General features: G+C 62.5%; 47 protein-coding genes and 1 riboswitch (2 of these 48 running past the window's edge). Of the genes, 31 read left to right on the top strand and 16 right to left on the bottom strand.

The features are described from left to right. The 3 genes from G7026_RS09425 to G7026_RS09415 all read right to left on the bottom strand — a co-directional run. Positions 1-1,396, bottom strand: the 5' portion of a protein-coding gene (locus tag G7026_RS09425) for a TonB-dependent receptor (RefSeq protein WP_181070513.1). 827 nt of this gene lie to the left of the window's left edge; 1,396 of the gene's 2,223 nt are visible here — the first part of the coding sequence; it begins with the start codon at positions 1,394-1,396; the stop codon falls past the left edge of the window. 168 nt (positions 1,397-1,564) lie between these two features. Continuing rightward, positions 1,565-2,272 (bottom strand): 3'-5' exonuclease, encoded by a 708-nt coding sequence (locus G7026_RS09420; protein ID WP_181070512.1) that lies wholly within the window; start codon positions 2,270-2,272, stop codon positions 1,565-1,567. Next, positions 2,269-4,203, bottom strand: coding sequence for a putative nucleotidyltransferase substrate binding domain-containing protein (locus G7026_RS09415; RefSeq protein WP_181070511.1), 1,935 nt, complete (start codon positions 4,201-4,203; stop codon positions 2,269-2,271). The genes G7026_RS09420 and G7026_RS09415 overlap by 4 nt, the downstream gene beginning before the upstream one ends. Before the next feature lie 373 nt (positions 4,204-4,576). Between G7026_RS09415 and G7026_RS09410 the strand changes: the two genes are divergently transcribed. Beyond that, the gene (locus G7026_RS09410; protein WP_181070510.1) at positions 4,577-5,095 is read left to right on the top strand and encodes a glycine cleavage system protein R; all 519 of its coding nucleotides are present in this window, start codon (positions 4,577-4,579) and stop codon (positions 5,093-5,095) included. On the opposite strand, the gene rarD is transcribed toward G7026_RS09410, so the two are convergent. The 3 genes from rarD to G7026_RS09395 all read right to left on the bottom strand — a co-directional run bounded on the left by rarD (position 5,096) and on the right by G7026_RS09395 (position 9,498). Then, positions 5,096-5,986 (bottom strand): EamA family transporter RarD, encoded by an 891-nt coding sequence (gene rarD, locus G7026_RS09405; RefSeq protein WP_181070509.1) that lies wholly within the window; start codon positions 5,984-5,986, stop codon positions 5,096-5,098. Between the two features lie 85 nt (positions 5,987-6,071). Continuing rightward, positions 6,072-6,740 (bottom strand): peptide-methionine (S)-S-oxide reductase MsrA, encoded by a 669-nt coding sequence (gene msrA / locus G7026_RS09400; protein ID WP_181070508.1) that lies wholly within the window; start codon positions 6,738-6,740, stop codon positions 6,072-6,074. A gap of 82 nt (positions 6,741-6,822) precedes the next feature. Continuing rightward, a complete protein-coding gene (locus G7026_RS09395; protein ID WP_181070507.1) occupies positions 6,823-9,498 on the bottom strand; it encodes a putative bifunctional diguanylate cyclase/phosphodiesterase in 2,676 nt (891 codons plus the stop codon). Between the two features lie 76 nt (positions 9,499-9,574). Here G7026_RS09395 and G7026_RS09390 point away from each other — a divergent pair, with 76 nt between their 5' ends. Beyond that, positions 9,575-10,102: a hypothetical protein gene (locus tag G7026_RS09390; RefSeq protein WP_219858377.1), complete on the top strand. Its 528-nt coding sequence runs from the start codon at positions 9,575-9,577 to the stop codon at positions 10,100-10,102. 99 nt (positions 10,103-10,201) lie between these two features. Here the strand turns inward: G7026_RS09390 and aceF are convergent, their stop codons facing one another. After that, positions 10,202-12,208 (bottom strand): dihydrolipoyllysine-residue acetyltransferase, encoded by a 2,007-nt coding sequence (aceF, locus tag G7026_RS09385; RefSeq protein ID WP_181070506.1) that lies wholly within the window; start codon positions 12,206-12,208, stop codon positions 10,202-10,204. Positions 12,209-12,237: 29 nt separating this feature from the next. Further along, positions 12,238-14,883, bottom strand: a complete 2,646-nt coding sequence (aceE, locus tag G7026_RS09380; protein ID WP_181070505.1) for a pyruvate dehydrogenase (acetyl-transferring), homodimeric type — start codon at positions 14,881-14,883, stop codon at positions 12,238-12,240. A gap of 290 nt (positions 14,884-15,173) precedes the next feature. On the opposite strand from aceE, the gene glnE reads away from it, so the two are divergent. The 14 genes from glnE (at position 15,174) to G7026_RS09310 (ending at position 31,805) form a co-directional block, all read left to right on the top strand. Continuing rightward, the gene (gene glnE / locus G7026_RS09375; RefSeq protein WP_181070504.1) at positions 15,174-18,116 is read left to right on the top strand and encodes a bifunctional [glutamate--ammonia ligase]-adenylyl-L-tyrosine phosphorylase/[glutamate--ammonia-ligase] adenylyltransferase; all 2,943 of its coding nucleotides are present in this window, start codon (positions 15,174-15,176) and stop codon (positions 18,114-18,116) included. Positions 18,117-18,167: 51 nt separating this feature from the next. After that, entirely contained in the window at positions 18,168-19,091 is a 924-nt protein-coding gene (locus G7026_RS09370) for a branched-chain amino acid transaminase (RefSeq protein ID WP_181070503.1), read from the top strand. 81 nt (positions 19,092-19,172) lie between these two features. Next, positions 19,173-20,207: a lipopolysaccharide heptosyltransferase II gene (gene waaF / locus G7026_RS09365; protein WP_181070502.1), complete on the top strand. Its 1,035-nt coding sequence runs from the start codon at positions 19,173-19,175 to the stop codon at positions 20,205-20,207. Continuing rightward, positions 20,208-21,209 carry a lipopolysaccharide heptosyltransferase I gene (waaC, locus tag G7026_RS09360; RefSeq protein WP_181070501.1) on the top strand — a complete coding sequence of 334 codons (1,002 nt, stop codon included), beginning with the start codon at positions 20,208-20,210 and terminating at the stop codon, positions 21,207-21,209. It abuts the gene before it with no gap. Further along, entirely contained in the window at positions 21,209-22,330 is a 1,122-nt protein-coding gene (locus tag G7026_RS09355; protein ID WP_181070500.1) for a glycosyltransferase family 4 protein, read from the top strand. The genes waaC and G7026_RS09355 overlap by 1 nt, the downstream gene beginning before the upstream one ends. 76 nt (positions 22,331-22,406) lie before the next feature. After that, positions 22,407-23,222, top strand: coding sequence for a lipopolysaccharide core heptose(I) kinase RfaP (rfaP, locus tag G7026_RS09350; protein ID WP_181070499.1), 816 nt, complete (start codon positions 22,407-22,409; stop codon positions 23,220-23,222). Continuing rightward, positions 23,219-23,956: a lipopolysaccharide kinase InaA family protein gene (locus tag G7026_RS09345; RefSeq protein WP_181070498.1), complete on the top strand. Its 738-nt coding sequence runs from the start codon at positions 23,219-23,221 to the stop codon at positions 23,954-23,956. The genes rfaP and G7026_RS09345 overlap by 4 nt, the downstream gene beginning before the upstream one ends. Further along, positions 23,953-24,708: a lipopolysaccharide kinase InaA family protein gene (locus tag G7026_RS09340; RefSeq protein WP_181070497.1), complete on the top strand. Its 756-nt coding sequence runs from the start codon at positions 23,953-23,955 to the stop codon at positions 24,706-24,708. Before G7026_RS09345 ends, G7026_RS09340 begins: the two co-directional genes overlap by 4 nt. Further along, a complete protein-coding gene (locus G7026_RS09335) occupies positions 24,705-26,150 on the top strand; it encodes a lipopolysaccharide kinase InaA family protein (RefSeq protein ID WP_181070496.1) in 1,446 nt (481 codons plus the stop codon). Before G7026_RS09340 ends, G7026_RS09335 begins: the two co-directional genes overlap by 4 nt. Positions 26,151-26,205: 55 nt before the next feature. Then, positions 26,206-27,951, top strand: coding sequence for a carbamoyltransferase family protein (locus tag G7026_RS09330; protein ID WP_181070495.1), 1,746 nt, complete (start codon positions 26,206-26,208; stop codon positions 27,949-27,951). After that, a complete protein-coding gene (locus G7026_RS09325; protein WP_181070494.1) occupies positions 27,948-29,078 on the top strand; it encodes a glycosyltransferase in 1,131 nt (376 codons plus the stop codon). The genes G7026_RS09330 and G7026_RS09325 overlap by 4 nt, the downstream gene beginning before the upstream one ends. 70 nt (positions 29,079-29,148) lie before the next feature. Further along, positions 29,149-30,225, top strand: coding sequence for a hypothetical protein (locus G7026_RS09320; RefSeq protein WP_181070493.1), 1,077 nt, complete (start codon positions 29,149-29,151; stop codon positions 30,223-30,225). 56 nt (positions 30,226-30,281) lie between these two features. Next, positions 30,282-31,169 (top strand): hypothetical protein, encoded by an 888-nt coding sequence (locus G7026_RS09315; protein WP_181070492.1) that lies wholly within the window; start codon positions 30,282-30,284, stop codon positions 31,167-31,169. A 15-nt stretch (positions 31,170-31,184) separates the two neighbouring features. Then, entirely contained in the window at positions 31,185-31,805 is a 621-nt protein-coding gene (locus G7026_RS09310) for a CatB-related O-acetyltransferase (protein WP_181070491.1), read from the top strand. Here G7026_RS09310 and G7026_RS09305 read toward each other — a convergent pair. Next, entirely contained in the window at positions 31,774-33,084 is a 1,311-nt protein-coding gene (locus G7026_RS09305) for a hypothetical protein (protein WP_181070490.1), read from the bottom strand. The genes G7026_RS09310 and G7026_RS09305 overlap by 32 nt on opposite strands. A gap of 196 nt (positions 33,085-33,280) precedes the next feature. Here G7026_RS09305 and G7026_RS09300 point away from each other — a divergent pair, with 196 nt between their 5' ends. The 5 genes from G7026_RS09300 (at position 33,281) to G7026_RS09280 (ending at position 39,064) form a co-directional block, all read left to right on the top strand. Beyond that, positions 33,281-33,985 carry a glycosyltransferase gene (locus tag G7026_RS09300; protein ID WP_181070789.1) on the top strand — a complete coding sequence of 235 codons (705 nt, stop codon included), beginning with the start codon at positions 33,281-33,283 and terminating at the stop codon, positions 33,983-33,985. 145 nt (positions 33,986-34,130) lie between these two features. Beyond that, on the top strand, positions 34,131-35,942 hold the full coding sequence (msbA, locus tag G7026_RS09295; RefSeq protein WP_181070489.1) for a lipid A export permease/ATP-binding protein MsbA: 1,812 nt from the start codon (positions 34,131-34,133) through the stop codon (positions 35,940-35,942). A gap of 83 nt (positions 35,943-36,025) precedes the next feature. Further along, positions 36,026-36,985 (top strand): glycosyltransferase family protein, encoded by a 960-nt coding sequence (locus G7026_RS09290; RefSeq protein ID WP_181070488.1) that lies wholly within the window; start codon positions 36,026-36,028, stop codon positions 36,983-36,985. After that, the gene (locus G7026_RS09285; protein WP_375138196.1) at positions 36,982-37,866 is read left to right on the top strand and encodes a DUF6625 family protein; all 885 of its coding nucleotides are present in this window, start codon (positions 36,982-36,984) and stop codon (positions 37,864-37,866) included. The genes G7026_RS09290 and G7026_RS09285 overlap by 4 nt, the downstream gene beginning before the upstream one ends. 37 nt (positions 37,867-37,903) lie before the next feature. Continuing rightward, a complete protein-coding gene (locus G7026_RS09280) occupies positions 37,904-39,064 on the top strand; it encodes an O-antigen ligase family protein (protein ID WP_258190220.1) in 1,161 nt (386 codons plus the stop codon). A gap of 13 nt (positions 39,065-39,077) precedes the next feature. On the opposite strand, the gene G7026_RS09275 is transcribed toward G7026_RS09280, so the two are convergent. Continuing rightward, complete coding sequence (locus tag G7026_RS09275; protein ID WP_181070775.1) at positions 39,078-39,665, bottom strand: toluene tolerance protein; 588 nt, start codon at positions 39,663-39,665, stop codon at positions 39,078-39,080. Positions 39,666-39,879: 214 nt separating this feature from the next. On the opposite strand from G7026_RS09275, the gene hldE reads away from it, so the two are divergent. Continuing rightward, the gene (hldE, locus tag G7026_RS09270; RefSeq protein ID WP_181070486.1) at positions 39,880-41,301 is read left to right on the top strand and encodes a bifunctional D-glycero-beta-D-manno-heptose-7-phosphate kinase/D-glycero-beta-D-manno-heptose 1-phosphate adenylyltransferase HldE; all 1,422 of its coding nucleotides are present in this window, start codon (positions 39,880-39,882) and stop codon (positions 41,299-41,301) included. A gap of 15 nt (positions 41,302-41,316) precedes the next feature. Here the strand turns inward: hldE and G7026_RS09265 are convergent, their stop codons facing one another. The 4 genes from G7026_RS09265 to G7026_RS09250 form a co-directional block, all read right to left on the bottom strand. Next, entirely contained in the window at positions 41,317-42,231 is a 915-nt protein-coding gene (locus G7026_RS09265) for a metal ABC transporter ATPase (RefSeq protein ID WP_181070485.1), read from the bottom strand. A gap of 41 nt (positions 42,232-42,272) precedes the next feature. Continuing rightward, the gene (locus G7026_RS09260; RefSeq protein ID WP_181070484.1) at positions 42,273-43,082 is read right to left on the bottom strand and encodes an aldo/keto reductase; all 810 of its coding nucleotides are present in this window, start codon (positions 43,080-43,082) and stop codon (positions 42,273-42,275) included. Continuing rightward, a complete protein-coding gene (locus tag G7026_RS09255; RefSeq protein WP_181070483.1) occupies positions 43,079-44,254 on the bottom strand; it encodes an NAD(P)/FAD-dependent oxidoreductase in 1,176 nt (391 codons plus the stop codon). The genes G7026_RS09260 and G7026_RS09255 overlap by 4 nt, the downstream gene beginning before the upstream one ends. Positions 44,255-44,325: 71 nt before the next feature. Beyond that, positions 44,326-44,658 carry a DMT family transporter gene (locus G7026_RS09250; protein ID WP_181070482.1) on the bottom strand — a complete coding sequence of 111 codons (333 nt, stop codon included), beginning with the start codon at positions 44,656-44,658 and terminating at the stop codon, positions 44,326-44,328. Positions 44,659-44,803: 145 nt separating this feature from the next. Here G7026_RS09250 and waaA point away from each other — a divergent pair, with 145 nt between their 5' ends. Then, entirely contained in the window at positions 44,804-46,072 is a 1,269-nt protein-coding gene (waaA, locus tag G7026_RS09245; protein WP_181070481.1) for a lipid IV(A) 3-deoxy-D-manno-octulosonic acid transferase, read from the top strand. A gap of 43 nt (positions 46,073-46,115) precedes the next feature. Here the strand turns inward: waaA and G7026_RS09240 are convergent, their stop codons facing one another. Continuing rightward, complete coding sequence (locus tag G7026_RS09240; protein WP_181070480.1) at positions 46,116-47,570, bottom strand: TolC family outer membrane protein; 1,455 nt, start codon at positions 47,568-47,570, stop codon at positions 46,116-46,118. Between the two features lie 184 nt (positions 47,571-47,754). Next, positions 47,755-47,861, top strand: a riboswitch (TPP riboswitch). A gap of 101 nt (positions 47,862-47,962) precedes the next feature. Here G7026_RS09240 and thiC point away from each other — a divergent pair. The 3 genes from thiC (at position 47,963) to G7026_RS09225 (ending at position 52,062) form a co-directional block, all read left to right on the top strand. After that, positions 47,963-49,843: a phosphomethylpyrimidine synthase ThiC gene (gene thiC, locus G7026_RS09235; RefSeq protein WP_181070479.1), complete on the top strand. Its 1,881-nt coding sequence runs from the start codon at positions 47,963-47,965 to the stop codon at positions 49,841-49,843. A 291-nt stretch (positions 49,844-50,134) separates the two neighbouring features. Continuing rightward, a complete protein-coding gene (gene gmd / locus G7026_RS09230; RefSeq protein WP_181070774.1) occupies positions 50,135-51,166 on the top strand; it encodes a GDP-mannose 4,6-dehydratase in 1,032 nt (343 codons plus the stop codon). After that, the gene (locus G7026_RS09225) at positions 51,166-52,062 is read left to right on the top strand and encodes a GDP-mannose 4,6-dehydratase (RefSeq protein ID WP_181070478.1); all 897 of its coding nucleotides are present in this window, start codon (positions 51,166-51,168) and stop codon (positions 52,060-52,062) included. The genes gmd and G7026_RS09225 overlap by 1 nt, the downstream gene beginning before the upstream one ends. 59 nt (positions 52,063-52,121) lie before the next feature. Here G7026_RS09225 and G7026_RS09220 read toward each other — a convergent pair whose 3' ends face one another. Continuing rightward, a complete protein-coding gene (locus tag G7026_RS09220) occupies positions 52,122-52,703 on the bottom strand; it encodes an RsiV family protein (RefSeq protein WP_308811773.1) in 582 nt (193 codons plus the stop codon). A 362-nt stretch (positions 52,704-53,065) separates the two neighbouring features. Here G7026_RS09220 and nudF point away from each other — a divergent pair, with 362 nt between their 5' ends. From nudF to parE, 5 genes are all read left to right on the top strand, one after another. Then, positions 53,066-53,683 (top strand): ADP-ribose diphosphatase, encoded by a 618-nt coding sequence (gene nudF / locus G7026_RS09215; RefSeq protein ID WP_181070476.1) that lies wholly within the window; start codon positions 53,066-53,068, stop codon positions 53,681-53,683. Further along, positions 53,680-54,126 carry a DUF1249 domain-containing protein gene (locus G7026_RS09210; protein WP_181070475.1) on the top strand — a complete coding sequence of 149 codons (447 nt, stop codon included), beginning with the start codon at positions 53,680-53,682 and terminating at the stop codon, positions 54,124-54,126. The genes nudF and G7026_RS09210 overlap by 4 nt, the downstream gene beginning before the upstream one ends. A 235-nt stretch (positions 54,127-54,361) precedes the next feature. Then, on the top strand, positions 54,362-55,174 hold the full coding sequence (gene cpdA / locus G7026_RS09205; RefSeq protein WP_181070474.1) for a 3',5'-cyclic-AMP phosphodiesterase: 813 nt from the start codon (positions 54,362-54,364) through the stop codon (positions 55,172-55,174). A 130-nt stretch (positions 55,175-55,304) separates the two neighbouring features. Next, entirely contained in the window at positions 55,305-55,922 is a 618-nt protein-coding gene (locus G7026_RS09200; RefSeq protein ID WP_181070473.1) for a YqiA/YcfP family alpha/beta fold hydrolase, read from the top strand. Positions 55,923-55,940: 18 nt separating this feature from the next. Next, a protein-coding gene (gene parE / locus G7026_RS09195) for a DNA topoisomerase IV subunit B (protein WP_181070472.1) crosses the window boundary here: on the top strand, positions 55,941-57,671 show its 5' portion. It continues 156 nt past the right edge of the window; 1,731 of the gene's 1,887 nt are visible here — the first part of the coding sequence; its start codon is at positions 55,941-55,943; its stop codon lies off the right edge, out of view.

The raw sequence follows: 57,671 nt of genomic DNA, 5'->3' as shown, positions 1-57,671 counted from the left end.
CACCGAGGGTGACCAGCAGGCGGTCATCGAGGAAGCCGAGGGTGTCGGCGATGGCCAGGCTCTGGGTCTGAACTCGCTGGGAGCGCTTGGGATCGGACATGGAGCCCCCGCTGAAGGTAATCGGCGGAAGGGCTGCGTCGAACGGGTCGTATAGATCCCCGGCGAAGTTCCCCGACATGGCCCAGGCGTTGCGTTCCTCCGAATGGAACGTGGCGGCCGACACGACCCATTGGTGGCTGACCGTGCCCGTCAGGGCCATACCGCGCAGTCCGATTTCCCCGGTCGACACCTTGTCCTCCCGGCTGTTGTCGAAGCGCGAGAACGTGGTGGCGCCAGGGCCGGCATAGCTTGGGCCTGCCAGTCGATTCCTTTCCTCTCCATCGCGTACGCCGGCGGCCAGCCAGCCCGTCATCGAGTTGGAGAAATCGTACTCGGCGCGGAAGGTGCCGAACGTCTGCTTCTCCTTCGAATAGGTCCAGGGTTGGCCAAAGTTGTCCTTGGCATCCGGTGCGCTGGGGATAGCGCCTACGGGCGTCACGCTCGGGCGTGGGGTATCGAGGAAATGATATTGGTGACCGATGTCGGCGGACAGACGGAAATTGTCGCCCTGGTAGTCCAGGCCGAGGGCGAACATATCGAGCGTGCGGCTTTCGTCGTCGATCGTAGTGTCGCCGTCATGCTTGGCCGCATTCAGACGCACGCCGAAGCGATTGCCCTCACCGAAGCGGCGGCCGATGTCGGCCGCCGCGACGCCTTGACCGCCATTTTCCGCGCCCAGAGTCAGGCGCGTCAGCGGCTCGTTGGGCGCTCGCTTGGGCAGCAGGTTGATCATGCCGCCCATACCGGTGCTGCCAGGCGCTGCGCCGTTGAGGAAAGCACTGGCGCCACGGAAGACTTCCGCACGCTCGATGAATTCGGCTGCAACGTACTGGCGCGGTAGCAACCCATACAGGCCGTTGTAGGAAATGTCGTCTGAAAAGAGCGGAAAACCGCGGACTACATACAGCTCCTGCATGTTGCCGAAACCGCGCGCCACGCGTACCGATGGATCGTTCTGCATGATGTCCGACACGCTGCGCGCCTGCTGATCCTGGATCAGCTGAGAGGTATAGGCCGTTGAGGTGAACGGCGTATCCATGTAGTCCTGATTGCCGAGGATCCCCACCCGACCGCCGCGTGCAACCTGCTCGCCCGCGTAGGGCTGGGTCAGACCGCCTGCCGAGGCGTCGGCGGCGACCACGGTTGTGTCGGACAACTCGACTGGCTCGCTCGATGCTGGCGCATTGGCAGGTTGCTCCTGCGCCATGGCCGGAGTGGCGGCAAGGCTGACGGCCAGGCAGAGGGGCAGAAGGGCGAAACCGTGACCCGAAAGACGCGACGGATGGATGCTGGGCATTGGGAGGCCTGTGGCGTGGTCCAGTGATGGAAAGCACTGCCGATCGGCGTCGAGCGGCAGGTGTAAGGCCGCAACTATAGGCATGGTGATAACGATTCGCAACATTGTTTCTATCTGGCCCAGTCGGGTCGGCGAGGGCCTTGGCTCGGCCTTCTTGGACCGTGGATTTCAGAGCGAATGAGCCTGCTTGCGGCGCCTCCACTGATTCAGCTGTTCGTGCAAGGTGGCAAGATTGTCCAAACCCTGCCGCCGAGCGCGGCTGAACAGGATCAGGGCCAGCTCGGCGGTCACCAGGGCGTCGGCGCTGGCGTGGTGGCGCTGCTGGACCTGCAGATTGAAACGCTTTGCCCAATCGTCCAGTCCGCCGTTGCGCGGGCACTCGTCGGGACAGAGCATTGGGGCCAGTTCGGCCACGTCGAGGAAGGAATGGCGCAGCCGGTAACCCAGCGTCTGCCTCAGGGCGCGGGCAAGCATCCGCTGGTCGAAGCCGGCGTGAAAGGCGAGCACGGGACTGGTGCCGACGAACGCCATGAAATCCAGCAGGGCATCGGCCGGTTCGCTACCCAGCGCCAGCGCGCTCGGGGCGATGCCGTGGATGAGCACACTTTCGCTGACTTTTTGATCGGGCCGGTAGAGAGTCCGCTCGAACTGCTCGCCGAGATCGATACCGCCGTCCTCGATGACTACGGCACCGATCGACAGCACCAGGTCTCGCTTGGTGTTCAGGCCGCTGGTTTCCAGATCGAGCACCACCAGGCGTTGCTGGGGCAGCGGGCGGTCGTCCAGCGGATCGGGCTCCGGCAGCTCCGCCAGCCGGCGTTGCTGCTCGGCATCCAGCGCCTTCTGCTGCGGCTTGTTGAACCAGGGAAAATTCATAGCTGATAACGCAGGGCGAGGCTGCTCTGCAGGCGCTGGGCCTGGCGGAAGGATTCGCGCAGGATGCGCCGATCCAGGTGGTTGAGGTTGTCCGGGTCGAGGCGGTTGGAGTAGGGCTGGCCCAGCCGTGCCTGATTCTGGTGTTCCTGCATCCGGGTCTGCTGGATGAAGTGGTAGGCCTCCTCGTAGGCGGCGCCGTCCTTGGCGTCGATCACCTTGGCGTCGACCAGCAGGCGCAGGCGTTCGAGGGTATTGGTCGCGCCGATCCCGTGGCTCAGGGCTAGCAGCCTGGCACCGTCGACGAAAGGCGTCAGTCCCTGCACTTTCAGGTCCAGGGTGTCTTTCTCTGCCCCCTTGCGCGCCACCAAAAAGTCGCGGAAGCGGCCCACCGGCGGGCGATGGCGCAGTGCGGTTTCGGCCAGCATGCGCTGGAACAGGCTGTTGCTCTGGATTTCCTCGAGCAGGGCGTGGCGCAGCTGCTCGCAGCCATCGGCCGGGCCCCACACGGAGCGCAGGTCGAAGTAGATGGTGCAGCCGAGCAGGTTTTCCGGCGTCGACTCGCGCACGAAGGTCCTGAAGCGCTTGCCCCATTCCAGGCGAGACAGGCACAGCTGCGGATTGCCCGCCATGATGTTGCCCTTGCACAGGGTGAAGCCGCAGGTGGCCAGGTCGTGGTTGATGCGTTCGGCCAGCGGCAGCAGCCGACCGCGGATGCTGGCCGCTTCGGCGGCATCCTCGGCCTCGAACAGGATGCCGTTGTCCTGGTCGGTGTGCAGTGTCTGCTCGCGTCGCCCTTCGCTGCCGAAGCAGAGCCAGGTGAAGGGTACGCCGGGGTCACCCAGCTCCTCGATCGCCAGCTCGATCACGCGGCAGACGGTGTGGTCGTTGAGCAGGGTGATGATGTGGGTGATCTGGGTGGACGAGGCGCCGTGCGCCAGCATGTTGTCGACCAGCTGGCGAATGTCGCTGCGCATGGCCGCCAGCGTCTGCACCCGCGACGCATTGCGGATGGTCCGCGCCATGTGCACCAGGTCCACGCGCTGCAGGGAGAACAGGTCTCGCTCGGAGACCACCCCCCGCAGCTTGCCGTCGCTGACCACGCAGACGTGGGCGATATGGCGCTCGGTCATGGCGATCGCCGCGTCGAACGCCGTGGCATCCGGCGGCAGGTGGAAAGGCTCCTGTGTCATCAGCCCCTCGATGGGCTGGCTGAGGTCACAGGCGCCATCGGCAATGACCCGGCGCAGGTCGCGCAGGGTGAAGATGCCCAGCGGCCGGCGCTCGTCGTCGACGATGACGATGCTGCCGACATGCTGCTCGTGCATGGTCCGCACCGCTTCGTTGAGTGGCGTCGAAGGCGGGCAGGACACCGGCTTCTGCAGGGCCAGGCTGCCGAGGCGGGTATCGAGCGAATACTGCGCGCCGAGGCTTTCCACCGCGCGCAACTGCACCTGCTGGTTGACTTGCTCGAGCAGGCTGCTGACGCCGCGCAGAGCGAAATCACGCAGCGGCCCGGAGAGGGCGAAGAGCTTGATGAAGGCCGGCTTGTTGAGCAGCAGGCAGAAGGTGTCGTCAGCCGCCAGGTGCTCGGTACGGGTCGCGCGCTCGCCGATCAGCGCGGCCATCGGGAAGCATTCGCCCGCGGTGATCTCGAAGGTGGTCTCCGTCCCACGCCTGGCTGAATGTGGCCGCTCCCCATGCACTCGGCCCTGCTTGACGATATAGAAATGCTCGACCGGGCCGTCGTCGGGTTTGATGATCGATTCCCCGGCGCTGTAGAAGCGCAGCTGGCAGTTCTCCACCAGAAACGCCAGGTGGGCGCTTTCCATCTGGTTGAACGGCGGGTATCGACGCAGGAACTCCATGGTGCCGTGGATGTTCTGCAGCACTGCAGTTTTCCCCGCCTCGGCGAAGGCATCGGCTTTGCTCATGGCTGGCTTTCCATTTTTGTTTTTGATCTTGGCGAGGAGCCCGCGGGTCGCCCATTGGACGTAAGTCTAGTGAAGACAGCGAGCTGTGCGGATCGTCCGCTGCTACCCGGCGGCACCAGGTGCGATTTGCGCGCAAAAAAAAGCCGACGCGGACGTCGGCTTTTTTCCTGGTGCAGGCCGGGCATGCAGCGTCTAGCCGAGCGCCTGCAACGCGCTCAAGCGGCGGTCAATGGCTTTTTGTGGTGCTCGACGGCGAATATTGCATGAGCGTCTGGGCAAATAGCATGGCGCCGGCGTGCCTGCTTTAATCAGGCATTGGCGGGCGCGCCAGCGCTGTCGCGTCAACCGTATCGACCATTTGCGAGGATCACTCATGAATCACTTGGTACTGACCATCATCGCCGAGGACCAGCCCGGGCTGGTCGGGCGCATCGCCGACTGCATCGCCGGGCAGGGCGGCAACTGGCTGGAAAGTCGCATGTCGCGGATGGCTGGGCAGTTCGCCGGCATTCTGCGGGTGGCGGTGCCGGGCGATGACCCCGCGCCTCTGGTCGACGCCCTCGAGGGGCTCAGCGGCCAAGGCATCCGCGTATTACTGGCGCCCAGCGGCAGCGAGCCGCAGAGCGGCTGGCAGGTCATCCAGCTGCGGCTGGTGGGGAATGATCGCCCAGGTATCGTGCGTGACATCAGCCGCGTTTTGGCCGAACAGGGCGTCAATCTGGAAAGTCTGGACACCGACGTGTTGCCTGCGCCGATGAGCAGTGAGCTGCTGTTCCATGCCGAGGCTCGGCTTGCGGTGCCGCCGCAGCTGTCGCTGGAACAGCTGCAGGCGCGCCTGGAGACGCTGGCAGATGATCTTATGGTCGAGCTGGAGCTGCAGCCAGCGGAGTGATCAGACTCCCCGGCGACGCAGGAGTCGCCAGGTGTCGAAGCTGTATACCAGCAACCCCGCCCAGATGAAGACGAAGGCGACCAGCTTGTCGGCCGGGAAGGGTTCATGGAAGACCTGCACCGCCAGGATCAGAATCAGCGTCGGCGCGATGTATTGAAGAAACCCGAGCGTGGAATAGGGCAGATGGCGTGCGGCGGCGTTGAAGCACAGCAACGGTATCAGCGTGACCGGCCCGGCGGCGATCAGCCAGAGCGTTTCCACGCGCTGCCATTGCGCGGGCTCGGCATATTCGCTGTGCCCGGAAAACATCAGCCAGGCCAACGCCACGGGCAGCAACAGCCAGGTCTCCACCACCAGGCCCGGCAGCGCAGCCACCGGCGCCTGCTTGCGCAGCAGCCCATAGACGCTGAACGTCAATGCCAGCACCATCGACACCCAGGGCAGTTGGCCGAGGGTGAACACTTGTTGCGCCACGCCCAAGGCGGCGAGCGCAACCGCCAGCCACTGCAGCGGGCGCAGCCGCTCGCGCAGCAGCACCAGGCCCAGCAGCACGTTGACCAGCGGATTGATGTAGTAACCGAGGCTGGCCTCGACCATATGGTCGTTGTTCACCGCCCAGACATAGATCAGCCAGTTGCTGGCGATCAGCAGACCACTCACTGCCAGAACGGCGATACGCCTGGGATGTGCGATCAGCTCCCGCCACCAGCCCGGATGCTTCCAGATCGACAACGCGAGCGCACCGAACAGCGCTGACCATATCGCTCGCTGGGTGACGATAAGCATCGGATCGAACACGGTGAGCAGTTTGAAGTAGAGCGGGAACAGGCCCCAGATCAGGTATGCGGCAAGGCCCAGGAGGTAGCCCTTGCGCAGGTCGGCGGTTGCCATGGAAGGATGATCGCAAGCAGTTGGAAGCCAGCTATTGTGCGCCGGAATCCAACTGTTGTCTGCGTAGCGCTAGCACCGGATAAGGTCAGGCCGGCGTGCCGGCGAGTTGCGGCGGCAGGCAGACGCCGGTGCCGCCCAGGCCGCAATAGCCGTTGGGGTTTTTGGCTAGATATTGTTGATGGTAGGCCTCGGCGTAATAGAACGTCGGTGCGTCGGCGATTTCAGTGGTGATCTCGCTATGGCCGGCGCGCTCGAGCTCGGCCTGGAAGGCCTCACGGCTGGCTTCTGCTGCTGACTTTTGTTCGGCGTCGAGGCAGTAGATCGCCGAACGGTACTGGGTGCCCAGATCATTGCCCTGGCGCATACCCTGGGTCGGGTTGTGCGCTTCCCAGAACAGTTTGAGCAAGGCTTCGTAGCTGGTCTGCGCCGGATCGAACACCACCAGTACCACTTCGGTGTGTCCGGTCAGGCCGGAGCAAACTTCCTCGTAGGTCGGATTGGGCGTCAGGCCACCGGCATAACCGGCTGCGGTGGTCCAGACACCAGGCTGTTGCCAGAACAGGCGCTCGACGCCCCAGAAACAGCCCATGCCGAAAACGGCCTGCTGCATTCCGGCTGGGAAGGGCCCTTGCAGGGCGTTGCCGTTGACATAGTGGGCTTCGGGCACCGGCATGGGCGTCGAGCGGCCAGGAAGCGCCTGCTCGGCGCTTGGCAGCGCTTGTTTATCAACCAGAATTTGCGATCGCAGGACCATGGACGACCTCGATTGTCGGCAGGGAAAGCCCCTACGCTACAAGAGTGCGTGCGTGGAGAGAAGCCTGAAGGCGCGCCGCAGGTCAGCCGCGCAACCTATAGTGACGAAGGCGCTCGACCAGATCCCTGCCGGGAATTGCCTTGTCGAACAAGTAGCCCTGGCCGATATCGCAGCGGTGGCGCCGCAGGAAGGCCAGTTGCGAGGCTGTCTCGATGCCCTCGGCGACCACCTTGAGCTTGAGGTTGTGAGCCATGGCGATCACCGCGGAGGTGATTTCCATGTCGTCCTGGCTGTCCGGGATGTCCTTGATGAAACTGCGATCGATCTTGATCACATCGATGGGAAATTTCTTCAGGTAGCTCAGCGAGGAGTAGCCGGTGCCAAAGTCATCCATCGCCAATGTCAGCCCCAGCGCCTTGAGGCCGAGCAGCTGCTGGCGGGTGCCTTCGGTGGCGTCGAGCAGTAAGCTTTCGGTCAATTCGAGTTCGAGCAACGCAGGGGCGATCTGCTCTTCGGCCAGGATCGCGGCGATAGAGGCGAGCAGGTCCGGGTCGGAGAACTGCTTGGGCGAGACGTTGATGGCCACCGGCAGGTTGCCCAGGCCCAGCGCGGCCAGCTGCATGCTCATCCGACAGGCCTGCCGCACGACCCATTTGCCGATCGGGATGATCAGCCCGGTTTCCTCGGCCACGCCGATGAACTGATCGGGCTGAATCATGCCCTTTTCCGGGTGACGCCAGCGCAGCAAGGCTTCCATACCTTGGAGCTTGCCGGTGCGCAGGCTGAGCTTGGGTTGATAGAAGACTTCCAGTTCGTTCTGGGTCAGGGCGCGGCGCAGGTTGTTTTCCACGAACAGCTTGTAATTGGCTTCGGCGTTGAGCGCTTCGGTGAACACCTGCACCTGGTGCTTGCCGTTGGCCTTGGCCTTGTGCAGGGCGAGACCGGCGTGCTTCATCAGGGTTTGCGGATCGCGCCCGTGCAGCGGCGCGCAGGCCAGGCCGACCGAGCCGCTCACGCTGATCAGCTGACCGTCGACGAACATCGGCTTGTCGAGCATAAGCAAGACCTGGCTGGCCAGCTGTTGCCCTTCTTCCACGTCCATGTCATCGAGAAGGATGGCGAATTCGTTGCTGGCAAAACGCGCCAGCACGCTGTCGCGGCTCATGCTGTTGCGCAGCCGGCGGGCGAGGCTGATTAGCAGTTTGTCGCCGGTCTGGTGGCCGAGGCTGTCGTTGATTCGCTTGAAGTTGTCGATGTCGACCAATAGCAGGGACAGCCGCGGCGGCTGCTCGTTGACGAACCGCTCCTCCAGGCTGCGAATGAAATGCGGCCTATTGCCAAGGCTGGTGAGGTTGTCGGTATAGGCCAGGCGCTCGATATGCTGTTGGGCCAGCTTGCCTTGGGTGACGTCTTCGTAGATGCCGATGTAGTGGGTGAGCTCGCCGTTTTCGGCGAATACCTTGGAAATCGACAACTGGCCCCAGTAGGGCTCCAGGTTCTTGCGTCGACTCCGGAACTCGCCCTGCCAGCTGTTGTTATGTGCCAAGACCGATTTGGCATCGAACAGTAATTCGGCCAGGTTTTCGAGCGCCGGCATCTCGGACAGGTGGCGGCCCTGGACCTCGTCGAGGTTGTATTGGGTGATGGAGGTGAAGCTCGGGTTGGCATATTCCACCAGGCCATCGCGATCGACCAGGATGAAGGCGCTGGCGCTCTGCTCCACGGCCCGCTTGAACAGGTGCAGCGCGTGAGTGGCGCTCAAGCGTTGCTGGTTCGCAAGCACCTGCGCGTACTGGTCCGCCAGTTCGCCAGCGAAGGCGATTTCATCGCTCTGCCAGGTTCGTGCCGCGCCGGCCTGTTCTAGGCAGAGCACGCCCACCATGTCGCCGCCGATGCGGATGCTCGCATCCAGTCGGGACGCCACGTCCTGTGGCAAGTAATGATCGGCCAGCTCGCAGGTACGCAGATCGCGCTGGGCATCGCCGGCATCGATCGAGCGTCCGCTGTGCAGGGCTTCGAGGTAACGGGGGCAGAGTGCGGTATCGATGGCTGGTGGCAGCTCATGGCTACCGTCTTCGCAGCGATAGAGTGCGACCGGCTCCAGGCGGGTGTCGTTGAGCAGCCAGATGCTGGCTGACGACAGCTCGTACGCATCGCAGGCCGCCTGGGTAATAAGCTGGGCCGCTTCATGGGACGGGTTGCCGGAACTGTAACGGTGGCGTGCCAGCTGGGCGATCAAGGCCTGCTGGGCGCGCGATCTGACGAGGTGCTGCATGTGCTCCTGCTGAGCATGTTGGTACAGCGCCAGCGAGGCACGCAGACGGGCGTTCTGATTCTGCGAGTCCTGCTCGGAGGCTTCCAGTGCCTGTTCGGCGGCCAGCAGGTAGCCGCGTAGCAGCTGCCTTCCGTGCTGTTGATAGGGCTCGCCGATTTCCAACATGTTGAGCACACCTCGTGGCGTGTGCAGGCGGTAGCTGACCTGATAGTGGGGCTCGTCGGCCAGCTGTTTCTGGATCTCGTCGTGCCGCTGGTGCCGGACTTCCGGCTCCATCAGGCTGGCGTATGGCGATCCGATGAGCGAGCAGACCTCGGCAGCCGCTAGGCCGAACTGGCGTTCGCACATCGGGTCGAGAAAAAGCAGAGCCCAACTGGGCTCGTTCAAACGTTCGAAGCGCAGCATTCCCAGCCTGGACGGCACTGGCAACTGCGTCACAACCTCGGTCGCCGGACGGCTGGCGGCATCGGTATGTATTATCATCGAACGGATCGCTTCCAGTATGCTGACCGTATCGGGCTGATGGCCCAATAATATTAAACCTTAGCAAGGGTGCATCATGCGAAGAGGACTGACAAGCCAGCTCTCCAAGTTACTGCTCATCCCGCTTTTCTGTGCATGTGCTCCCATTGTTTCGGCCCAGAACCAAGGCTCTTTAGGCTCCGACGAGCCGGCGCGGTACCTGGCCGAAATCAAGGGCCTGTACCTCACCGATAACGAGCGCGATGCCCTGTTCGCGCACAGCAATGACCTGCTCAAGACTTATGCGCTGCGGGCGGCTTACCAGGTCGGTCAGCCCGATCCTCACGACCTGAACTACCAGCTGAGCGCCAGCGCGCCGGGAGAGCTGCGTATCCGCGAGGAAATCCGCCACCAGAACGGAACGGTCGCGGTCAGCAATCGTACGCTGTCGGTCTACGGTGTCGATCCTTATCTGCAATATCAATGCCCTGCCCAAGGGCTGGTCTGCGTGGTCGGCAGTCCCGCCGATGGCAGCCCAATGCTGACGCTGCTGCGCGATCCCAAGGGAGCCGAGCAGCTGGCCAAGGCGCTGTCGTTCCTGATTCGTAATCTGCAAAAGGGCTAAGCCCTGCGCTTCGCCGTCACGGCGCGGTGCTCTCCGTTAAGTCCATTTCGCGCAAAAAAAAGCCCCGCCAGTTGGCGGGGCAAGTGACGCTAATTCAACTCACAGCAGCATCGTGCGTATATCCGCCAGCAGCTCGCCAAGGCGCTTGGTGAAGCGTGCCGCCGCGGCGCCGTTGATCACGCGGTGATCGTAGGACAGCGACAGCGGCAGCATCAGCTTGGGCTGGAAGGCCTTGCCATCCCAGACCGGCTGCATGGTCGCCTTGCTGACACCGAGGATCGCCACTTCCGGCGCATTGACGATCGGCGTGAAGCCGGTACCGCCGATATGCCCAAGGCTGGAGATGGTGAAGCAGGCACCCTGCATGGCATCCGGAGAAAGCTTCTTGGTACGTGCTTTCTCGGCCAGTTCGGCGGCTTCGGCGGCCAACTGCAGCAGGCTCTTCTGGTCGACGTTCTTGATCACCGGTACCAGCAGGCCATCGGGCGTATCGACCGCAAAGCCCAGGTGGACATACTTCTTGCGGATAATCGCTTTGCCGCTTGGTGCCAGCGAGCTGTTGAAGTCCGGCAGCTCCTTGAGCAGGTGCGCGCAAGCCTTGAGCAGCAGCGGTAGTACGGTCAGCTTGACGCCAGCCTTTTCCGCCACGGCTTTCTGAGCGACGCGGAAGGCCTCGAGCTCAGTGATGTCGGCCTGATCGAATTGGGTCACGTGGGGCACGTTGAGCCAGCTACGATGCAGGTTCGCCGCGCCCACCTGCATCAGGCGGGTCATGGCGACTTCTTCGACTTCGCCGAACTTGCTGAAGTCCACGGTCGGGATCGGCGGGATGCCCGCGCCGCCACTGGCGCCTGCAGCGGCTGCCGGTGCGCTCTTGGCCTGTTGCATCATGGCCTTGACGTAGCTCTGCACGTCTTCCTTGAGGATCCGGCCTTTCGGGCCGCTGCCGTTGACCTGGCTCAGCTCGACGCCGAACTCACGGGCCAGCATGCGAACCGCCGGGCCTGCATGGATCTTCTTGCCGTCTGCGCTCGGAGTCGCAGCGGGGGCTGGCGCAGCCGATGCCTTGGCTTCCGGCACGCCCTGCTTGTTCGGTGCGACCGACTGCTGGGGCGCTGCGGCCGGGGCCTTGTCGTCTGCCTTGGCCGCAGCCTTGGCAGGCGTTGCGGCGCCAGCGACCTTCAGGGTCAGGATCAGATCACCGGTCTTGGCTTCGTCACCTACCTTGATCGACACGCTTTCGACGGTGCCGGCCTTGGGGGCCGGGATTTCCATGCTCGCCTTATCGGACTCGAGGGTGATCAGCGACTGGTCGGCTTCGACCTTGTCGCCTGCCTTGACCATAACCTCGATGACATTGGCGGTGCCGCTGGAGCCGATGTCCGGAATCCGGATTTCTTCCGTGCTGTCGCCTGCCGGCTGTTCGGCGGCAGCTTGCTCGGGCTGTTCCTTGCTCTGGGTCTTGTTGGCGGCCGGTGCGCTGGCCGCCTGCTTCGGCTTGGCCTGGACGGCGCCTTTGAGTACGAGAATCAAATCGCCGGTGCCGACTTCGTCGCCAACCTTGACCGAGAGGCTCTCTACCACACCGGCAGCGGGAGAGGGGATCTCCATGCTCGCCTTATCGGACTCGAGGGTGATCAGCGATTGCTCGGCGGCAATGGTGTCGCCGGGCTTGACCGAGATTTCGATCACGCTCGCCTTGCCGGACGAGCCGATGTCGGGAACCTTGATCTCCTGGGACTCGCCTTCCTCGGCCGAGGCGGACGCATCGTCGTCGCCTGGCGGAGTCGGGGCTTCGGCTTCGTCTGCCGGCCCGCCGGTGGCGGCTCCGGCAGGCTCGGCGGCTTCGGGCTTGCTCTCGCTCGCCTCGCCGTCGGCGCTTTCCATGTCCAGCAGCAGATCGCCGGTCTTCAGGCTATCGCCCAGCTTGATGTGCAGTGCCGTGATCTTCCCGGCCTTGGGCGCGGGAATCTCCATGCTGGCCTTGTCCGACTCCAGGGTCAGCAGGCTCTGCTCGGCCTCGACGGTGTCGCCGACCTTGACCATCAGCTCGATGACCTCGCCTTCGCCACTGCCGATATCGGGTACGCGAATGGTTTCACTCACAATAATGTTCTCCTGTTCGCTCGCGGCAATCAGCAATCCAGCGGATTGCGCTTCTCGGGGTCGATACCGAACTGGGTGATGGCGTCAGCCACGACCTTGCGTTCGATGGCGCCTCGATCGGCGAGTGCTTGCAGCGCGGCGAGGGTGACCCAGCGACGGTCGACTTCGAAGAAGTCGCGCAGCTTCTTGCGCGTATCGCTGCGACCATAGCCGTCGGTGCCCAGCACCTGATATTCCTTGGACGGAACCCACTGGCGGATCTGGTCGGCGAACAGCTTCATGTAGTCGGTAGAGGCGACCACCGGACCTTCGCGGCCTTCCAGGCACTGCTCGACGTAGGTCTTGCGTGGCTCTTCGGTCGGGTGCAGGCGGTTCCAGCGGTCGACGGCCAAGCCGTCACGGCGCAGTTCGTTGAAGCTGGTGACGCTCCACACATCGGCACCGACGCCGAACTGGGCGAGCATTTCCACCGCGGCGCGCACTTCCAGCAGGATGGTGCCGCTGCCCAGCAGCTGGACACGGTGCTTGAAGTCGCCCTTGGCTTCCTCGAGCAGGTACATGCCCTTGATGATGCCGTCTTCCACGCCGGCCGGCATGGCTGGCTGCTGGTAGTTCTCGTTCATCACGGTGATGTAGTAGTAGACGCTTTCCTGCTTCTCCATCATCTGATGCATGCCGTGGTGCATGATCACCGCCAGCTCGTAGCCGTAGGTGGGGTCATAGCTGCGGCAGTTCGGGATGGTGCTGGCGAGGATGTGGCTGTGGCCGTCCTCGTGCTGCAGGCCTTCGCCGTTGAGCGTCGTGCGCCCGGAGGTGCCTCCCAGCAGGAAGCCGCGGGACTGGGCATCGCCCGCCGCCCAGGCCAGGTCGCCGATACGCTGGAAGCCGAACATCGAATAGAAGATGTAGACCGGCAGCATCGGCTGGTTGTAGTTGCTGTAGGCGGTACCCGCGGCGATGAACGACGAGAAGGCACCGGCTTCGTTGAGGCCTTCCTGGAGGATCTGGCCGTCGCGCTCTTCGCGGTAGTACATCACCTGGTCGCGGTCGACCGGCTCGTACAGCTGCCCCACCGGGGAGTAGATGCCCAGCTGGCGGAACATGCCTTCCATACCGAAGGTACGCGCCTCGTCGGCCAGGATCGGCACGATGCGCTTGCCAAGATCCTTGTCCTTGACCAGCTGCGAGAGGATCCGGCCGAACGCCATGGTAGTGGAGATTTCACGATCGCCCGAACCGTCGAGCACCGCTTTGAGCGTCTCCAGCGGCGGCGTCGGGATGCTGAAGCTCTTCGGTCGACGCTGCGGCAGGTGGCCGCCGAGTTTCTCGCGGCACTTGCGCAGGTATTTCATCTCCGCGCTGTCTTCGGCCGGACGGAAGAACGGCAGCTCTTCGAGCTGCGAATCGTTGACCGGGATATCGAAGCGGTCGCGGAATTTCTTCAGGCTGTCGATATCGACTTTCTTGGTGTTGTGGGCGATGTTCTTCGCCTCACCGGCACCAGTGCCGTAACCCTTGATGGTCTTGGCCAGAATGACGGTCGGCTGACCTTTGTGGTTCACGGCCTGATGGTAGGCCGCGTAGACCTTGTACGGGTCGTGGCCGCCACGGTTGAGCTTCCACACTTCCTCGTCGGAGAGACGCTCGACGCGCTTGAGCAGCTCCGGATCGGCACCGAAGAAATGCTTGCGCACGTAAGCGCCGTCTTTGGCCTTGTAGTTCTGGTACTCGCCGTCGATCGCCTCGTCCATGCGGCGCTGCATGCGACCGTCGTCGTCCTCGGCGAACAGCGGGTCCCACATGCGACCCCAGATGACCTTGTTGACGTTCCAGTTGGCGCCTTTGAACACGCCTTCCAGCTCCTGGATGATCTTGCTGTTGCCGCGAACCGGGCCGTCCAGACGCTGCAGGTTGCAGTTGATGACGAATACCAGGTTGTCGAGGTTCTCACGACCGGCCAGGGAGATGGCGCCGAGTGTTTCCGGTTCGTCGCATTCGCCGTCGCCGATGAAGCACCACACGCGCTGCTTGCCCGCCGGGATGAAGCCGCGGTTCTCCAGGTACTTCATGAAGCGCGCCTGGTAGATCGCCTGGATCGGGCCGAGGCCCATGGAGACGGTCGGGAACTGCCAGAAGTCCGGCATCAGGTGCGGATGCGGGTAGCTCGACAGGCCGTTGCCATCGACTTCCTGGCGGAAGTTGAGCATTTGCTCTTCGCTCAGGCGACCTTCGAGGAAGGCGCGGGCGTAGATGCCGGGAGAGGCGTGGCCCTGGTAGTAGATCAGGTCTCCGCCGTGTTCTTCGGTCGGGGCCTGGAAGAAATAGTTGAAGCCGATGTCGTACAGCGTGGCGCTGGAGGCGAAGGTGGAAATGTGTCCACCCAGGTCCGGGTCTTTCAGGTTGGCGCGCATCACCATCGCCAGGGCGTTCCAACGGACCAGCGAGCGGATGCGACGCTCCATGAAAAGGTCGCCGGGCATGCGCGCTTCGCGAGTAACCGGGATGGTATTGCGGTATGGCGTGGTGATTGCGTAGGGAAGAGGTGTACCGCTACGGGTGGCCAGTTCGCCCATCCGGGTCAGCAGATAGTGGGCTCGGTCTTCACCTTCTCGATCGATAACGGAGTCGAGGGCATCCAGCCATTCCTGGGTTTCGACGGGATCAAGGTCTTGCATGGCTTGCTCCAGGGCGGAAAGGCTTCCAGAATCGGTCGCCTACGTCGCGGCTCGCTTTTTGAGCGGGCGCGTTATTTTTTGGATGAGTGCCGGAGTATGACCGGGCTCTGTAGTTTTACTACAAATCGGACGGCATGTTCAGCCCCCGGGGCACAAACACCGGTAGTGAAGCTACAGCTGCGGGGTCCTTTGCGCCTTTCTCCAGCCACCCGGATCAGGCCGCAAAGCCACGCCCCATGCCGCTTCGCTTGATCCTTGAGCGCTTGTCCAAGGCCTGAAGGAAAAATTTCATGAGTCTGCCTTCTCAGGTAGCAGTACCGGCCCCGCTTCAGGGTTTTGTCAGTCGCGCCGAAGGGTTGTTCCTCCCTGACGAGGGCTGTCCGTCGGAAGTCTCGGACCGATTCGCGGCATGGCCCGCCGACAGGCACGATGCCTTCAGACGGGTTGCCGCTGCCAGTGAATTCGTCGTCGATCAGGTTAGTCGAGATCGTGAAATGTTGCTGCAGCTGGCCGAAAGCGGCCTGCTCGAGCGCCCGATGGCGGAGGGTGAGCTGCGCCAGAGCCTGGCTGCGCAGCTGGAACCGTGTAGCGATGAAGACGCCCTGGCCCAGGTGCTGCGCCGATTTCGCAACCATCAACAGGTGCGCATCATCTGGCGCGATGTGACGCGGCAGGCGGCGCTGTCCGAGACCTGCCGCGACCTGTCGGACCTTGCCGATGCATGCATCGACCTGGCCTACCAATGGATCTACCCGCGCCATTGCGAGCAGTTGGGCACGCCGGTCGGCCGTCATAGCGGTGCACCCATGCATATGGTCATCCTCGGCATGGGCAAGCTCGGTGCTCACGAGCTCAATCTGTCTTCCGACATCGACCTGATCTTCGGTTACCCCGAAGGCGGCGAGACAGAAGGGGTCAAGCGCTCGCTGGACAACCAGCAGTTCTTCATTCGCCTGGGGCAGCGCCTGATCAAGGCGCTCGACGCCATCACCGTCGACGGTTTCGTCTTTCGCGTCGACATGCGGCTGCGACCCTATGGCTCGGCGGGTGCGCTGGTGCTCAGCTTCAACGCGCTGGAACAGTACTACCAGGATCAGGGGCGCGACTGGGAGCGCTACGCGATGATCAAGGCGCGGGTGGTCGGTGGCGATCAGCGGGCGGGTGACGAGTTGCTGGCGATGCTGCGGCCGTTCGTCTATCGCCGCTACCTGGACTTCTCGGCCATCGATGCGATGCGCAGCATGAAGCAGTTGATCCAGCAGGAAGTCCGGCGCAAGGGTATGACCGAGAACATCAAGCTCGGCGCCGGCGGGATACGCGAGGTCGAATTCATCGCCCAGTCGTTCCAGCTGATCCACGGCGGCCGCGACCTGAGCTTGCAGCAGCGCCCGCTGCTGAAGGTGCTGGCTACCCTGGAAAGCCAGGGCTACCTGCCCGCCGAGGCGGTCGTCGAGCTGCGCGAAGGGTATGAGTTCTTGCGCTATACCGAGCATGCCTTGCAGGCGATCGGCGATCGCCAGACGCAGATGCTGCCGGACGGCGAGCCGGACCGGACGCGGGTGGCCTTCATGCTCGGCTTCGACAGCTGGGAAGCGTTCCATCAGCAGCTGCGGTTCTGGCGCGAATGTGTCGCCCGACATTTCGCCAACGTGATCGCAGACCCGGGCGAGGATGAAGCGGGGCAGGGGCAACCGCTGGCTGGGCTCGAGTGGTTGCCGCTGTGGCAAGAACATTGGGACGAAGAATTCGCCTGTCGTCAGTTGGCCGAGGCGGGGTTTTCCAATCCGCAGGCCGCTTGCGAACGGCTCGGCGCGCTGCGCAGCGGCAGCCAGGTACGCACCATGCAGCGGCTCGGACGTGAGCGCCTGGACGGCTTCATCCCAAGGCTGCTGGCGCAGACGGTGGAGCACGACGATCCCGATCTGGTGCTCGAACGGGTGCTGCCCTTGATCGAGGCCGTGGCTCGACGCTCGGCCTACCTGGTCCTGTTGACGGAGAATCCGGGCGCCTTGCAGCGTTTGCTGGAGCTCTGTGCGGGCAGTCCATGGATCGCCGAACAGATCGCTCGTTTCCCGGTCCTGCTCGACGAGTTGCTCAACGCCGGGCGACTGTACAGCCCGCCGCAGGCGCCGGAGCTCGCCGCCGAGTTGCGCGAGCGGCTGATGCGCATTCCTGAGGACGACCTTGAGCAACAGATGGAGGCGCTGCGGCATTTCAAGCTGGCCCATCGGCTGCGGGTGGCTGCCTCGGAAATCGCCGGGACTCTGCCTCTGATGAAGGTCAGCGATTACCTTACCTGGCTGGCCGAGGCCATTCTCGAGCAGGTCTTCGCGCTGGCGTGGCGGCATACGGTGGCACGTCACGGCCAGCCGCCGCGCAGCGATGGTTCACTCTGCGATCCCGCCTTCGTGATTGTCGGTTACGGCAAGGTCGGCGGCCTGGAGCTGGGGCATGGATCGGATCTGGATCTGGTGTTCATTCACGACGGTGACCCCAATGCCGAGACCGATGGTGCCAAACCGATCGACGGGGCGCAGTTCTTCACCCGACTGGGCCAGCGGATCATCCATTTACTGACCACGCAGACCATCAGCGGGCAGTTGTACGAAGTCGACATGCGGCTGCGCCCGTCCGGCGCCGCCGGGTTGCTGGTGAGTTCGTTGAAAGCCTTCGAACGCTACCAGAGTGACGAGGCCTGGACCTGGGAGCATCAGGCGCTGGTTCGTGCTCGGGTGCTGGTGGGCTGCCCGCGGCTGGCGGCGGACTTTCAGCGGGTTCGCGTCGCCGTGCTCAGTCGTGAACGCGATCTGGCGCGGCTGCGTGGCGAAGTCAGCGAGATGCGCGGCAAGATGCGCGATAGCCTCGGGACACGGCGAACCCAGGCCGGACTGGGCGACAACGCCTTCGATCCACAGGCGAGCTTCGATCTCAAGCAGGATGCCGGTGGTATCGTGGATATCGAATTTATGGTGCAATACGCGGCTCTGGCGTGGTCGCATGGGCACCCCGAGCTGCTGCGCTACACCGATAACATCCGCATCCTCGATGGCCTCCAGCAGGCCGGGCTGATGCCCGCGGGCGAGGTCGGTCTGCTGCAGGAGGCCTACAAGGCCTATCGCGCTGCGGCGCACCGCCTGTCGTTGCAGAAACTGCCCGGCGAGGTGAGTGCGGACCAATTCCGTGAAGAACGCCAGGCGGTCATGCGCATCTGGCGCGAGCTGGGGCTCAGCTAGCCCCGCCGCAACCTTGCAACCTACGTAGCGAATTTCGAGGAGCTGGCAACGATGTCGATGTCCGACCGTGATGGCGTGATCTGGTATGACGGCGAACTGGTTCAATGGCGTGAGGCCACCACTCACGTACTGACCCATACCCTGCACTATGGGATGGGCGTTTTCGAAGGCGTACGCGCCTACAACACCCCTGACGGCACCGCCATCTTCCGCCTGCAGGCGCATACCGACAGGCTGTTCGATTCCGCGCACATCATGAACATGAAGATCCCGTTCACCAAGGACGAGGTCAACGAAGCGACCCGCGCCGCGGTGCGCGAGAACAATCTGGAAACCGCCTACATCCGTCCGATGGTGTTCTACGGATCCGAAGGCATGGGCCTGCGCGCCACCGGGCTGAAGGTCCACCTGATCGTCGCCGCCTGGCACTGGGGCGCCTACATGGGCGAAGAGGCACTGACCCAGGGCATCAAGGTCCGCACCAGCTCCTTCACCCGTCACCACGTCAACATCTCGATGACCCGCGCCAAGTCCAACGGCGCCTACATCAACTCGATGCTGGCCCTGCAGGAAGCGATTTCCGGCGGCGCCGACGAAGCGCTGATGCTCGATCCTGAGGGCTACGTGGCCGAGGGTTCGGGCGAGAACATCTTCATCATCAAGGACGGCGTCATCTACACCCCTGAAGTGACGGCCTGCCTCAACGGCATCACCCGTGGCACCGTGCTGACGTTGGCCGAAGAGCTTGGCATCAAGGTGATCGAAAAGCGCATCACCCGCGATGAGGTCTATATCGCTGACGAGGCCTTCTTCACCGGCACCGCCGCCGAAGTGACGCCTATCCGCGAAGTCGACGGTCGCCTGATCGGGCCCGGACGCCGTGGTCCGGTCACCGAGAAGCTGCAGAAGGCTTATTTCGATCTGGTCACCGGCCAGACCGCGGCGCACGCCGAATGGCGGACGCTGGTCAAATAAGCCGGGAGCTGGTAGCTAGGAGCCGGACGTGAAGAACACGCCGGCACGTGCTTCCAGCTTTTTGCTCAAGGCTTCGAGCTTATGAATATTTTGATCATTGGTCCCAGTTGGGTCGGCGACATGGTGATGGCGCAGACGCTGTTCGCCTGCCTGAAACAGCGCCATCGCGACTGTGAAATCGACGTGCTGGCGCCAGACTGGAGCCGTCCCATCCTCGAGCGGATGCCCGAGGTGCGTCAGGCGCTGAGCTTCCCGGTCGGCCACGGTGCGCTGGAAATGGCCACGCGCCGCAAGATCGCCCAGGGTTTGCGCGGCCGCTATGACCAAGCCATCGTGCTGCCCAACTCGTTGAAGTCGGCGCTGGTGCCGTTCTTTGCCGGCATTCCCAAGCGGACCGGCTGGCGCGGCGAGATGCGTTTCGGCCTGCTCAACGACATCCGTAAGCTGGACAAGGCGCGCTATCCCCTGATGATCGAGCGGTTCATGGCGCTGGCCTTCGAACCGGGCGCCACGCTGCCCGAGCCTTATCCTCAGCCTGCATTGCGCATCGAGACGCAGAGCCGCGAGGCGGCGCTTGCCAAGTTCGGTCTGAGCCTGGATCGGCCGGCGCTGGCCCTGTGTCCGGGCGCCGAGTTCGGTGAGTCCAAGCGTTGGCCTTCGGAGCATTTCGCCAAAGTCGCCGAGCTGAAAATCCGGCAGGGTTGGCAGGTCTGGCTGTTTGGCTCGAAGAACGACCGCGAGGTCGGCGAAGACATCCGCGCGCGCCTGATACCGGGTCTGCGGGAAGAGGCGATCAACCTCTCGGGCGAGACCAGCCTGGCCGAGGTGATTGACCTGCTGTCCTGTGCCGAGGCGGTGGTCTCCAACGATTCGGGGCTGATGCACGTGGCGGCGGCTGTCGCCCGGCCGTTGGTTGCGGTCTACGGTTCCACGTCGCCAGCGTTTACACCGCCGCTGTCGCAGCAGGTCGAGGTGGTGCGCCTCGGGCTCGATTGCAGCCCCTGCTTCGAGCGCACTTGTCGCTTCGGCCATAACAACTGCATGCGCGAGCTCAAGCCAAGACCTGTGGTCGAGGCGCTCGATCGCCTTGTTCCGCAGCCGGTCGAGGTCCGCTGAGTGCGTGTCCTGCTGGTCAAGACTTCCTCGCTGGGCGATGTCATCCATACGCTACCGGCGCTGACCGATGCGTTGCGAGCGCTGGGCGAGGTGCGCTTCGACTGGGTGGTGGAGGAGGGTTTCGCCGAGATCCCGAGTTGGCATCCCGCGGTCGACCAGGTCATTCCCGTGGCGCTCCGCCGCTGGCGCAAACACCCGCTGCAGACGCTGCGCAGCGGCGAGTGGGGCCGGTTCAAGGCGCGCCTTCGCGAACGGAAGTACGATCTGATCATCGATGCCCAGGGTCTGCTCAAGAGCGCCCTGCTGACGCGCTATGCCGATGCCGAGGTCGCCGGGCTCGACCGGCATTCGGCGCGCGAGCCGTTGGCGTCGCGTTTCTATGATCACCGCTACGCCGTGCCGCGTAATCAACATGCGCTGGAGCGGGTGCGCCAGCTGGTCGCCCAGGCGCTGGGATATTCGCTGCCGAGCGGTCTCGGTGATTACGGGCTGGATCGTGCGCGGCTGCAGCTGGGCAGCGGCGAGCCCTATCTGGTATTCCTGCACGGCACCACCTGGCCGAGCAAGCATTGGCCCGAGCCCTATTGGCGCGAGCTGGCCGAGCGCCTGAGCGCCGACGGCTGGGCGATCCGCCTGCCTTGGGGAAACGAGGCCGAGCGCGCTCGAGCCGAGCGAATCGCCGAGGGGCTTTCCCTGGTATCGGTGTTGCCTCGGCTGAACCTGGCTGGCGTCGCCGGGCAGATCGCCGGCGCGCGTGCCTGTGTGGCGGTGGACACCGGGCTCGGTCATCTGGCGGCGGCGCTCGATGTGCCGACGGTATCGCTCTATGGTCCAACCTTGCCCGGAAGGGTAGGCGCCTATGGACGATCCCAGGTCCATCTGTGTGCCAGCGGCCCGAACGCCGGCAGCGGCGATCGGGAAAAACCCTGTTTTGACGAGCTCCGTGCCGAGCGTGTCTTCAATAAACTTCAGACGCTGTTGCTGAAGCCGGAGAGTGTCTGATGCAACTGGCCTTTATTCTCTACAAATACTTCCCGTTCGGCGGGCTCCAGCGCGACTTCATGCGCATTGCGCTGGAGTGCCAGCGCCGTGGCCACGCCATCCGCGTCTATACGATGATCTGGGAAGGTGAGGTGCCCGAGGGTTTCGAGGTGCTCGTCGCTCCGGTCAAGGCGCTGTTCAACCATACCCGCAACGAACGTTTCACGGCCTGGGTCGAGGATGACCTGGCCAAGCGGCCAGTCGATCGGGTCGTGGGTTTCAACAAGATGCCGGGGCTCGACGTGTACTACGCGGCTGACCCCTGTTTCGAAGACAAGGCGCAGACCCTGCGCAACCCCGTCTATCGTCGCTGGGGTCGGTACAAACATTTCGCCCGCTATGAGCGGGCCGTTTTCGACCCCCAGTCGAAGACCGAGATCCTGATGATCTCCGAGGTGCAGCAGCCGCTCTTCGTCAAACACTACGGGACCCCGGCCGAGCGCTTTCACCTGCTGCCCCCCGGCATCGCCCAGGACCGCCGCGCGCCGCCGGATGCCGAAGCCGTTCGCGCCGATTTTCGTGCGGAATTCGGCCTGAACGACAGCCAGTTGCTGCTGGTGCAGATCGGTTCGGGCTTCAAGACCAAAGGTCTGGACCGCAGCCTCAAGGCTTTGGCAGCGCTGCCTCGCGAGATCAAACAGCGCACGCGGCTGTTCGTCATCGGCCAGGACGATCCCAAGCCTTTCCAGTTGCAGAGCACGGCGCTGGGCATCGCCGAACAGGTCGTGTTCCTCAAGGGCCGTAGCGATGTGCCACGCTTTCTGCTCGGCGCCGATCTGCTGATCCATCCCGCGTATAACGAGAATACCGGTACCGTGCTGCTCGAGGCGCTGGTGGCGGGGTTGCCGGTGCTGGTGACGGACGTTTGCGGCTATGCCCACTACATCGAAGACGCCGATTGCGGCCGTGTGGTGCCAAGCCCATTCGACCAGCAGGCCCTGAATGCGACGCTCGCGCAGATGCTCGCCGAAGGCGAACAGCGTGCGCTCTGGCAGCGCAATGCGCTGGCCTATGCCGATCAGGCCGATCTCTACAGCATGCCGGAGCGCGCGGCCGATGTGATCCTGGGGGCGCATTCGTGAGCCTTCGTCCGCAGGATGCGGTTGGAGTAGGCCCGGCAATGTTCGACAGGGACGCATGTGCCCCGGGAGGTGCCCGATGAAGCTGAAACTCGGCGAGCCGTTCGCTTCGCTGTGGGCCGGTCGCGACCCGTTCCAGGCGGTCGAGCAATTGCAAGGGCAGGTCTACCGGGAGCTCGAGGCACGGCGCACGCTGCGTACCGAGGTCGAGGGGCGTGGCTATTTCGTCAAGATCCACCGTGGCGTCGGCTGGGGAGAAATCATCAAGAATCTGGTCACCGCCAAGGCTCCGGTGCTGGGCGCGGGGCAAGAGTGGCGCGCGCTCGATCGGCTGCACCAGGCCGGGGTGCCGACCATGACTGCGGTGGCTTACGGCGAGCGAGGCAGCAATCCGGCAGCGCAGCATTCGTTCATCGTCACCGAAGAGCTGGCGCCTACCATCAGTCTCGAAGACTTCTGCCGCGACTGGCCTCAGCAGCCTCCGCCTGCTCGGCTGAAATGGGCGCTGATCGACGAGGTGGCGCGGATGACCGGGACCATGCACCGGGCCGGCGTCAACCACCGCGACTGCTACATCTGTCATTTCCTCCTGCATACCGATACGCCGGTTACGGCGGATGCCGTCAGGTTGTCGCTGATCGATCTGCACCGAGCCCAGACGCGAGCCGCAACGCCCCGGCGCTGGCGCGACAAGGACCTTGCTGGCCTCTATTTTTCTGCGATGGACATCGGTCTGACCGGCCGTGATCGCTTGCGCTTTCTGCGACGCTACTTCCAGAGGCCATTGCGCGAGATTCTGCGCGACGAGGCGCCGCTGCTTACGCGTCTGGCCCGCAAGGGCGCACAGCTGCAGGCGCGCTATGCGCGCAAATATGCACCGGGTCCCGGACAATGAGCCAATGGCAGGTTGCCGCTGATGCCTCGTCCGCGGCCGCTTCGGCGTTCCGTTCGCTCGAGGCGGTATTCACCCTCGAAGGCGAACGCATCGCCAGTGATCCATTGTCCGAAGTGATCCGCGTGACCGTCGACGAGCGACGCTATTACGTCAAGCGCTACCACGCGGCCGGTAAGGGCCTGCGTCGCTTTGTCGGTAGGCCGCGGGTCAAAGCGGAATGGCAGAACCTACGCTATTTCGAGTGTCTGGGCATTCCGGTGGCTCCAATGGTCGCCTGGGGTCTGGAGCGCCGCCATGGCCTTTTCGCCCGCGGCGCGCTGGTGACGCTGGAAGTGGAGAACACCACCGATATGGCGGCCATGGCGAAGGCCGGCGACCCTCGGTTATCCAATCGGGCCTGGGTCGATCACATCAGCCGCCAGCTGGCCCAGGCGACCCGCGCCCTGCACGAGCACCGGTTCGCCCACAACGACCTCAAGTGGCGGAATTTGCTGGTGAACGAAGCGGATCAGCTGTTTCTCATCGACTGTCCCACCGGCGACTTCTGGTGGGGGCCATTCCTGAGACACCGCGTCGTCAAGGACCTCGCCTGCCTGGACAAGGTGGCCAAGTATCGGCTGTCGCGCACCCAGCGCCTTCGCTTCTATCTTCAGTATCGGCAGCAGTCCCGCCTGATGCCGGCGGATCGCCCGATGATCCGGCAGATACTCACGTTCTTCGAGGGCCGCGAATGAAGGATTTTTTCGCCGACGACGACTACGACGTTCTGCAGCGCAATGGCATGGTCGACTTCGATTCTCTATGGGCGCTCGAACTGCCCGCCGTGGATGAGCTCAACCGCGGGCGAGGTGGTTGGAGCGGGGTCTATCGGCTCGAGGTCGAAGGCCGGGCCTACTACCTCAAGCGTCAGTCCAATCACCTTGCACGATCGCTGTTCAGCCCGTTTGGCGAGCCGACTTTCGCTCGCGAGTTTCGCAACATCCTCCTGTACCAGCGTCGGGGTATTCCCGCGTTGCAGGCGGCGTTTTTCGGGCAGCGCCGGCAGAAGGGTGAGATTCGGGCGATCCTGCTGACTCGTGCGCTGGACGGCTGGCGCGACCTGGGTGATTGGCTGTCGGGCTGGCGGGATCTGGAGCACGTCACCCGCGAGTCCATAGTCGAAGCGTGCGGGCGGCTTGCCCAACGGCTGCACGAGGCCGGCCAGAAGCATGGTTGCCTGTACCCCAAGCACATCTTTCTGCGCCGGGAAAACGATGGCTTCGACGCCTGTCTGATCGATCTGGAAAAGACCCGGCCGCTACTTTTCGGTCGCGGCGACCGGCTGCGCGATATCGAGACGCTGGTGCGCCGCGCGCGCGGCTGGCGTGAAGGTGACGTACGCGGTCTGCTCGCGGCCTATCTGGGGCTCGGTGCCGATGACGCTGCGCTCGATTCCTGGCTGGGGCGAATGTCGGCGCGCAGTCTGAACAAAGGAGCCAGGGCGTGAGGCTCGCCGAACTGCGTCATGCTGGCCGTTCACCGGCCTTGCCGCTGACGCTCTCGCTCGATGGCGAGTCCCTCGAACTGACGCAGTGGCTGCGGGTGCTGCCTGGCCAGCGTTACGTCGCCCGGGCCCGCTGGCAGGGACGAACGGTGCTCGCCAAGCTGTTCGTCGGCAACAAGGCCGAGCGGCATCTCGGGCGCGAACGTGATGGTGTTCAATGGCTCTCGCAGCAGGGCCTGCCCACGCCCGAACTGCTCGCCAGTGGCGCCGTGTCTGGAAAGGGTGGCTGGCTGCTGTTCGTCTATCTCGAAGATGCACTAAGCCTCGGCGAAGCCTGGCGTGCCGTCGAGCGACAAGCACCGCTGTCCGATGCACAACAGGCGATCCTCGGCGAGGCTCTGCAGTCGATAGCGGCACTGCACGCCAGGGGGCTGTGGCAGAGCGACCTGCATCTGGACAACCTGCTCAAGCAGGACGGCCAGCTGTGGCTGATCGATGGGGGAGGCATTCAGGCATCGGTGCCTGGCGAGCCGCTCGATCGTGCCCGCGTGCTGGAGAACCTAGGAGTGTTCTTCGCGCAGCTGCCGGCCACGCTCGAGCCTCATCTGGAAGAGCTGCTGGTGCATTACCTGCTGGCCAACGGCACGCACGCCTTGCCGCTGGAAAGTCTGCTCAAGGAGATTGCCCGCGTCAGGCGATGGCGGCTGAAGGACTTCCTCGGCAAGCTTGGACGTGACTGCACGCTGTTCAGCGTGCAGCGCAGTGCGAGCGAGCTGCGTGCGGTCTGCCGCGATGAGGTCCCCGCGCTGAGTGCCTTGCTGGACGATCCCGACGCGGCGATTGCCAACGGGCGCTCCCTCAAGCAGGGCGGTAGTGCCACCGTTGCGCTGGTCGAGCGTGAGGGGCGTCTGCTGGTGATCAAACGCTACAACCTCAAGAGCGTCGGACACTGGCTGCGTCGCTGCTGGCGCCCGACCCGTGCCTGGCATAGCTGGATGGAAGGGCATCGGCTCAATTTCGTCGGTATCGCCACTCCCAGGCCGCTGGCCATGCTCGAGCACCGGCGTCTGGGGTTGCGTGGGAGAAGCTACCTGGTTACCGAATACCTTGGCGGGCAGGATATAATCGAGGTTTTCGAGCCCTATCTCGACGGCGGACTGCCTGAGCACATGCTGCAAGCCGTTTGCGCATTGTTCGCAAGCTTCATCCGAGAGCGGATCAGCCATGGCGACCTCAAGGGCACCAACATGCTCTGGCGGGACGGGCAACTCTGGCTGATCGACCTCGATGCGGTGCGCCAGCATCCGGACTTGAACAGCACCAGTCCCGCCTTTGCCAAGGATCGGGCGCGCTTCCTGCGCAACTGGCCTGCGGAGTCCAACTTGCATCGGCTCCTCGACGAGCGGTTGCCGAAGGCGAACTCTGTGGACCCGGCGCGTCCGTGACATCAACACCAATCGCTGCTTCATGGTTGAAGCGGCAGAGTTAAGAGGCTTACCTGTGGCATTGACGATTCTCGGCCTTTCCGGCGCCCTCAGTCATGATCCTTCCGCAGCGCTGTACATCGACGGAAAGTTGATCGCGGCTGCCGAAGAAGAGCGCTTCGTGCGCGATAAGCACGCGAAGAACCGCATGCCTTACGAGTCCGCCAAGTTCTGTCTGGAGCAGACCGGTATCAAGCCGTCGGACGTTGACGTCGTCGCCATTCCGTTTGCACCGATCAGCATTTTCGAAAAGGCCCGCTGGCATTATGCCAAGCGCTACTGGTACGCGCCGGATCGGGCGTTGGATGCCATTCTTCTCGGAAATCGCCGCTATTACCGCTACAAGAAGCGCATTCAGTGGTGCCTGCAGCAGCTGGGATTCGATCTGAAGAAGGTGAAGATCGAGCCGGTCGAGCATCACCTTGCCCACGCGTCCAGTGCCTACCACTGCTCCGGCTTCAAGGAAAAAACCGCCATTCTCGGCATCGACGGCAAGGGCGAATACGCCACGACCTTCTTTGGCTACGGCGAGAACGGCCGTATCCACAAGATCAAGGAATTCTACGACCCTGACTCGTTGGGCGGCTTGTACGGTGCCATTACCGAGTTTCTCGGTTTCGAGATGCTCGACGGCGAATTCAAGGTCATGGGCATGGCGCCCTACGGTGATGCGAGCAAATACGACTTTTCGCGTCTGGCCACGTTCGAGAACGGCGAACTGACCATCAACACCGACTACGTCAACGTCATCGGTTTCCGCCGCTACAAGGAAAAGGGCAAGGGCTACTACTTCTCGCCCAAGCTGATCGAGTGGCTGGGGCCCAAGCGTGAAGGCGACATCGCCGACGATCCCTACATCCACTACGCCGCCAGCATGCAGGCCCTGTTCGAGAAGCTTGCCCTGGAGATGATGGATTACTACCTGGGCGACATCATTCGCGAGACCGGCAAGATCGCGTTCGCCGGTGGCTGCGCGCTCAACGTCAAGTTGAACCAGAAGATCATTGCGCGCCCGGACGTGAAGGAGTTGTTCGTACAGCCCGCCTCCGGCGACGCCGGAACCGCCGTGGGCGCGGCGGCATACATTTCGCACCAGCGCGGTGTGCCGGTGGAGAAGATGGAGCACGTCTACCTCGGCCCGTCCTACAGCAACGAAGACATAATCGCGGCCTGTGCCCGCCACCCGAGCCAGCCGCGCTGGCAGAAAATCGATGACATGCCGCAGCGCATCGCCCGGATCATGGTCGAGGGCAATCCCGTGGCCTGGTTCCAGGGGCGCATGGAGTTCGGGCCGCGCGCGCTGGGCGGGCGCTCGATCATCGGTTGCCCGAGCGTGCCGGGTGTGGCCGATCGCATCAACGAGCAGATCAAATTCCGCGAGCGCTGGAGGCCCTTCTGCCCGTCGATGCTGGATACCGTGGCGCCGCAGATGCTCAAGGTCGATCATCCTTCGCCGTTCATGACCTTTACCTTCGAGGTCAATGAGGAGTGGAAAGCGCGGGTCGGAGAAGTGGTGCATGAAGACGGCACATCCCGCGCCCAGGTATTGGAGCGCCGCCACAACCCGCGCTGGTACGACCTGATGGTCGAGCTGGAAAAGCTGACCGGCAACGGTGTTTCCCTGAACACGTCGCTTAACCGCCGTGGCGAGCCGATGATCTGCTCGCCGACGGACGCGCTGAACATGTTTTATGGATCGGATCTGGAGTATCTGATCATGGAAGACATTCTGGTAGTCAAGGACGGCAAGGAACTGGCATGAGCGCTGAGCGGCACGTTCTCCAGTTTTGCCATGGTTATGACGGCCCCTTTCTCGATTGCGCCCGTCAGTATGCGGCGCTGTTCGAGGGTAGCGAATACAGGGTCACGACCGTTTACCTGACTGGCGCGCCTGACGCCGAGGTCGAACAGGGCTCTGCCTCGAACGAGGTGATCTTCCTCGGTTACGACAGCAAAGCGGTGCGGGGGCTGAAGCTCGCGGCGATACGCGATATCCGTCGGATCGCCGCGTCCCGCGATTTCGTACTCTGCATCGCTCATCGCTCCAAACCGGCCTACGTGGCGCTGCTCGGCACTCGATTGCCAGTGATCAACGTGCATCACGCCTTCGGCGACTACGCACGCCGCTCGCGGCAGTTGTTCGCCAACCTGTTTCGCCGGCGCCTCTGGTTGCTGGGCGTCTCCGATGCCGTGCGCGACGATATCCGTCGTTGCCTGCCAGGTTGGCCTTCCGAGCGAATCGAAACCCTCTACAACCGTATCGATATCGAGGTGGTGCAGAGCCAGCAAGTCGGGCGGAATGCTGCACGCGAAGCGATGGGGCTGCCCGCCGGCTCCTGGGTTGTCGGCAATGTCGGACGCCTGCATCCGGACAAGGACCAGGCGACGCTGATTCGCGGTTTCGCACGCGCCTTGCCGCATCTGCCCGAAGAAAGCCTGCTGGTCGTTCTCGGGACTGGCCGTCTGGAAGGTCAGCTCAAGCAGCTTGCGGTAGCCGAGGGTATCGCCGAGCGGGTTCTGTTCCTGGGCCAGGTACCTTGGGCGCGCCGCTATTTCAAGGCGTTCGACGTTTTCGCGCTGACCTCGGATCATGAGCCGTTCGGCATGGTGCTGCTAGAGGCGATGGCGGCCGGTGTGCCGGTGATCTGCAGTGATTGTGGCGGCGGGCGTGAGGTGGTAGGCGATGCGGGAGCCCTTTTCCCATTTGGTGATGCCGCGGCGCTGGCTCAAAGGCTGATCGAAGCCGCTGCCGGAATGCCACCTGCGCAAGCCGGAATCGTCGCCAGTCGGCTTGAGCTTTTTTTCTCCGATCGCTCCGCTCGGCACCGATTCGCTGCTTTGATGGCGAAAGGGTTCGGTTACAACTCGGTGCGCGGCAGCAAAGTATGACTCTCTATTTTCTTCACGAGCCCCGTGGCGCTCTTGCACCTGCTAAACAACTTAAGGCCGGATACCCCGTATGGCGATGACTAAGCAGCTGCTGTACTTCCTGTATGGAGGTCATCCAACTTATATACGGGAGGCCAAGTTCAGCATTCTGACGGCGCTGGAACACTTGGGCGACGACGGAATCGTGATCCGGGTGATGACCGACCGTCCTGAGGATTTCGACGGTTGGCCGGTCATCACCGAGGCGCTTTCAGCAGAGCAGCTGTCGAGCTGGGCTGGCGAACATGGCTACACGCATCGCAAGAAGGCGTGCGCCATGGCCGCTGGGCTAGCATTCGCCGACAAGACCCTTTTCGTCGACTCGGATACGTTTTTCAAGTCAGATCCGAAGCCTCTGTTCGATCAGATTGGTAACGGTAGCTATCTGATGGACACTCTTGAATGGGAGTGGCGCGCAACAGCCGGCTTCAAGGAGTTCGTCGGGCTGCGAGCCGCATTATCCGCTCAAGGGGCCATGCCGCCAGATGATATGCGGATGTACAACAGCGGCATCTGTGGTCTTACGAGTGACGACGGGCCTCTGTTCCAGCAGTCGATCGGTCTCATCGATCAGTGGCATGAGTTCTGTGCGGAAATCCCGATCATCGAACAGGTGGCTCTGTCGTTTGCGCTACACGGCAAGACCGTGCACGAGGCGAACCATTGCATCCATCATTACTTCGGTAGCAAGCGTTACTTTCATGCCATGCTCGCCCTGTTCTTTTCCCGTCATGGCGAGGCTTACCACTCGTCACTCGTGGGCCTCAGTCGAGAGGTTCCGCGCAGCAAGCCCTGTCCGAAACCCTGGTGGCGCCTGTGGGCCAAATGGCGCCTCAAACCGTTTCCCAAGGCTGGGAGAAAGCAGGGGCGGTCGATCTTCTATGGTTGCCTGCTGCCTGACGATGCGTATTCCCAGATATGCCGAACGGCTTGGTGGGAGGGTGCTCTACAGGACATGGATGGCGGCTCGTTCGAGCAGTCTTTCAAGTCGGGGGTCTGGCCGAGCAATCTGCCCAGGCCTCCGAGCAAAGCTGATGAGCAGGCCGCGCTTGATTATTTTCACCAGCGCCTTGCCTCGGTCGATCAGACGACGAATACGCCGACCTGATATCACGCCGGCGACCATATGGCGCACCCGCAGTACAGTTTGTTTAGGATCTGTCAGTGAAGTACGTAGTTCTTGTCGTTATCTACAACCAGCGTTTGGCCGAAGGCGCGACGCTGCGGAGCCTGGAACGTAGTTTTCCGGAGGCGCTCAGGGAGCAAAGCTCTCTGGTTGTATGGAACAACGGTCCGAGTCTCCTTGAAGCTTCCGAGATCGAAGCCTTTCGTAGTGCTTCACGCTGGAAGTTCATCAAGATCGAAAATCGAACGGACAATCTTCCTTTGAGCATGGTGTACAACCGGATCGTGCAGATGGACGCCGAGCGATTCGTCTTTTTCGATCACGACACCGAGGTCGGTGAATCTTATTGGCAGGCTTTGGAAAACCATCCTTCGCTCGATGTGATCGCCCCTCGCATATGGGGGCAGCAGGTCTGTCATTACCCCAAACAACATAAACGGGTCGTCTCCACCGAGCAGCCTTTGGATGCCGAGGGCCTGATCACCATAACGTCCGGTATGGCGCTGTCTCGTCGCTTGCTGATGGAATTGGCCGCGGAAGAGGGCGAGGCGTTCGATGAGCGCTTTGCATTGTATGGCGTCGACGTCTCGCTCTTCGTACGAATTCAGCGGCTAGCGCGCAAGCTACCAATTGCGGCGGGTTGTTATGGCGACCTCCAGCACTCCCTGTCGGAACTGGAGCAAGAGAGCGAGCAGGTCAGTGCCTTTCGCGATCTGGAAAAGTTCTATGTCGCCATCCTGTTACGTCTGCATTACAAGGGCATCTCCAAGCCCAAGGTATTGCGCTACATGGTGCGACAGCTATTGGGCAAACGTCATCGCCTGATCCGCTATGCGCCCTCGTTGCTGCATTGCCTAGTACATGGGAAACATCCAAGGACGCTTGGAGAATGGACGGTGGTTGGACGCTCGATGAAGCGCAACTGACTAAGAGGAAATGGCATGGGATGGTTGTCGCGGTACAAGAAAAAGCAGGTCAAGCAGCGTATCGAGAAGGATCTGTCCCGCTTTGAGCAAGGCCCCGCCTTGTTCCGATTTCGTTACCCTGATTACGAAATCGGCGAAGGAAGCTACGGGGTGCCAGACGTTCGCGATTTCGGCGACGGCTCAACGCTCCGCATCGGAAGCTATACCTCGATCGCTGCGGATGTTCGAATCCTTTTGGGTGGTAACCATCGCATCGATTGGCTGAGTACGTTTCCCTTTCCTGCCATGTTCGAAGAGGTTTCGAATATTGATTATAACGGTACCCGTGGAGACGTGGTCGTCGGCAGTGATGTCTGGTTGTGCACCGGATGCATTGTGCTTTCTGGTGTAACCATCGGCCATGGCGCCGTCGTTGCGGCTGGTGCGATCGTTACCCGTGATGTCGAGCCTTACAGCGTTGTGGCTGGCAATCCGGCTCGCCATCTGCGGTGGAGGTTCGATGCCGAGCACCGCGACGCTTTGCTGGCATCGCAGTGGTGGAGTTGGCCTGAGCGGGAGATTCGATCCGTGGCAAAGCTACTCTGTTCAAACGATATAACTGCGTTTATGGAATACGTCGCTCGCCGCACTCATTGAGCAGTTCTCCTTCGCCCACAAGGTGCGCGGCGGGGATCGGTGCGCCGATAATTTCAGGGTAGCGAAAGGTTTCGCTTCCTAGGAGATAGTCACCCAGTGCGGCTGATGAGGTAGGGTTGTCGAGCAGGTCTATCAGTTCTTCCGCCGTTTGGAATTCCGGTATTTCGGGCGTTCGAAAGCTGTTTGTGCTCGCTAGAAAGATTGCGCAGGGCACTTGGACAATCAGTGTTTCGAAAAGGCTGGTCGTGTTGAACCCCACTGCGGCGGTAAAGCGTTGTGCGCTCAGGGTATCGGCCAGGTAGCTGTCTTCGTCCAGCGTGGCCTGGCGCGGCAGGACGTCGAGCAATCGCTTGGACTCCCTCATGAAGGGGTGCATGCGTACCGTTATTCTGTAGTCTTCGGGAAGCTCGGATAAAAGTTCGAGCAGTTCCACGCACCCTTGTTCGTCTTTTGGGCCGGGAAGCAGGCAGAGGAGGTGCGGACGAACACTTGCTTCGGCTGCGACGGCCGGTGTTGGGCGAGCCGTTCCATGTTTTAGGTAACCTGCTGTCAGCATCTCGAATTCCATGTCGATGCCTTGCCTGTGGTGAAATGCCGAAATCTGTTCGCGGCAGAACTCGCTCCAGATCAACAGGTACTGTGCAGTTACGTTTTCGTAGTTGATCACGGCGAGCGGCGGTTTTTGGCCGTGGTCATAATAAAAGCCATGTTGAAGCGAGAAGGTAGCGACGCCGTGCGCTCTGCAAGCCGTTGTCAGAAAGCATTCCGGCGCGTTCGAGCTGTTGTAGGCGACTAGTCGAGTTATTTTCTTCGTCAGCCCTTTTTCGTCGATCGCTTTGAAGTGTTTGATCGCGTAGCTCGCGGCACAGAAGACGAAAAAGCGGTTTATTGGGGTTTCCCTGCTGCGCCAGGCTATTCGAGCGGCAAACCATAACGCAGAGATATCTAGCTTCTTGTACGTGTCCTCCGACAGGTTGGGGATGCGCACGAAGTGGAACCTTTGTTCTTGGTATTCGGATATTCGCTGGATATCTTCGGCGCTTCTCCTGTGGTCATCTCTCTCGACTGTCCAGGTGAAAACGTTGCCAACAAGATCTGCCGCCATGGTGTATCTGGGTGTCGAGAGCAGTAGCTTGCGGGCTCGCTTCAGTTTTTTCCGGTTTGTTCGTTTGTCATAAAGAATGTTGGCCAATATCGCTGCGATGGGCTTGGAAAGCTCATAAATTCCATAGCGCTCGCCCTGTAACCGCTTTTTGATTCTTGCATATACGTCGTACATCGGATTGTCGTTTGCCTGGAACGCTTTATACGGGCGGAAAGAATATTACGTCAGGGCACTATGCGTCTCGATAGACTTGGCCCGCTGTGTCGGGTGTCGGGGCAACGGGTTGGTCGCAGAGGGGTGGCCTAACGACGCCTTCAGTCGTTATCCTGTCGCCTTTTTTTGCGGCGTTGCCGCGTAGTTTGAGGCTTGTATGCGAGATTCTGTACTGAAGGTTTTCATTGGCTACGATCCGGTCGAGAGCGTGGCTTGGCATGTGATGGCGCATTCCATTCTTTCCCGCAGCTCCATTCCGGTAGCGCTGATTCCTGTGAATTTGAAGAACCTGACCGGAATCTACGACCGGCCGCGGGATGCGAAACAATCGAACGAATTCTCCTTTACACGGTTTCTGACGCCTTATCTGAGTGATTACACCGGCTACGCCGTCTTCTTTGACTGCGACATGATGCTGCGTACCGATATCGCGGAAATTCTGCAGGCTGTGGAACGTGATCCGGGCAAGGCGGTGTATGTGGTCAAACACGACTATGAACCGCGGGACGGTGTGAAGTACCTCAACACCGTCCAATACAAATACCCTCGAAAGAACTGGTCCTCGGTGGTGCTTTGGGACTGCGCGCATCCATCCAACCGTGTCGTGACCGATACCTACGTGGGCGATGCCTCGGCCATGCAACTGCATCGCTTCCAGTGGCTCGACGATAGCGAAATCGGTGAGCTGGATGTTCGCTGGAACTGGCTGGTGGGTGAATACTTGGAGCCTCCGGCCGATGTTCGCAACGTGCATTGGACCGTAGGCGGGCCGTATTTCGAGGAGTATTGCAACGCTGACTTCGCCGAGGAGTGGTTTGCCGAGCATGCGAAGATGACCTTCTGCCAGCAGCGACCCAAGTAAGCGGCGCCGCGCCACGGATATTGCTCGGTCAATAGGTGGCGCGCTTGCATTGTGAGCCTTTGCGTCTGCCTGGCGGTGGGTGCGCGCCGCGTCTATCCAGGCGAGATGCTACAATCCGCCTCATATCTTTTGAGCTGCCCGTTCTATGTCCGAGTCTTCCAGTGACCGCTTGTCTAGCCTGAAACTGTACATCCGGCTGCTTTCGTATGTGCGCCGCTACTGGTTCATGTTCGCCGTGAGTATGGTGGGCTACGTGATCTTTGCCTCAACGCAACCCATGATGGCAGGGCTGCTGAAATATTTTGTCGACGGCCTGGCACAGCCCGAACAGAGCGTGACCCAATTGCCAGTGCTTGGAGAGATGCAGCTCCTCTATGGTGTGCCGCTGGCGCTGCTTCTCATCACTATATGGCAGGGGATCGGTTCGTTTCTCGGTGGTTATTACCTGGCGCGCGTATCGCTGGGACTGGTGCAGGACCTGCGCCTTGCGTTGTTCGACAGCCTGCTCAGACTGCCCAACCGGTACTTCGACAACCATGCCTCGGGGCATCTGATCTCGAGGATCACTTTCAACGTCACTATGGTAACGGGCGCCGCAACCGACGCGCTCAAGGTCATCGTGCGCGAAGGCCTTACGGTGCTCGCACTGTTCGGTTATCTACTGTGGATGAACTGGAAGCTTACGCTGGTGATGGTGGCAGTGTTGCCGGTTATCTCTCTGATGGTTAATGCGGCGAGTCGGCGTTTCCGCAGCCAGAGCCGCAAGATTCAAGGTGCCATGGGAGAACTCACTCACGTGGCATCGGAAACCATTCAGGGCTATCGCGTGGTTCGCAGCTTCGGCGGGGAGAACTATGAGAGCAAGCGATTCTACGAGGCCAGCGACGACAACTCCCGCAAGCAGCTGAAAATGATCCGCACCTCCGCGGTGTACACCCCGATGCTGCAACTGGTCACCTATAGCGCCATGGCGCTGCTGATGTTTCTCGTGCTCTTCTTGCGCGGTGATGCAACGGTGGGTGACCTGGTCGCGTACATCACTGCGGCTGGGCTGCTGCCCAAGCCGATCCGCCAGCTTTCGGAGGTCAGCTCGACCATCCAGAAAGGTCTCGCCGGTGCAGAAAGCATCTTCGAGCAGCTGGATGAGGAGCCCGAAATCGACCACGGTACCGAGGTGCGCGAACGTGCTCAGGGGCGTCTGGAGGTTCGCAATCTGAATTTCACCTACCCTGGCACCGAAAAAATGATCCTCAAGGGAATCAATTTTACGGTCGAGCCGGGGCAACTGGTCGCCCTGGTCGGGCGCTCGGGGAGCGGCAAGTCGACACTGGCCAATCTCATCCCCCGTTTCTATCAGCATCAGGAAGGAGAAATCCTGCTGGATGGGCTGGACATCGAGCGCTATACGCTAGCCAATCTGCGCAAGCACATTGCTTTAGTGACGCAGCAGGTCACGCTGTTCAATGCAACGGTAGCCGGCAACATCGCCTATGGCGATCTTGCCTCCGCACCGCCGAGCGCTATCCGCAAGGCCGCAGAGGATGCCTATGCGGCGGAATTCATAGACAACCTTCCTCAGGGCTTCGAAACGCTGGTCGGAGAGAACGGCGTGCTGCTATCCGGCGGACAGCGCCAGCGCCTAGCAATCGCCAGGGCATTGTTGAAAGACGCTCCGGTGCTGATCCTCGACGAAGCGACTTCGGCCCTCGATACCGAGTCTGAGCGCCATATTCAGGCCGCCCTTGATGTAGCGATGAAAGGCCGCACTACCCTGGTAATCGCTCATAGGCTGTCGACTATCGAAAAGGCCGACCTCATTCTGGTGATGGATCAGGGTACGATCGTCGAGCGGGGTACTCATTCCGAGCTGTTGGCGCAGGGTGGGTACTACGCAAGACTTCACTCGCGTCAGTTCGCTGATGAGAAGCCCGAAGAGACGAGCGATGCTCTAAGTTGAGTGTCTTGCTTTCACGTGCTTACTTATGCCGCCGCACCGCTTCTAGGCTCGGCCTTGGCCACCCAAATGGTCTACGAACGTAAATGCTTAAACTTCTGTTCTTGGTTCAGAGCGAGCAGCGTGCAATTCTGGACCGGCTTTATCAGGCGATTGGTGATAATTCGATTTGCGACATTCGCTGGCTCGATAAGAAGCAGCAATCGAACCTGCGTCTTTACTTCGAGCAGCACGTCGACGTTTCGCGTTACGACCGTATTGTTTTTTTCCTGCGCTTCAAGCAGGAGCTTCGCCAGGCTGGCTTCATTCGCAACATTCCTAATCTTGTAATCCTTGAGCACGATGCCTACCAGAACTACATCCCTTGCAAGTACAAGGGGAAGTTCAGCAGGCACTATCGCCGCTTGCCCGGCGCGCGGATTCTGGTATCCAGCGCAGTCGTCGCACGGCGATTGCAAGAAGAAGGATTCGACGCAGTCTTCGTGCCAAAAGGGTACGACCAGACGTTACTGAGAAACCTGGATGGTCCCCGCGATATTGAACTCGGCTTTCTGGGCAGCACCAAGAGCCAGGCTTACGCAGGGCGCAGGCTGCTGCTGGATGAGTTGGCGAAAGCGGAGAAGCTTGTTGTCGCCCGGACCACCTCGGGTGCCGAATATCTGGAGACCCTCAATCGCATCCGCTTCTTCGTCAGCGCGGACGTGGGGATGGGCGAATACATGATCAAGAACTTCGAGGCCATGGCCTGTGGTTGCGTCCTGCTGGCGTTCGACCAGGGCGCCGAGGAGAATCGTGCACTCGGGTTCGTCGACATGGAAAACATCGTGCTCTACAAGACGGTGTCCGAGTTGAGAGCGAAGCTGTCGATATTGCGGGCCGATCCGGGGCTGGCCGATCGGATCGCTTTCAGCGGGCAACGCCTCGCCGAGAGTCGCTACAGTTTCGAGCGGATTGGCGCGGCAGCGGTGGACGCCATGAAGCCGCCGTTGCGGGCCGTGCCGCCGCCCAATTGGCTTGATAAACTCCGCTACCGCTTTGGATGGTGAGCATGCCCGCGCCGCGCCTTGTATTTCTCATTCCTTATTTCGGGCAATGGCCATTCTGGATGCCATTCTTCCTGAAAAGCGTGGAAGGCAATCCGGACATTCAGTGGATATTCTTCTCTGATTGCGGAGTTCCCGATGGTCTGCCGACCAACGTCGCCCTGAGGCCAATGAGCTTCGAGCGTTACTGTGACCTGGTGTCGCAACGGCTGGGAATCGAGTTTCGCCCATCCAATCCCTACAAACTGTGCGATATCAAGCCGGCGCTTGGCTACATCCACGCTGACGAGCTCGACGGCTACGATTTCTGGGGCTTTAGCGACATCGACCTGGTGTACGGCAATCTGAGAGCCTATTTCTCGCCGCAGCGTCTGGCCCGCTTCGACCTGCTCTCGACCCATGATCGGCGCGTTTCCGGTCATCTCTGCCTGCTACGCAACACGCCGAAGATGCGGGAAGCCTTCAAGCAGGTGCCAGGATGGCGGCAGAAATTCAGCGTCGATGAGCACAACGCTTTTGACGAGGGAGCGTTCAGTCGTTTGTTCATCCGCCACAAGAACTGGCCAGAGCCGATGAGGCTCCTGGCAGACAGATTCAACCCGTGGCGTCGCAACAGTGAGTTCGCCGAGGCCTTCACAACGCCCAATGCGCGGATCGTTTGGCATGACGGTAAGGCTTGTTTCCCCTCGCGTTGGATCTGGCGCGACGGCGAATTGACCAATGATCTCGACGGCGCTCGTCCGTTTCCCTACTTCCATTTCATCACTTGGAAGTCGAAGGTTTGGCCCAATCTTGCGCCGGAAAGCCTGGTGCCCCAGGCCGATCTGGCGCACGCCTCGGCCTGGAGCGTGACATCCGAAGGGTTTCGCTCTGTAAACGGTTGACGACAATTCGCACGCGGACCTGGCTTTGGAGGCCGAATTGAAAGCGTTAGTGTCATTTTTTTCGGCAGATCGGCGTTCCGCATACTTCACCGTGGCGCTAGTGCTTTTTATAGGCAGCTACCTTGTCCTGCCGACGGCCAAGATGGTCAACAACGTGTATTACGCGGTTCTGGCGCTACCGTCCTTGGGTGTACTGCTTTACTACCGGGGGGCGGGGGTCAAGGCGTCTTCCGATCTTCTGCTCTGGGCGTTGCTGCTGGCATGGTTCGCCGTGGTAGGCATCTGGTCGGGTGATGCCCAGCATTACAAGCATCTTCTCTATGTCGCGCTTTTTGTTCTCACGGTCAGTCGTCTGATTGACCCTCAGCCGTTTCGGCACCCGCTGTTCGCCAGAGCGCTGTACTGGATTCTCGTCGGCTACGTATCGGGTTCCGCGCTGTTCTATTGGGAGACCGGCCATTACGCGCTGGGCGAGCGGGTGCTCTGGCTGCCTTCGAGAATGACCGGACCGATCTACACGAGCATGTGGATTGCCTGCTGTTTTGCTCTGGCGCTGCCTGGCTGGCTTCGTTCGCGCCAGTTCGCCGAGCTGGCGTTCGCGCTGCTGGTGGCGCTGTTCTGCATGGGATATGTCTTGCAAAGCCGCTCCGGATTGGTGGCCTTGGCCGCGCTCGTACTACTGGCTTCGATCTATCTCTCGTTTCGCCGCCTGCGCGATTCGCTCTGGCTGGCGGGCAGCCTGGTGATAGTGGGCAGTTTCGCGCTCTGGGCAGGTCTGACATATCCCGAGGTGGGCAGCTTATTCGAACGCGCCGACGCGGGTCGGCTCCAGCTATGGAGCATCATGCTGCACGAGTGGTACGCGTGCGGTCTTTGGATGGGTTGCGGACTTGAGCATCGAACCGACCAGTTGCTGCTCAACGGCGAGGCCATCAACCATCCGCACAGTATCTTCCTTTCGCTCGGCGTATTCGGTGGTGCCGTGGCGCTCGTCATCTTCGTGGCATTGATGACCGTAGTGCTGAGACGTGCTTGGCTAAGCCGGGATCCCTGGGGGCTATACCTTGCGACGGCTTTGATTGGCTTGAATTTCGATGGGACCAAGCTGATCGGCAACCCCGACGAGCTTTGGCTGTTGGTCATTCTTCCTGCTTGTCTGATCAGCCATCCGCGCCTTTCTGCTTCGCACTCAGGCTAGGCTGCCGCTGTACCTATAAGCCAGCCGGCAGACTGATGGCCTGGCCACGTTCACAGGCGGTCCAAAGCGCCCCAGGCTCGAGCGGCAGTTGTTCCTTGCGCGCATATTTCTCGAAGTGCTCGCGGTTGCGCCTGATCAGCGCTTTCGACAGAGGCTTGCGACGCAGGCGCATATCGGCCACATCGATCAGTCCGTACTCGCCATTGGCGGTGATCACGATGTTGCCCGCGTGCAACGACCGGAAATAAACGCCCCTTGCATGCAGCTGGTTTATGAATCTCGCCAGCGAGGGAAGGATGTCTCGCCATTGCTCAGGGGAGTGTCTGAGTCTGTCGCTCAGGGTGTCTCCGAGTAACGGCTGATAGCGGACGGCCGTACGGCGTGCATCGTCGAGGCGATAGCATGCAAGTGGTGTGACTGTCGGAATCCCAAGAGCAGAAAGCCCCACGGCGTTGTCGTAAAAGCGTTGTGAACTCGGGCGAAGCAAGGTTGAGGAAAACATACGCTTGCGGCGAAAAATCTTGAGAATCTCGCCATTGTTCAGTGCGTAGACTTTCGGTCCGAAGCTGTCCTTCTCCAAAATGCGAGCGCCCGCAAGCATCTGCTGCAGTTCTGCGTCGGCAAGTTTGCGGTGTATGTTCAAAGCGGGGGCCATCATTGCCTGAAAAGCGCACATGATGCCGCAGAGGCGTACTCGAATGCCATGCGGCTTACCAGCGCTTGTTTCCAATCGAGGTGATGGCATTGAATCTGCCTGCGAAGAGGCATTTGTACGGCATGTTATTATTATCGCTTCCGCCCGCCCGAGAGTTCCCATGAAATTATCCCTGCCCCGTTTCGATCGCGCGCCCGTTCTGGTGGTGGGCGATGTCATGCTCGACCGCTACTGGCATGGCGGTACGTCGCGGATTTCTCCGGAAGCGCCGGTGCCGGTGGTGCGGGTCGATCAGATTGAGGATCGGCCGGGCGGCGCGGCCAACGTCGCGCTGAATATCGCGGCGCTTGGCGCGCCAGCTTCTCTGGTTGGCGTGACGGGCGTCGACGAAGCGGGGCAGAGCCTGTCCGATAGCCTGGCTGCGGCGGGGGTCCAGGCGCACTTTCAACAGATCGAGAGCCAGCCGACCATCGTCAAGCTGCGCGTTATGAGTCGTCACCAGCAGCTGCTGCGGATGGACTTCGAAGAGCCCTTCGATACCGACCCCGCACAGCTGTTTGCCTCGACCGACGCGCTGCTTTCTGGGGTCAAGGTGCTGGTGTTGTCGGATTACGGCAAGGGCGCGCTGAAGAATCATCAGGCCCTCATCCAGGCTGCGCGGGCGAAAGGCATCCCGGTGTTGGCCGATCCTAAGGGCAAGAATTTCGAGGTCTATCGCGGCGCCACGCTGATCACGCCGAACCTGGCGGAGTTCGAGGCGGTGGTGGGTCCCTGTGTCGACGAGGCGGATCTTGTTGCGAAGGGCTTAGCGCTGATCGAGGATCTGGATATGCAGGCGCTGCTGGTCACGCGCGGTGAGCATGGCATGACCTTGCTGCGTCCCGGTTGTCCCGAGCTGCACCTGCCGGCGCGTGCCCGTGAAGTCTTCGATGTGACCGGTGCGGGCGATACGGTGATCTCTACCCTGGCGGCGAGCCTCGCGGCGGGCGAGCAACTGCCTCAGGCGGTGGCGCTGGCCAACCTGGCGGCGGGAATCGTGGTCGGCAAGCTCGGGACCGCCTGCATTAGCGCGCCGGAGTTGCGCCGCGCGGTGCAGCGCGAGGAGGGCTCAGAGCGGGGCGTGATGACGCTCGAGCAGTTGCTGACAGTGATCGAGGATGCGCGCGCTCAGGGCGAGAAGATCGTCTTCACCAACGGCTGCTTCGACATCCTGCACGCCGGCCATGTGACTTATCTTGAGCAGGCGCGCGCGCAGGGCGATCGGCTGGTGGTGGCGGTCAACGACGACGGCTCGGTCAGCCGTCTGAAAGGCCCAGGGCGGCCGATCAACTCGGTCGATCGGCGCATGGCCGTGCTGGCCGGGCTCGGTGCGGTGGACTGGGTGGTCTGTTTCCCCGAAGACACGCCGGAAAACCTGCTGGCGCAGGTCAAGCCCGATGTGCTGGTCAAGGGTGGCGACTATGGGGTCGACCAAGTGGTCGGTGCCGATCTGGTCAAGGCCTATGGCGGTACGGTGAAGGTGCTCGGGCTGGTCGAGAACAGCTCCACGACCGCCATCGTCGAGAAGATCCGCAGCCGTTGACGTATCGTGGCTGCGTCAGCTGGCGTTCTGCCGGGGGCGCGTCGGCACCGGAGGCTGGATGTTCTGCTGGCTGATCCAGTCCTTCCAGCGGGTGCGTTCCTCGCGCACGATCCAGCCAGTCTGCGGCGCGAAACTTTCCGAAAGGCAAACGCCACGGGTACTGACGGGCGTCAGCATGCCTTTGCGTAACGTCAGCAGCTCCGCCGTCGGGCGGCCTTCGTGCAACGGGATCAGGTAGAGGTCGGGCTTGCTGCGCTCCAGTCGAGCGACCAGCTTGTCGTCCTCGATGCGCTCGTCGACATGAAACAGGCTCAGCTGCTTGCAATCCTTGGGCAAGTCCAGGCGCATGTCGTAGACCAGTTGCAGCGAGGCGGTGGGCAGGTGCACGTAGGCCCGGGGCCGCTCCATCAGCGTCATGCTTCCGCATTGCACGGGGCGCGCCGAACCAGATAGCGAGCCCAGGCTGAAATTGGCCGATTCTCGGTAGCGCAGCGCATTGGCGTAGGGCGTTGGCAGCCAGGTATCACCAAAGCGGCCAGCGAGCCAGCCGTCACTGGTTTCGAGCAGGCATTCCTCGGCAATCTCCTGGATGGCGGTAAGCAGCGGCAGGTTGAGTTCGTGGGCCGGAACGTAGCCGGAAATCAGCTTGAGGACGACGTCGCCGCGATCTAGGCGTTGCTGGCGCACCAGGACCCAGTACTCGCGCCCCTGCCACTCGAGGGTCAGGCGTACCGAAACGCCCAGATTGGCCAGCTGGACGGAGAAACGCTCCGGATCTTCGACGTCGATCGGGCGGCGGCGCTCGAGCATCTGGCTGAAGTTGAGCGGCGTGCCCAGGCTCTGGTAGCGCAGGCCTTCAGGGCTGGCCTCGACGCTCAGGGGCAGGGTCTTGAAGGAAGCGGGGTTCTTTCGGATGAGGACTCGCGGCATCTCGGGCTCCTTCTCGCGTCGGGCGTGGCCGCTCGGGCGGCTCAGGATTGTTGGTTTAATACGGCCGCAACGCTGGCGACGTTATCCGACAGATGTTGCAGGTTGATGGTTCCGACGATTGCGCTGGCGACACCGGGCTCGCCGAACAGCAGCTCGAAGCTGCGCCTCACCGGGTCTTCGCCGTCGGCAAGGCACGCGTGGCCGCTGGCCAGGGCCTTTTTCACCAGGATGCCTTTGCCGTGTGCGGCGGCGTAATCGATCACCGCTTTCTCCTCGCGCGCTTGCAGGTTGTAGGTGACCATCGCGCAGTCTCCTTCGCGCAGGGCGAGCAGGCCACCCTCGACGGTCTTGCCGGAAAAGCCGAACGCCAGCAGCTTGCCCTCGCGCTTGAGTTCGGCGAGCGTCTGGTAGACGTCCGATTGTTCGAGGATCGCCAGGTCGTTGCCGTCGGAATGAACCAGTACCAAGTCGATCCGGTCGGTTTTCAGGCGCCTGAGGCTGCGCTCCACCGAATAGCGGGTGTGGGCGGCGGAAAAGTCGAAGCGCGACTGGCCGTTCTCGAATTCCTCTCCGACCTTGCTCACCAGCACCCAGTCGTTCCGCTGCCCCTGCAGTAGCGGTCCGAGACGCTCCTCACTGGTGCCGTATGCCGGCGCGGTGTCGATCAGGTTGATGCCCAGCTCGCGGGCGCAGGCCAGCAGGCGGAGAGCCTGCTCGTCGTCGGGGATGGTGAATCCGTTCGGGTACTTGACGCCCTGGTCGCGGCCGAGCTTCACGGTGCCCAGGCCCAGCGGCGATACGCGAAGGCCGGTGCTGCCCAGCGGGCGATGCAGGTCATGCAGCGTCTTCACGGTAGCAGCTCCTCCCAGAACGGCTTGGCCATCGGTGGGCGTGGCAGGGCGGGAAGCGGCTCATGGGGCGTGGGCTGAATCCCGTCGCGGGTCAGCACCGCTTCGACGCGGTCGGAAAAGTCTGGTGCCAGGGCAAGCTTGGTCGGCCAGCCGACCAGCAGGCGGCCCTGTTCGGCGAGGAAGGCGTTGTCCGGCCTGACCTGGTTCGATTGCGCCGGCTCGGCGCGCTCGACCCGCAACGTCGCCCACTGCGCATCGCTGAGGTCGATCCAGGGCACCAGGTCCGCCAGCTCGCGCCTGGCGGCTTCGATCTGCGCTTCGGGGGAGCGCGCCACGCCGTCCGCCTCGGCAAGGTCGCCGCCCAGGTACCAGACCCAGCGGCCATCGCTTGCCGGATGGCTGGTCACCGTGACGCGTGGCTTGGTGCCGCCCCCCAGGCAATGGGCGTACAGCGGCTTGAGGTTGACCGACTTGACGATGACCATGTGCAGCGGTCGCCGCTGCATGGCGGGTTGGTCCAGCCCCAGCGAGGCGAGCAGTTCGGCATTGCCGGCGCCGGCGTTGAGTACGATGCGTTGGGCCCGTATCGCGACGCCGTCGACGATCAGTCCGACGAGCTCGCCGCTCTCGCGCAGGGGTTCGATCTGCGTCGCGGCCATCAGGCTGTCTCCGGCCAGCTGGGCCAGGCGCGCGATCAGGCTGGGTACGTCGAGTACCAGCTCGCTCAGGCGATACACCTTGCCCTTGAAGCGGGCATTCTGCAGCGCAGGGGGCAGCGCGTTGCCCTTGACCTGCTCGACGCGCGAGCGCACCGCTTTGCTGGCGAAGAAGCTGGTGAGGTTGCCGGCCAGCGTGCCGGGCGACCACAGGTAATGTGCATCCGACAGCAGGCGTACGCCCGCCAGATCGAGTTCGCCGGCACCGCCGATCGCTTCGCGCCAGCGGCGTGGCATGTCGGCGATGGCCTCGGAGGCGCCGGTCAGCGCGCCGTGCAGTGCATACTTGGTGCCGCCGTGGATGATGCCCTGGGATTTGATGCTCTGTCCGCCACCCAGCGCGCCGCGCTCCAGCAGTACCGTCGAATAGCCCTGTTGGCGCAGGCGCGCATTGAGCCATAAACCGGCGACGCCGCCGCCGACGATCAGTACGTCTGTGCTCAGGGATGTGGACATGTCCGGCCTCGCGTTGAAAACAGGCAGTATAACCCGCGCCGTTCAGGCGGGTTTCGGCAGGCGCTGCCAGGTCAGTGTCCAGTGCTGCTGGAAAACAGCTGTATCACCACCACGCCCGCGATGATCAGCACCATTCCCAGCACTGCCGGCAGATCGAGCTTCTGCGCGTAGAGGACCGAGGCGGCGACGCTCACCAGAACGATGCCCAGGCCCGCCCAGATCGCATAGGCGATACCCACGGGGATGCTCTTGACGACCAGGCTCAGCATCCAGAACGAGGTGCCATAGCCGAATACGACCAGCGCCAGTGGCAACGGCTTGTTGAACCCGTCGAGCGCTTTCATCGAGGTGGTGGCGATCACTTCTGCGACGATGGCGAAGGCGAGGTAGAGGTAGGCGGGCATGGGCAGTCCTTGAGCGAGGGGCGGGCGGTTACGCTTCGAGAGTGACAGGCAACGCTAGCATTGATCGCCCGCCCGGCGCATGGCTGGCCGCGCCCCGCATCGGTACGCTCCGCGTCACCGCCGGCTTTTGCTAAGCTGCGCGGCCATGAACAGACCCCTCTATACGCTGCTTTTTCATCTCGCCCTGCCGCTGATCGCGCTGCGCCTGCTGTGGCGTGCCTGGCGGGCTCCGGCATATGCACGCCGAGTCGGCGAGCGCTTCGCCGTTGGCCCGCCACCCCTGCGCCAGGGCGGCATCTGGGTGCATGCGGTCTCGGTGGGCGAAAGCATTGCCGCCGCCCCGATGATCCGCGAGCTGATGGCGCGGTATCCGCAAATGCCGATCACCATCACCTGTATGACCCCCACCGGTTCCGAGCGCATCCAGGCGCTGTTCGGCGACAGCGTCCAGCATTGCTATCTGCCCTATGACCTGCCCTGGGCTGCGGCGCGCTTTCTCGATCGCCTGCGCCCGCAGCTGGCGGTGGTGATGGAAACCGAGCTGTGGCCCAACCACATCCATCAGTGTGCCCGGCGCGGTATCCCGGTGGTTCTGGCCAACGCGCGGTTGTCCGAGCGTTCGGCCCGCGGTTATGGGCGGCTCGGCGGGCTCGTCGCGCCGATGCTGGCCGAACTGGCCTGCATCGCCGTGCAGACCGAGGCCGAGGCCGAGCGCTTCCGGGCGCTGGGCGCGCGCGCGGAAGCGGTGCAGGTGACCGGGTCGATCAAGTACGACCTGGCCATCGATCCCCAGCTCCCTGAGCGCGCCACCCATCAGCGGCAGGCATGGCAGGGGCGGCCGGTGTGGATCGCGGCCAGTACCCATCGTGGCGAAGACGAGGTCGTCCTCTCGGCTCACCGCCAGCTCCTGGCGGATCGTCCCGACGCGCTGCTGATTCTGGTGCCGCGTCATCCCGAGCGGTTCGGCGACGTGCACGCGCTGGCGCGCAGGCAAGGGTTCGCCACGGTCAGGCGATCGCTCGACGAGCCGGTCGACGCCGATACCCAGGTTCTGCTCGGCGATACCATGGGTGAACTGCTCTATCTCTATGCGCTGGCGGATCTTGCCTTCGTCGGCGGCAGCCTAGTGCCCAACGGTGGGCACAACCTGCTCGAGCCGGCAGCGCTGGGCAAACCGGTGCTAAGCGGCCCGCACCTATTCAATTTCGAGGAGATCGCCGCGCGGCTGCGCGAAGGCGGTGCGCTGGTGCAGGTCGACGACGCCGAAGGGCTCCATGCGCACCTGCTGCGCCTATGGGCAGATGACGCGGCGGCGGCACGGATGCGCGAGGCCGGGCTCTCGGTGGTCAAGGCCAATCAGGGAGCGTTGCGGCGTTTGCTGGAAACTCTCGGTGCGGCCCTGGCGCGCGCCTGAACCTGTAGGCCGAAAAAAAGCCCGGCGATGCCGGGCTTTTTCGTCAGCGATCCAAGTTGGTCGGGCGGCCAAGGTTCTGCGACAGGTCTGGTGGCAGGAAGTCGGTGTCCGGGTCGTAGTCCGGCTTGAGGTACTGGCCGAGCGTCTCGAGGTCTGCCGGGCTTAGCGTGCCGGCCGCCTGCTTGAGCCGTAGGTTGTCGAGGATGTAGTCGTAGCGCGCGTTGTTGTAGTCGCGCACGGCGGCGAACAGGCGACGTTGGGTGTCGAGTACATCGACGATGTTGCGGGTACCGACCTGATAGCCGATTTCGGTGGCTTCCAGCGCGCTCTGGTTGGAAACGATCGACTGGCGACGGGCCTGGACCTGTTCCACGTCGGTATTCACCGCCCGGTGCAGGTTGCGGGTGTTTTCCACGACTTGGCGGCGTAGGCTCTCGCGCTGCTGCTCGGTCTGGTCGAGGCGGTGGTAGGCTTCGCGCGATTGCGAGGTGGTCAGGCCGCCACTGTAGAGCGGGATGTTGAGCTGCAGCCCAATGGTGCGCTGCTCGACGTCGCCGTTGTAGCGCGGGTAGCCGGGCACCGCCGAAACGCCGGTATTGGTGAAGCCCAGGCTGTCGTTGTCGCCGCGGCGATAGGAGGCCACTGCATCGACGGTGGGGGCATGTCCGGCACGGCGCTGGCGCAGGGTCTCCTCGGCGGCGGTCACCGCGTGGTTGACCGCTTGCAGGTTCAGGTTCTGGCGGGCCGCGGTGTCCACCCAGGCCTTGGCGTCGTTGGGGACGGGCGCGAGTACCGGCAGGCTGTGCTCGATGCCTTCGAGGGCGATGTATTCACGGTTGGTCAGGGTGAAGAGCGCCTGGAAGGCGTCGTCGACCTGGCGCTGGGCAAGCATTCGGTTTGCGCGCGCGGTGTCATAGCCTGCCTGGGCTTCGAGCATATCGGTGCGGTCCGAGAGACCGACCTCGAAGCGCTCGTTGGCCTGGTCCAGCTGGCGCCTGAATGCCGCCTCCTCGGATTTCACCGCGGCCAGGTTGTCCTGGGCGCGCAGCACCGCGAAATAGCTTTGCGCGCTCTGCAGGATGAGGTCTTGCTGGGCGATGGAGAACTCCAGGGCTGCCTGCTCACTGGTGGCTTCGGCGGCCTTGAGTCCGAACCAGCGATCGGCGCGGAACAGCGGCTGGCTCAGACTGGCCTGGTAGAGGTTGCCGCTGCGCGAAATCGACTGCGAGCCCATGCTGGTGTCGACATCGGTGTGCGTATTGCTGATCTCGGCCCCGGCGCTCAGCTGCGGTAGCAGGCCGGCGCGTGCCTGGGGCACCACTTCCTGCAAGGCGTTGAACTGCGCACGGGCGGCGGCGAGGTCGGCGTTGTTGGCGACCGCCTCGCGATAGACGCTGACCAGATCCGTGCGAAGGGGAAGTGGAGCCGCGGTTTGCTGAGCGCTGGCGATACCGGCCGCAGCGGCCACCGCGATTGCCAGAGAGAGTCTGCGCAACATTGCATCTATCCATGAGGCGGGCAAGAAGACGGCAAGGCTATGCCGGGTCCGACAGGGGGTCAAGAAGAGTCGCAGGGCGCGCCCTGCGGGTCGTTCACGGGCGCGAATGTCGTCTCGGGCCGGCTTCGAGTGCATTGCTCGTCAAGCGTCGTGGCAAAGTCGACAACTCTTGATTAGACTCGACCCGTTCTTGTCGGGGTGCCTTGAAGCGAAGGCTGAGATCGGAAAGTTCCGGATCCCGTTGAACCTGATCAGGTTAAGGCCTGCGTAGGGAACAAGATGTACTCGTCAGCCATGGGCGGGTTCTCTCGGCGCCAGTTCCGGCGCACCCGATGCCCTTAGTCCGCCGTGCTGTTCAGGTTCGCTCCGACAACTTTCGAGGAGCCAGCCTGATGCGTGCAGAAATACAAAACCTTAGCCAGTCCGCCCAGGTCGACCAGCAGTCGATCCAGCCTTTCCCGCGTTCGCAGAAAATCTACGTTCAAGGCTCGCGCCCGGACATCCGCGTGCCCATGCGTGAGATCAGCCTGGACGTGACGCCCACCGCCTTCGGGGGCGAGATCAACCCGCCGGTGACCGTCTACGACACCTCCGGTCCCTATACCGACCCGAACGTGCAGATCGATGTCCGCCAGGGGCTGGCCGACGTGCGCAGCGCCTGGATAGAGGATCGTGGCGATACCGAAAGGCTGCCCGGGCTGTCCTCCGAGTTCGGCCAGCGCCGTCTCAATGATGCCGAGCTTTCGGCGATGCGCTTCGCCCACGTACGCAACCCGCGCAGAGCCCGCGCCGGGCAGAACGTCAGCCAGATGCATTACGCCCGCAAGGGCATCGTCACGGCCGAGATGGAATACGTCGCCATCCGCGAGAACATGAAACTCGCCGAAGCGCGCGAAGCGGGGCTGCTCGATGCTCAGCACAAGGGCCAAAGCTTCGGCGCGGCGATCCCGAAGGAAATCACCGCTGAATTTGTGCGTGACGAAGTGGCGCGCGGTCGCGCGATCATCCCCGCCAACATCAACCACACCGAGCTGGAGCCGATGATCATCGGCCGCAACTTCCTGGTGAAGATCAACGGCAACATCGGCAACTCGGCGCTGGGCTCCTCCATCGAGGAAGAAGTGGCCAAGCTGACCTGGGGCATCCGTTGGGGCTCGGACACGGTGATGGACCTGTCCACCGGCAAGCACATTCACGAGACCCGCGAGTGGATCATCCGCAACAGCCCGGTGCCGATCGGCACGGTGCCCATCTACCAGGCGCTGGAGAAGGTCGGCGGCATCGCCGAAGACCTCACCTGGGAGCTGTTCCGCGACACCCTGATCGAGCAGGCCGAGCAGGGCGTGGATTACTTCACCATCCATGCCGGCGTGCTCTTGCGTTACGTGCCGCTGACCGCCAAACGGGTCACCGGCATCGTCTCGCGCGGCGGCTCGATCATGGCCAAGTGGTGCCTGGCGCATCACCAGGAAAACTTCCTCTACACGCATTTCGAAGACATCTGCGAAATCATGAAGGCCTACGACGTCAGCTTCTCGCTGGGCGACGGGCTGCGTCCTGGCTCGATCGCCGACGCCAACGACGCCGCGCAGTTCGGCGAGCTGGAAACCCTTGGCGAGCTGACCAAGATCGCCTGGAAGCACGACGTGCAGACTATGATCGAAGGCCCTGGCCACGTGCCGATGCACCTGATCAAGGAGAACATGGACAAGCAGCTCGAATGCTGCGACGAGGCGCCGTTCTACACTCTCGGCCCGCTAACCACCGACATCGCGCCCGGTTACGACCACATCACCAGCGGCATCGGCGCGGCGATGATCGGCTGGTTCGGCTGCGCCATGCTCTGCTACGTCACGCCCAAGGAGCACCTGGGCCTGCCGAACAAGGATGACGTCAAGACCGGCATCATCACCTACAAGATCGCCGCCCACGCCGCCGACCTCGCCAAGGGGCATCCCGGCGCGCAGATTCGCGACAACGCGCTCTCCAAGGCGCGCTTCGAGTTCCGCTGGGAGGACCAATTCAACCTGGGTCTGGACCCGGACACCGCACGCAGCTTCCACGACGAGACGCTGCCCAAGGATTCGGCCAAGGTGGCGCATTTCTGCTCCATGTGCGGACCGAAGTTCTGCTCGATGAAGATCACCCAGGAGGTGCGCGAATACGCCGCGGAAAACGGCCTGACGGACGAGCAGAAGGCCATCGAGGCCGGCTTCGCCGAACAGGCCGAGCGCTTCAAGGATGAAGGTTCGGTGATCTACCGGCAGGTGTGATCGGCCTCCCGAAATACCATCTCGGTGTTGCGTTCGGGGTAGCGGTCGTGGCGTGAAGGGCTCTGGAGCGCGATCGCGTTGGGGGCGGGCCTTAAAAAAGGCGTGCGGAGGTGAAAACTTCTGCGCGCCTTTCTGGTCCGATCAACGTCCGACGGGATACGTCGTTCCGAGCAAGCTTCACGCGATGAGTATTGCCGGCAGTACAGAGCGTCTGATCTCGGCGTTCGTACCGCGGACGTCGATTACTGATAGACGCCTGGACAGGCATTGGATGGAACTAGAGGGATGCATATGAAAGCTATCATCACCGGCATTACAGGTCAGGACGGTGCTTATCTAGCGCAACTGCTGCTCGACAAGGGTTACACCGTCTATGGCACCTACCGCCGCACCAGCTCGGTCAATTTCTGGCGTATCGAAGAGCTGGGCATCGACAAGAACCCGAACCTGCATCTGGTCGAATACGATCTGACCGATCTCTCTTCGAGCATCCGACTGCTGCAGACCACCGAGGCGACCGAGGTGTACAACCTCGCTGCGCAGAGCTTCGTGGGTGTCTCCTTCGATCAGCCGTTCACCACCGCCGACATCACCGGCATTGGCCCGGTGAACCTGCTCGAGGCGATCCGCATCGTCAATCCGAAGGTTCGCTTCTACCAGGCATCGACCTCGGAAATGTTCGGCAAGGTGCAGGCCATCCCGCAGATCGAGAGCACTCCGTTCTATCCGCGCAGCCCCTACGGCGTGGCCAAGCTCTATGCCCACTGGATGACGATCAACTATCGCGAGTCCTACGACATCTTCGGGACCAGCGGCATCCTCTTCAACCACGAGTCGCCTCTGCGCGGCCGTGAGTTCGTGACCCGCAAGATCACCGACACCGTGGCCAAGATCCGTCTCGGCAAGCAGGACGTGCTCGAGCTGGGCAACATGGACGCCAAGCGCGACTGGGGCTTCGCCAAGGAGTACGTCGAAGGCATGTGGCGCATGCTGCAGGCCGACGAGCCGGACACCTTCGTACTGGCGACCAACCGCACCGAAACCGTCCGCGACTTCGTCTCCATGGCGTTCAAGGCCATCGACGTGAATCTGGAGTGGAAGGGCCAGGGTGACCAGGAGCAGGCGTTCGATGCCTCGACCGGCAAACTGGTGGTCAAGGTCAATCCGAAGTTCTACCGCCCGGCCGAAGTCGAGCTGCTGATCGGCAATCCTGCCAAGGCCAAGGAGAAGCTGGGCTGGGAACCCAAGACCAACCTCGAAGAGCTGTGCCGCATGATGGTCGAGGCGGACCTGCGTCGTAACGAGACAGGGTTCTCGTTCTGATGACGAACGCCCCCAAGCGAGCGTTGATCACCGGCGTACGCGGATTCACCGGCCGCTACATGGCGGCCGAGCTGGCATCCAATGGTTATGAAGTCATCGGACTGGGCAGCCAGGCGGGGAACACGCCTGGCTACTACCAGGCCGATCTCACCGACGCCGGTGCGCTACGCATCCTGGTGGAGGAGTTGCGGCCCCAGGTAGTGGTGCATCTTGCGGCTCTGGCGTTCGTCGGCCACGGCGACGCCAATGGCTTCTACGAGGTCAACCTGATCGGGACGCGCAATCTTCTGGAGGCTCTCGCCGCGGCGAGCACGCCGCCGGAATGCGTGCTCCTGGCCAGCAGCGCCAACGTCTACGGTAACGCCTCCGAAGGCATGCTCAGCGAGACGACGGCGCCGGCGCCGGCCAACGACTACGCGGTGAGCAAGCTGTCGATGGAGTACATGGCCAGTCTGTGGATGCCGCGGTTGCCGATCGTGATCGCGCGACCCTTCAACTACACCGGTGTTGGGCAGGCGGAGAACTTCCTGTTACCCAAGATCGTTTCCCACTTTCGCCGCCGGGCGCAAAAGATCGAACTGGGCAACCTCGACGTCTGGCGCGATTTCAGCGATGTGCGTGCCGTGGCGCAGGCCTATCGCGGGTTGCTCGAAGCCAGGCCGCTGGGGCAGACGGTCAACGTCAGCTCCGGGCGCACGCATTCGCTGCGCGAAGCTGTTTCGATGTGTCAGGCGATTACCGGCCATGAGATTCGCATCGAGGTGAATCCGGCATTCGTCCGCGACAACGAGGTGAAAACGCTCAGTGGCGATGCGTCGAAGCTGCGCGCATTGCTCGGAGAATGGGACACGCCGCCGCTCGAAGAAACCCTGCGCTGGATGCTCACCAGCGCTTGAAGGGCGAGTTCGACATGCTGTGACGAGTCGGCTGCGCTTGGGCGCAGCCGACTTTTTTGTCAGTGCAGGTATTCGGGGCGCAGGATGCCCTTGAGATCGCTCAGCGGAATCTCCAGTTCAGGATGACCGCTGGCGTAGGGGGCGATGCTGTACACGTCGTACTTGAGCAGGATGCGATCGCTCAGCAGGGCGACGTGCGGGGTCGGCTGGAAGGGCCAGTGCTCGAGGAAGTTGGCGTCGCCGGCATGCTCGTTCGCTTCCAGCCAGCGCCAATGGGCCTTTTCTGCCTGTTGCCAGAAGTCGGCGCCGGCGCCCGGTTCGAGCAGGTCGCTGAGCACCAGTTCGCGGTTCTGTTCGAGGTCGTAATTGATGAAGCCGCGTCCGGGCATGCCATGGGCGCCGCCTTCGAACAGATAGCTGGACAGTTCGATGACCAGGATCGAGCCATACTGGTCACGCACCTTGGCTTGTAGATAACTGGTCCAGCCAGGGGCCGCTTCCTGCAGGTACTGCTGACGGTAGCTGTCGAGGGTGGGCGGTATCTGATCGTCCGGGCGTGAGCGGGTCATGGCGCGTAACCGCGCGTCGATTAGCTGGTTCAATGCCGGTTCGTCGGCGAACTGCAGCGTATCGATGTTCACTAAGGGACAATCGTCAGCTGTGCAGCCTTGCGGACGCTGTTCGGAGAGGACTTGTCGAACCTGTACTTGCGGCTGCCGTGTATCGGGTGCCTGGCTCTGGCAGGCGCCGAGTAGCAGAGCCAGCCCTGAAAGGGCGAGGACCCTGCATGTGAGCGGTGAAGTCATCGTGATGCGAAAGCTCCTGTATGGGTGCCGATTCGAACCTGCCGAGGGCATGAAGTTCGCTGCGTTGCGCGGACCGATGCGCATCGCCGGGACAAAGGTTGTTTAGGGCTGCAGCTGGCGCGCAGGCGCGCTAGGATGAGCTCAATATGCTTGAGTGCCGCAATCGGCCGATCACTTACCAGATTATGCGAGAACCCATGATCGATACCTTCAAGCCCGACCGGGATGATGTCGAGATCATCCGCCGGGAACAATGCTTCCAGGGCTTTTACAAGCTGGAGCGCCTGTATCTGCGTCACCGTCTGTTCAACGGGCAGATGGGGGCCGAGATCGATCGCGAATTGTTCGTGCGCCACGATGCGGTCTGCGTGCTGCCCTACGATCCGCTGCGTGACGAGGTGGTGCTGATCGAGCAGTTTCGCGTAGGTGCCCTTGGCAAGGCCGACAATCCCTGGCTCATCGAGCTGGTGGCCGGGCTGATCGACAAGGACGAGCAGCCCGAGGAAGTGGCGCGGCGCGAGGCTGTCGAGGAGGCTGGACTGGAGCTTGGTGCATTGTGGCCGGTCACCCAGTATTTCCCTTCGCCGGGCGGTAGCGACGAGAAGGTCCACCTGTTCATCGGTCGTTGTGACAGTGCGGGTGCGGGCGGCGTATTCGGTCTCGAGGAAGAGGGCGAGGACATTCGCGTGCATGTCTGGCCATTGGAGACCGCCTTGCAGGCGGTGCGCGACGGGCGAATCAACAATGCGGCGAGCATCATCGCTCTGCAGTGGCTGGCACTGAACCGCAGCGAAGTGCGCGGGATGTGGAAATGAGACTGGTGCGCGAGCGTTATCGGGTCGACCTGCTGGAGTTGCAGGCGGCCTGTGAAGCCAACTACGCCCGCCTCATGCGCCTGCTGCCGGCGATGCGCAGCCAGCCGGATGCCCGACGCGTGGCGATCAGCCAGGGCGATCGGTTGCTGGGGGTGCTGGTGCTCGAAGTGCTGGAGACCTGCCCCTATACCACGACCGTTCAGGTTCGCCAGGAGCATTGCCTGAGCTGGCTGCCGGTGCCGACCCTCGACGTACGTGTCTACCATGATGCACGCATGGCCGAAGTGGTCGGCTCGCAGAACGCGCGGCAGTTTCGCGGCATCTACGCCTATCCCAATGCGCACATGCATCAGCCTGATGAGAAGGCGCAGTTGAATCTCTTCCTCGGCGAGTGGCTTGGCCATTGCCTGGCATGCGGCCACGAGCTGGAGCCGGTGATGTAGGGAGTCCGGGCGCTTCCGGCACGCCGTTCACGGGCGTTCAAATCTCCGCTTTCAAGGGTTCTGCGTAGCCGATATGGCGCTGTTGGCGTGCGGCTTTCGCCGCTCCCGTGACGCCTTTTTTAACTGCCACTACAAATCTACAACTGTGATCCGTGCCCCGTTTCCTGCACTTACCCTGCGGCGCGTATGGCACCATAATTCCACCGCGAAATACGTCCCGAGGAGAAGGGTCTTGGTGAGTACGACCCCCACAACAGCTGCTGATTCGGTGCTGCTGGTGCAGTTGACCGACAGCCATCTGTTCGCCGATCAGGGCGGCAAGCTGTTGGGTATGGATACTGGCTATAGTCTGGATCGGGTGATCGATCTGGTGCTCGACGAGCAGGGCGATATCGATCTGATCCTGGCCAGCGGCGATCTTTCCCAGGATGGCTCCGTCTCCTCGTATCTGCGTTTTCAGTCCCTCACTTCGCGTATCCCCGCGCCCGCGCGCTGGTTTCCGGGTAACCACGACGAGCTCGATGCCATGCGCGCCGTGGTCGCGGACAGCGACCTGATGGACCCGGTATTGGATATTGGGCGCTGGCGAATCATCATGCTCGACTCCCAGATTCCGGGCGCGGTGGCTGGGTATCTGGCCGACGAGCAGCTCGAGCTGCTCGACCGCGCGCTGCGCGAGGCGCCCGACCGTCATCATCTGGTCAGCTTCCACCACCACCCGGTCGAAATCGGCAGCCGCTGGATGGACACTATCGGGCTGCGCAACGCCGACGCCCTGTTCGAGGTGCTGGACCGTTATCCCCAGGTGCGTGCCGTGCTCTGGGGGCATATTCATCAGGAATACGATCAGTGGCGCAACGGCGTGCGGCTACTCGCTTCACCGTCGACCGGCATCCAGTTCGCACCGGGCAGCGCCGACTTCCTTGTCGATTCGCTGTCGCCGGGCTACCGCTGGTTGCGCTTGCATGACGACGGGCAGCTCGAAACCGGTGTGTCGCGCGTCAGCGGCATCGATTTCAAGGTGGACTACAGCGTCAAGGGCTACTGAACGTGGCGGCCGATGCGCAGAGCCGCTCGCCCATTTACACCTCGTGCCATTCCACTCGGTGGGTTAGCTTGCAGCCATCGGGCCGAGGCTTGTAGCCTTCCGCCTCTACCCTTTGGCAAGCCGAGCCCGAATGTCCCGCAATCCTGCATCCCTTCTCTATCTTCACGGTTTCAACAGCTCGCCGGCCTCGCAAAAGGCTCGCCAGCTGAGCGCCGGGTTTGAGCGTGTGGGGCTGGCCGACCGCCTGCGGGTACCTGCGCTTCATCATCACCCGCGCGAGGCGATCGCCCAGCTGGAGGCCGTCATAGCCGAGCTAGGGCGTCCGGTACTGGTCGGCAGCTCCCTCGGCGGCTACTATGCGACCCACCTTGCCGAGCGGCACGGGCTCAAGGCGTTGCTGATCAATCCGGCGGTTAACCCGCACTGTCTGTTCGACGGCTACCTGGGACCGCAGACCAATTTCTACAGCGGCGAAGTCTGGGAGCTCACCGAGGACCACGTCACCGCGCTCGCCGAACTGGAAGTGCCCGCGCCGGCCGATCCCCAGCGTTATCAGGTCTGGCTGCAAACGGCCGACGAAACCCTGGATTACCGTCATGCCGAACGCTTCTACGAGGGCTGTTCGCTGCGCATCCAGGCCGGCGGCGATCACGGCTTCCAGGGTTTTGCCCAGCGGCTGCCGGCCCTGCTGGCATTTGCCGGCTTCGACTCTGCGCACTGGCGCGACGTCGATTTCTCCGATCTATAAGGACAGCACGAGACGCCCATGTCTTACACCGCAGAAGCCATCGAGGTCCTCTCCGGCCTCGATCCGGTGCGCAAGCGCCCAGGCATGTACACCGACACCTCGCGGCCCAACCACCTGGCCCAGGAAGTCATCGACAACAGTGTCGACGAGGCGCTAGCCGGCCATGCGCGCTCGGTGCAGGTCATCCTTCATGCGGACAATTCCCTGGAAGTGATCGACGACGGCCGCGGTATGCCGGTGGATATCCACCCGGACGAAGGGGTGCCCGGCGTCGAGCTGATCCTCACCAAGCTGCATGCGGGCGGCAAGTTCTCCAACAAGAACTACCAATTTTCCGGCGGCTTGCACGGTGTGGGGATTTCGGTGGTGAACGCGCTGTCGACCCGCGTCGAAGTGCGCGTCAAGCGCGACGGCAACGAATACCGCATGACCTTCGCCGATGGCTTCAAGGCCAGCGATCTGGAAGTCATCGGGACCGTCGGCAAGCGCAACACCGGTACCAGCGTGCATTTCTGGCCCGACCCTAAGTATTTCGATTCGCCGAAGTTCTCCGTCAGCCGGCTCAAACATGTGCTCAAGGCCAAGGCGGTGCTTTGTCCTGGGCTCAGCGTGACGTTCCTGGACGAGGCCAGCGGCGAGAAGATCGAGTGGCATTACGAAGATGGTTTGCGCTCCTATCTGGTCGATGCGGTCAGCGAGTTCGTGCGCCTGCCTGGCGAGCCTTTCATCGGCAGCCTGGCCGGTAATACCGAGGCCGTGGATTGGGCTCTGCTGTGGCTGCCCGAGGGCGGCGATAGCCTGCAGGAAAGCTACGTCAACCTGATTCCCACCGCGCAGGGCGGAACCCACGTCAACGGGCTGCGCCAGGGGCTGCTCGATGCGATGCGTGAATTCTGCGAGTTCCGCAGCCTGCTGCCTCGCGGGGTGAAGTTGGCGCCGGAGGACATCTGGGAGCGCATCGCCTTCGTTCTCTCGATGAAGCTGCAGGAGCCCCAATTCTCCGGCCAGACCAAAGAACGCCTGTCCTCCCGCGAAGCCGCTGCTTTCGTGTCCGGTGTGGTGAAGGACGCGTTCAGCCTGTGGCTCAATGCCCATCCCGAACTGGGCATGCAGCTCGCCGAGCTGGCGATCAGCAACGCCGGCCGCCGCCTGAAGGCCGGCAAGAAGGTCGAGCGCAAGAAGATTACCCAGGGCCCCGCATTGCCGGGCAAACTGGCCGACTGCGCCGGGCAGGATCCGATGCGCTCGGAGTTGTTCCTGGTCGAGGGCGACTCTGCAGGTGGTAGCGCCAAGCAGGCGCGGGACAAGGAATTCCAGGCGATCATGCCGCTGCGGGGCAAGATCCTTAACACTTGGGAAGTGGACGGCGGCGAGGTGCTCGCGAGCCAGGAAGTCCACGATATTGCCGTGGCCATCGGTGTCGACCCGGGCGCGACCGACCTGACCCAGTTGCGGTACGGCAAGATCTGTATCCTCGCCGACGCCGATTCCGACGGCCTGCACATCGCCACGCTGCTCTGCGCACTGTTCGTCCGGCATTTTCGCCCCCTGGTCGATGCGGGGCATGTGTATGTCGCCATGCCGCCGCTCTATCGCATCGACCTTGGCAAGGAAATCCACTACGCGCTGGATGAAGCCGAGCGCGATGGCATCCTCGATCGGCTGGTCGCCGAAAAGAAGCGCGGCAAGCCTCAGGTCACCCGCTTCAAGGGCCTGGGCGAGATGAATCCGCTGCAGCTGCGCGAAACC

This window comes from Stutzerimonas azotifigens, assembly GCF_013522725.1.
Lineage (GTDB): Bacteria > Pseudomonadota > Gammaproteobacteria > Pseudomonadales > Pseudomonadaceae > Stutzerimonas > Stutzerimonas azotifigens_A.
The sequence above is the reverse complement of the archived record's forward strand: the minus strand, read 5'-3'. Positions and strand labels throughout refer to the sequence as shown.

Bases quoted from the DNA above. Each gene is read 5' to 3' on its own strand.
- G7026_RS09370 (WP_181070503.1), top strand. From the start codon at position 18,168: ATGTCGATGTCCGACCGTGATGGCGTGATCTGGTATGACGGCGAACTG.
- nudF (WP_181070476.1), top strand. From the start codon at position 53,066: ATGATCGATACCTTCAAGCCCGACCGGGATGATGTCGAGATCATCCGC.
- rarD (WP_181070509.1), bottom strand. From the start codon at position 5,986: ATGGCAACCGCCGACCTGCGCAAGGGCTACCTCCTGGGCCTTGCCGCA.
- waaA (WP_181070481.1), top strand. From the start codon at position 44,804: ATGAACAGACCCCTCTATACGCTGCTTTTTCATCTCGCCCTGCCGCTG.
- glnE (WP_181070504.1), top strand. From the start codon at position 15,174: ATGAGTCTGCCTTCTCAGGTAGCAGTACCGGCCCCGCTTCAGGGTTTT.
- msrA (WP_181070508.1), bottom strand. From the start codon at position 6,740: ATGGTCCTGCGATCGCAAATTCTGGTTGATAAACAAGCGCTGCCAAGC.
- G7026_RS09240 (WP_181070480.1), bottom strand. From the start codon at position 47,570: ATGTTGCGCAGACTCTCTCTGGCAATCGCGGTGGCCGCTGCGGCCGGT.
- msbA (WP_181070489.1), top strand. From the start codon at position 34,131: ATGTCCGAGTCTTCCAGTGACCGCTTGTCTAGCCTGAAACTGTACATC.
- waaF (WP_181070502.1), top strand. From the start codon at position 19,173: ATGAATATTTTGATCATTGGTCCCAGTTGGGTCGGCGACATGGTGATG.
- G7026_RS09290 (WP_181070488.1), top strand. From the start codon at position 36,026: ATGCTTAAACTTCTGTTCTTGGTTCAGAGCGAGCAGCGTGCAATTCTG.
- G7026_RS09275 (WP_181070775.1), bottom strand. From the start codon at position 39,665: ATGCTTGCGGGCGCTCGCATTTTGGAGAAGGACAGCTTCGGACCGAAA.
- G7026_RS09345 (WP_181070498.1), top strand. From the start codon at position 23,219: ATGAGCCAATGGCAGGTTGCCGCTGATGCCTCGTCCGCGGCCGCTTCG.
- G7026_RS09310 (WP_181070491.1), top strand. From the start codon at position 31,185: ATGGGATGGTTGTCGCGGTACAAGAAAAAGCAGGTCAAGCAGCGTATC.
- G7026_RS09210 (WP_181070475.1), top strand. From the start codon at position 53,680: ATGAGACTGGTGCGCGAGCGTTATCGGGTCGACCTGCTGGAGTTGCAG.
- G7026_RS09355 (WP_181070500.1), top strand. From the start codon at position 21,209: ATGCAACTGGCCTTTATTCTCTACAAATACTTCCCGTTCGGCGGGCTC.
- G7026_RS09255 (WP_181070483.1), bottom strand. From the start codon at position 44,254: ATGTCCACATCCCTGAGCACAGACGTACTGATCGTCGGCGGCGGCGTC.
- hldE (WP_181070486.1), top strand. From the start codon at position 39,880: ATGAAATTATCCCTGCCCCGTTTCGATCGCGCGCCCGTTCTGGTGGTG.
- aceE (WP_181070505.1), bottom strand. From the start codon at position 14,883: ATGCAAGACCTTGATCCCGTCGAAACCCAGGAATGGCTGGATGCCCTC.
- G7026_RS09265 (WP_181070485.1), bottom strand. From the start codon at position 42,231: ATGCCGCGAGTCCTCATCCGAAAGAACCCCGCTTCCTTCAAGACCCTG.
- G7026_RS09410 (WP_181070510.1), top strand. From the start codon at position 4,577: ATGAATCACTTGGTACTGACCATCATCGCCGAGGACCAGCCCGGGCTG.
- gmd (WP_181070774.1), top strand. From the start codon at position 50,135: ATGAAAGCTATCATCACCGGCATTACAGGTCAGGACGGTGCTTATCTA.
- G7026_RS09390 (WP_219858377.1), top strand. From the start codon at position 9,575: ATGCGAAGAGGACTGACAAGCCAGCTCTCCAAGTTACTGCTCATCCCG.
- G7026_RS09395 (WP_181070507.1), bottom strand. From the start codon at position 9,498: ATGATAATACATACCGATGCCGCCAGCCGTCCGGCGACCGAGGTTGTG.
- G7026_RS09300 (WP_181070789.1), top strand. From the start codon at position 33,281: ATGCGAGATTCTGTACTGAAGGTTTTCATTGGCTACGATCCGGTCGAG.
- G7026_RS09325 (WP_181070494.1), top strand. From the start codon at position 27,948: ATGAGCGCTGAGCGGCACGTTCTCCAGTTTTGCCATGGTTATGACGGC.
- G7026_RS09420 (WP_181070512.1), bottom strand. From the start codon at position 2,272: ATGAATTTTCCCTGGTTCAACAAGCCGCAGCAGAAGGCGCTGGATGCC.
- G7026_RS09415 (WP_181070511.1), bottom strand. From the start codon at position 4,203: ATGAGCAAAGCCGATGCCTTCGCCGAGGCGGGGAAAACTGCAGTGCTG.
- G7026_RS09250 (WP_181070482.1), bottom strand. From the start codon at position 44,658: ATGCCCGCCTACCTCTACCTCGCCTTCGCCATCGTCGCAGAAGTGATC.
- G7026_RS09200 (WP_181070473.1), top strand. From the start codon at position 55,305: ATGTCCCGCAATCCTGCATCCCTTCTCTATCTTCACGGTTTCAACAGC.
- G7026_RS09320 (WP_181070493.1), top strand. From the start codon at position 29,149: ATGGCGATGACTAAGCAGCTGCTGTACTTCCTGTATGGAGGTCATCCA.
- G7026_RS09305 (WP_181070490.1), bottom strand. From the start codon at position 33,084: ATGTACGACGTATATGCAAGAATCAAAAAGCGGTTACAGGGCGAGCGC.
- rfaP (WP_181070499.1), top strand. From the start codon at position 22,407: ATGAAGCTGAAACTCGGCGAGCCGTTCGCTTCGCTGTGGGCCGGTCGC.
- G7026_RS09340 (WP_181070497.1), top strand. From the start codon at position 23,953: ATGAAGGATTTTTTCGCCGACGACGACTACGACGTTCTGCAGCGCAAT.
- G7026_RS09225 (WP_181070478.1), top strand. From the start codon at position 51,166: ATGACGAACGCCCCCAAGCGAGCGTTGATCACCGGCGTACGCGGATTC.
- thiC (WP_181070479.1), top strand. From the start codon at position 47,963: ATGCGTGCAGAAATACAAAACCTTAGCCAGTCCGCCCAGGTCGACCAG.